Source organism: Planctomycetia bacterium (assembly GCA_034440135.1).
Lineage (GTDB): Bacteria > Planctomycetota > Planctomycetia > Pirellulales > JALHLM01 > JALHLM01.
Genome location: JAWXBP010000445.1, coordinates 1 through 54,187, shown reverse-complemented (window position 1 = coordinate 54,187; position 54,187 = coordinate 1). Strand labels below are relative to the sequence as shown.

The 54,187-nt window shown below is 62.1% G+C and carries 39 protein-coding genes; 30 read left to right on the top strand and 9 right to left on the bottom strand.

Features of this window, described 5'->3' with window-relative positions:
* Positions 1-198: 198 nt before the first annotated feature.
* On the bottom strand, positions 199-1,284 hold the full coding sequence (locus SGJ19_25685) for a DUF1570 domain-containing protein (GenBank protein MDZ4783654.1): 1,086 nt from the start codon (positions 1,282-1,284) through the stop codon (positions 199-201).
* A gap of 221 nt (positions 1,285-1,505) precedes the next feature.
* Here SGJ19_25685 and SGJ19_25680 point away from each other — a divergent pair, with 221 nt between their 5' ends.
* From SGJ19_25680 to recQ, 5 genes are all read left to right on the top strand, one after another.
* Positions 1,506-2,813 carry a hypothetical protein gene (locus SGJ19_25680; protein MDZ4783653.1) on the top strand — a complete coding sequence of 436 codons (1,308 nt, stop codon included), beginning with the start codon at positions 1,506-1,508 and terminating at the stop codon, positions 2,811-2,813.
* A gap of 139 nt (positions 2,814-2,952) precedes the next feature.
* Positions 2,953-3,993 carry a peptidylprolyl isomerase gene (locus tag SGJ19_25675; GenBank protein ID MDZ4783652.1) on the top strand — a complete coding sequence of 347 codons (1,041 nt, stop codon included), beginning with the start codon at positions 2,953-2,955 and terminating at the stop codon, positions 3,991-3,993.
* A gap of 120 nt (positions 3,994-4,113) precedes the next feature.
* Entirely contained in the window at positions 4,114-5,436 is a 1,323-nt protein-coding gene (locus tag SGJ19_25670; protein MDZ4783651.1) for a DUF1501 domain-containing protein, read from the top strand.
* Between the two features lie 52 nt (positions 5,437-5,488).
* The gene (locus tag SGJ19_25665; GenBank protein MDZ4783650.1) at positions 5,489-6,205 is read left to right on the top strand and encodes a creatininase family protein; all 717 of its coding nucleotides are present in this window, start codon (positions 5,489-5,491) and stop codon (positions 6,203-6,205) included.
* Between the two features lie 265 nt (positions 6,206-6,470).
* Positions 6,471-8,690 (top strand): DNA helicase RecQ, encoded by a 2,220-nt coding sequence (gene recQ / locus SGJ19_25660; GenBank protein MDZ4783649.1) that lies wholly within the window; start codon positions 6,471-6,473, stop codon positions 8,688-8,690.
* A gap of 19 nt (positions 8,691-8,709) precedes the next feature.
* Here recQ and SGJ19_25655 read toward each other — a convergent pair whose 3' ends face one another.
* Together SGJ19_25655 and SGJ19_25650 are read right to left on the bottom strand one after the other, a co-directional pair.
* A complete protein-coding gene (locus tag SGJ19_25655) occupies positions 8,710-9,084 on the bottom strand; it encodes a hypothetical protein (GenBank protein MDZ4783648.1) in 375 nt (124 codons plus the stop codon).
* Between the two features lie 263 nt (positions 9,085-9,347).
* Positions 9,348-12,101, bottom strand: coding sequence for a heme-binding protein (locus tag SGJ19_25650; protein MDZ4783647.1), 2,754 nt, complete (start codon positions 12,099-12,101; stop codon positions 9,348-9,350).
* Between the two features lie 297 nt (positions 12,102-12,398).
* Between SGJ19_25650 and SGJ19_25645 the strand changes: the two genes are divergently transcribed.
* Together SGJ19_25645 and SGJ19_25640 are read left to right on the top strand one after the other, a co-directional pair.
* Positions 12,399-14,465 carry a hypothetical protein gene (locus tag SGJ19_25645; GenBank protein MDZ4783646.1) on the top strand — a complete coding sequence of 689 codons (2,067 nt, stop codon included), beginning with the start codon at positions 12,399-12,401 and terminating at the stop codon, positions 14,463-14,465.
* A 365-nt stretch (positions 14,466-14,830) separates the two neighbouring features.
* Positions 14,831-18,688 (top strand): hypothetical protein, encoded by a 3,858-nt coding sequence (locus SGJ19_25640; protein ID MDZ4783645.1) that lies wholly within the window; start codon positions 14,831-14,833, stop codon positions 18,686-18,688.
* 19 nt (positions 18,689-18,707) lie between these two features.
* Here the strand turns inward: SGJ19_25640 and SGJ19_25635 are convergent, their stop codons facing one another.
* Complete coding sequence (locus SGJ19_25635; GenBank protein ID MDZ4783644.1) at positions 18,708-19,520, bottom strand: YdjY domain-containing protein; 813 nt, start codon at positions 19,518-19,520, stop codon at positions 18,708-18,710.
* Between the two features lie 125 nt (positions 19,521-19,645).
* Between SGJ19_25635 and SGJ19_25630 the strand changes: the two genes are divergently transcribed.
* From SGJ19_25630 to nadB, 5 genes are all read left to right on the top strand, one after another.
* Positions 19,646-21,475, top strand: a complete 1,830-nt coding sequence (locus tag SGJ19_25630) for a hypothetical protein (GenBank protein ID MDZ4783643.1) — start codon at positions 19,646-19,648, stop codon at positions 21,473-21,475.
* A gap of 40 nt (positions 21,476-21,515) precedes the next feature.
* Positions 21,516-22,211 carry a YggS family pyridoxal phosphate-dependent enzyme gene (locus SGJ19_25625; GenBank protein ID MDZ4783642.1) on the top strand — a complete coding sequence of 232 codons (696 nt, stop codon included), beginning with the start codon at positions 21,516-21,518 and terminating at the stop codon, positions 22,209-22,211.
* Positions 22,208-22,510 carry a DUF167 domain-containing protein gene (locus tag SGJ19_25620; protein MDZ4783641.1) on the top strand — a complete coding sequence of 101 codons (303 nt, stop codon included), beginning with the start codon at positions 22,208-22,210 and terminating at the stop codon, positions 22,508-22,510. The genes SGJ19_25625 and SGJ19_25620 overlap by 4 nt, the downstream gene beginning before the upstream one ends.
* A 166-nt stretch (positions 22,511-22,676) precedes the next feature.
* Positions 22,677-24,599: a DUF4129 domain-containing protein gene (locus SGJ19_25615; protein MDZ4783640.1), complete on the top strand. Its 1,923-nt coding sequence runs from the start codon at positions 22,677-22,679 to the stop codon at positions 24,597-24,599.
* Positions 24,600-25,007: 408 nt separating this feature from the next.
* Positions 25,008-26,615, top strand: a complete 1,608-nt coding sequence (gene nadB / locus SGJ19_25610) for an L-aspartate oxidase (protein ID MDZ4783639.1) — start codon at positions 25,008-25,010, stop codon at positions 26,613-26,615.
* Positions 26,616-26,848: 233 nt separating this feature from the next.
* On the opposite strand, the gene SGJ19_25605 is transcribed toward nadB, so the two are convergent.
* Complete coding sequence (locus SGJ19_25605) at positions 26,849-28,633, bottom strand: 30S ribosomal protein S1 (GenBank protein ID MDZ4783638.1); 1,785 nt, start codon at positions 28,631-28,633, stop codon at positions 26,849-26,851.
* 463 nt (positions 28,634-29,096) lie between these two features.
* Between SGJ19_25605 and proC the strand changes: the two genes are divergently transcribed.
* The 3 genes from proC to SGJ19_25590 are packed head-to-tail and all read left to right on the top strand — an operon-like array spanning position 29,097 to position 30,717.
* Positions 29,097-29,933 (top strand): pyrroline-5-carboxylate reductase, encoded by an 837-nt coding sequence (gene proC / locus SGJ19_25600; protein MDZ4783637.1) that lies wholly within the window; start codon positions 29,097-29,099, stop codon positions 29,931-29,933.
* Positions 29,934-29,938: 5 nt separating this feature from the next.
* Positions 29,939-30,181, top strand: coding sequence for a hypothetical protein (locus SGJ19_25595; GenBank protein MDZ4783636.1), 243 nt, complete (start codon positions 29,939-29,941; stop codon positions 30,179-30,181).
* Positions 30,182-30,234: 53 nt separating this feature from the next.
* Positions 30,235-30,717 carry a hypothetical protein gene (locus SGJ19_25590; GenBank protein ID MDZ4783635.1) on the top strand — a complete coding sequence of 161 codons (483 nt, stop codon included), beginning with the start codon at positions 30,235-30,237 and terminating at the stop codon, positions 30,715-30,717.
* A gap of 134 nt (positions 30,718-30,851) precedes the next feature.
* Here the strand turns inward: SGJ19_25590 and SGJ19_25585 are convergent, their stop codons facing one another.
* Complete coding sequence (locus SGJ19_25585) at positions 30,852-31,412, bottom strand: HDIG domain-containing protein (GenBank protein MDZ4783634.1); 561 nt, start codon at positions 31,410-31,412, stop codon at positions 30,852-30,854.
* Between the two features lie 172 nt (positions 31,413-31,584).
* The gene (locus SGJ19_25580; GenBank protein ID MDZ4783633.1) at positions 31,585-31,824 is read right to left on the bottom strand and encodes a hypothetical protein; all 240 of its coding nucleotides are present in this window, start codon (positions 31,822-31,824) and stop codon (positions 31,585-31,587) included.
* Between the two features lie 398 nt (positions 31,825-32,222).
* Here SGJ19_25580 and SGJ19_25575 point away from each other — a divergent pair, with 398 nt between their 5' ends.
* The 5 genes from SGJ19_25575 to gcvPB all read left to right on the top strand — a co-directional run bounded on the left by SGJ19_25575 (position 32,223) and on the right by gcvPB (position 39,951).
* Complete coding sequence (locus tag SGJ19_25575) at positions 32,223-35,210, top strand: Tex-like N-terminal domain-containing protein (GenBank protein ID MDZ4783632.1); 2,988 nt, start codon at positions 32,223-32,225, stop codon at positions 35,208-35,210.
* A gap of 174 nt (positions 35,211-35,384) precedes the next feature.
* Positions 35,385-36,488, top strand: coding sequence for a glycine cleavage system aminomethyltransferase GcvT (gene gcvT / locus SGJ19_25570; protein MDZ4783631.1), 1,104 nt, complete (start codon positions 35,385-35,387; stop codon positions 36,486-36,488).
* Positions 36,489-36,500: 12 nt separating this feature from the next.
* The gene (gcvH, locus tag SGJ19_25565; protein MDZ4783630.1) at positions 36,501-36,893 is read left to right on the top strand and encodes a glycine cleavage system protein GcvH; all 393 of its coding nucleotides are present in this window, start codon (positions 36,501-36,503) and stop codon (positions 36,891-36,893) included.
* A gap of 210 nt (positions 36,894-37,103) precedes the next feature.
* Positions 37,104-38,474 carry an aminomethyl-transferring glycine dehydrogenase subunit GcvPA gene (gene gcvPA, locus SGJ19_25560; protein MDZ4783629.1) on the top strand — a complete coding sequence of 457 codons (1,371 nt, stop codon included), beginning with the start codon at positions 37,104-37,106 and terminating at the stop codon, positions 38,472-38,474.
* The gene (gcvPB, locus tag SGJ19_25555; GenBank protein MDZ4783628.1) at positions 38,467-39,951 is read left to right on the top strand and encodes an aminomethyl-transferring glycine dehydrogenase subunit GcvPB; all 1,485 of its coding nucleotides are present in this window, start codon (positions 38,467-38,469) and stop codon (positions 39,949-39,951) included. Before gcvPA ends, gcvPB begins: the two co-directional genes overlap by 8 nt.
* Before the next feature lie 26 nt (positions 39,952-39,977).
* Here gcvPB and SGJ19_25550 read toward each other — a convergent pair whose 3' ends face one another.
* Positions 39,978-43,796 carry an FG-GAP-like repeat-containing protein gene (locus SGJ19_25550; GenBank protein MDZ4783627.1) on the bottom strand — a complete coding sequence of 1,273 codons (3,819 nt, stop codon included), beginning with the start codon at positions 43,794-43,796 and terminating at the stop codon, positions 39,978-39,980.
* Positions 43,797-44,178: 382 nt separating this feature from the next.
* On the opposite strand from SGJ19_25550, the gene SGJ19_25545 reads away from it, so the two are divergent.
* From SGJ19_25545 to SGJ19_25505, 9 genes are all read left to right on the top strand, one after another.
* Positions 44,179-44,973: a MotA/TolQ/ExbB proton channel family protein gene (locus tag SGJ19_25545; GenBank protein MDZ4783626.1), complete on the top strand. Its 795-nt coding sequence runs from the start codon at positions 44,179-44,181 to the stop codon at positions 44,971-44,973.
* A gap of 184 nt (positions 44,974-45,157) precedes the next feature.
* Positions 45,158-45,916 carry a flagellar motor protein MotB gene (locus SGJ19_25540; GenBank protein MDZ4783625.1) on the top strand — a complete coding sequence of 253 codons (759 nt, stop codon included), beginning with the start codon at positions 45,158-45,160 and terminating at the stop codon, positions 45,914-45,916.
* A 23-nt stretch (positions 45,917-45,939) separates the two neighbouring features.
* On the top strand, positions 45,940-46,677 hold the full coding sequence (locus tag SGJ19_25535) for a biotin/lipoate A/B protein ligase family protein (GenBank protein MDZ4783624.1): 738 nt from the start codon (positions 45,940-45,942) through the stop codon (positions 46,675-46,677).
* A 318-nt stretch (positions 46,678-46,995) separates the two neighbouring features.
* A complete protein-coding gene (locus tag SGJ19_25530) occupies positions 46,996-47,616 on the top strand; it encodes an FHA domain-containing protein (GenBank protein MDZ4783623.1) in 621 nt (206 codons plus the stop codon).
* Between the two features lie 168 nt (positions 47,617-47,784).
* On the top strand, positions 47,785-47,994 hold the full coding sequence (locus SGJ19_25525) for a hypothetical protein (protein ID MDZ4783622.1): 210 nt from the start codon (positions 47,785-47,787) through the stop codon (positions 47,992-47,994).
* A gap of 57 nt (positions 47,995-48,051) precedes the next feature.
* Complete coding sequence (locus SGJ19_25520) at positions 48,052-48,297, top strand: hypothetical protein (GenBank protein ID MDZ4783621.1); 246 nt, start codon at positions 48,052-48,054, stop codon at positions 48,295-48,297.
* A 171-nt stretch (positions 48,298-48,468) separates the two neighbouring features.
* Positions 48,469-49,035: a sigma-70 family RNA polymerase sigma factor gene (locus SGJ19_25515; GenBank protein ID MDZ4783620.1), complete on the top strand. Its 567-nt coding sequence runs from the start codon at positions 48,469-48,471 to the stop codon at positions 49,033-49,035.
* Positions 49,016-49,675, top strand: a complete 660-nt coding sequence (locus tag SGJ19_25510; GenBank protein ID MDZ4783619.1) for a hypothetical protein — start codon at positions 49,016-49,018, stop codon at positions 49,673-49,675. The genes SGJ19_25515 and SGJ19_25510 overlap by 20 nt, the downstream gene beginning before the upstream one ends.
* The gene (locus SGJ19_25505) at positions 49,675-51,462 is read left to right on the top strand and encodes a hypothetical protein (GenBank protein MDZ4783618.1); all 1,788 of its coding nucleotides are present in this window, start codon (positions 49,675-49,677) and stop codon (positions 51,460-51,462) included. Before SGJ19_25510 ends, SGJ19_25505 begins: the two co-directional genes overlap by 1 nt.
* A 69-nt stretch (positions 51,463-51,531) precedes the next feature.
* Here the strand turns inward: SGJ19_25505 and SGJ19_25500 are convergent, their stop codons facing one another.
* Positions 51,532-52,461: a prepilin peptidase gene (locus SGJ19_25500; GenBank protein ID MDZ4783617.1), complete on the bottom strand. Its 930-nt coding sequence runs from the start codon at positions 52,459-52,461 to the stop codon at positions 51,532-51,534.
* A 269-nt stretch (positions 52,462-52,730) separates the two neighbouring features.
* Here SGJ19_25500 and SGJ19_25495 point away from each other — a divergent pair, with 269 nt between their 5' ends.
* Positions 52,731-54,116 carry a Gfo/Idh/MocA family oxidoreductase gene (locus SGJ19_25495; GenBank protein ID MDZ4783616.1) on the top strand — a complete coding sequence of 462 codons (1,386 nt, stop codon included), beginning with the start codon at positions 52,731-52,733 and terminating at the stop codon, positions 54,114-54,116.
* The last annotated feature ends 71 nt before the right edge of the window (positions 54,117-54,187 follow it).

Genomic DNA, 54,187 nt, shown 5'->3' with positions numbered 1-54,187 from the left:
CTTGCGGTGGCCATTTGAAGGCAGATCGCCTAGCCGACGTCCCTTTGGCACTTCCAGCGCAATCCAATACTCGACAAGACTTTCGTGCCTTTCGTGTTTTTCGTGGTTCCTTCCGGATGCCCGGAAAAAGTTGTGTAGATGCCAATGGTCTCCCGACCGTGCCACAACAATGAAACGTCGCAGCACAGGGAGACCGCCCTACCGGACCGTCGTCATGTACTGTAAAAACTGAGCTTCAATCAGCTTAAAGTTGCTGCCAAAGACTTTCGTAAAATCTTCCAGCCGCTGCTCCGGTGTGTAATCGGCGAAGATCGGCCGCGCAGCCATCGATTGCAAGTACTTCGAGTACTGTTGCGGACGGGTTTCCACGAGCCAATAGGTTAACGCCCAGGCTTCCGCATACGCGCGAGAGGCTTCCGATTGAAACAGACGATCATTGGTGACTAATTCGGCAATGGTCCCCGGCTGGCGGCTCGCCACGAGGGATCGAAAATCGTCGAAGCGGCCGCGATTGACTCGCGACGGTTGACTGGAATTCGACCGCGAGTCATACACGCCGGGCGCTTCAAACAATGTGCCGAGTCCCTCGACCACCCAACGCGGCGCCGCGCCAAAGCGGCGATGAATGCCGGTGTTGTACGCCGTCTGGTGCGTCGCTTCGTGAATGATCGTCTCAGCGTTCATTTTCCAATCCTGGCGATTGGACTTGCCGCCGCCGATATCGAACATCGAGATCCGGTTGGTCATCGGAGAATAGTAACCCAGCACCGAGGCGTCGATATTGGCCCCTTCCGCGCGTGCCTGGCGCAGAAACTCGTCCTGATTCCGATATACCACCGCCACGAGCGGAAACTGCGGTTCCGCCAATCGAAATCCGCGCACCGAGAAATAATGGGCGCAGGAACGGTAGAGATCCTCAAACCGCTGGCTCCATTGCGCGCTCTGCCCCGGCGGATGCGCGACGAGGTAGTGCCCCGTGGAGCTGATCTCGAAATCTTTTCCTAAATCCCGTGTCAGCACCGCGCGCAGTTCGGAACTGGAGTAACCGCGAAAGCGATCGCCCAGCTTGCGGTAGTTCTTCGCTTCGCCGGGATGAAACGTCATCAGCCTGCCGTCGCGCTCCAGGAAAACCACCTCGGATTGTGACCACTCGAGGGCCGTTCCCTCGGCGCGCCGGCCATCCAGTTCCAACGTGAACAGCGAGCCTTTGGCGCCCAAGCCAGCCGCTTCGGCGCGAGGAACGGTCGCCAGCACTAAGATCGTCGCCAGAATCGCGAATCGCATCGGGACGCTCACGGAATGGGCCGCCGCTGCAAGGATCGGCGCTTGAATGGGCCGCGGACACCTGAAAGCCTACTGCGCCGGCGATCACCGTTCCGGCCGCCAGCGGGACGAACGCGGCGGCGCGTGGCGGCCCCGCGAAACTGGTGTTACAATTCTGTCGAATACAACGGCGGCGCCGCGTGTTTCGCGTCGCGGCGGCGCGAACTTGCGGAGGCTCGCCCATGTGGAAAGCAGTGCTGGTCGTGGCTTGTCTGATGTTTCAGGCCGAGGCGGAACCGGCCACGGCCCCCGCGCCGGCGCCAGAGACGGCTGCGCCAGCGCCGGACACGGCTGCGCAAGTCAAGCAACAGGTCACGCAACTCGACGCCCGCGAAAAAACGGCGCGCGAATCCGCCGAACAAGCCCTGCTGGATATTGGCCCCGCCGCGCTCGATCACCTGCCGGAAGCCACGGCGCGGATGTCGGCCGAAGTGAAGCAGCGCTTGGCTCGCGTCCGCGGCAAACTGGAAAAAGCGCTGGCCGATTCCCACAAGGAAGCCACGCACATCACGTTGACGGGCGAAATGACCTTGGCGGACGCGGTCAAATCCATCGAATCGCAATCCGGGAACAAAGTCTACTTGAGCCTGTCGGACGACGACTCTACAGCGGACGACAAGCTGACCTTCGACATCAAAGACGAGTCCTTCTGGCAAGCGCTCGATCACCTGCTTGACCAGGCGCAACTCACCGTCAACGCCTATGGAGATCAACAGGGCCTCGGCCTCGTGCGGCGAGGTGAAATGGCCGCGCCGCGCACCGGGCTGGCCATTTACGCCCAGGCGTTTCGCATCGCCCCGTTGGATATCAGTGCCACGCGAGATTTCTCCTCTGGCGTCGGCAACACGCTTCAACTGCAACTCGAAGCCGCCTGGGAACCGCGGCTGGCGCCAATTGTTATGTCGCTGCCGATGGATAGTTTCGCCGCTACGGACGATCAGGGAAACGCCCTCAGCGTGCAAGGCGGCGAGCAAGAATACGAAATCCCCGTCGGCCCAGGGCAATCGACGGTCACCTTGCCGCTCACGTTCGACCTGCCGGCGCGCTCCGCGGGCAAACTAGCGGCGCTCGAAGGAAAACTCCGGGCGCTATTGCCCGGCCGCCAGGAAACCTTCAGCTTCGCCAAAATCGACAAAGCCAAAAAAACCTCGCAGACGAAGGCCGGCGTGACGGTCACCATTGACGAAGTCTGGAAAAACAACGACGCCTGGGAAGTCCGCGTGCTGACGCGCTTCGAAGACGCGGCCGGCTCGCTGCAATCGCACTTGAATTGGGTCTTCAACAACGAAGCCAAGCTCCTCGCGCCCAACGGCGAAGAGATCCCCTACGACAGCCTGGAAACCACGAGCGAAGACGAAAACGAAATCGGCATGGCCTACATCTTCGCCCGCGAACAAGGTCTCGCAGACCACACGTTCGTCTACCGCACCCCCACCTCGGTAACGGAAGTGGAACTGAACTTCGAAATCAAAGACCTGGAACTCCCGTAACGCCGCCCCTCACGACCCCGACGCACACTAGCCCGTAGCGCCAGCGAGGGAGAGGAGTTGACGTGTAAATCACAACGGCCAGCAGCCCTCAACAACGCTACCACTTCCACCTCGTCGCATCGCCCGCGCAGCAACTCTAATGATGGATCGCCCGCCCCGACGTTCGTCGCTCGCCATTCTGCTGGCGGTGTTCTTGCTCGCGCAACCTTTGTCGGCGCAAGAACCCGCCGCGCCGACGATCGTCAAGTTTCCACCTACGAAGACGGTCGCCACGATCGACGGCGAACCGGTCGCCATGGCCGAGGTCCAAACGGTTCTCCAGGCGATCTACCAGAACCAGGAATCGCGCAAGACTCCGCCCCCCGCGGTCGCGCAAGCTCTGGAGACCGCCATCGATCAGCGCCTGGTGCGGCGCTACATTCTCACGGCCACGGAAGGCGCGAAGGACGAGCAAATCCAAGAAGCGATCCAACGCCTCGAAACGAACCTCGCTCAGCAAAAGTCCTCGCTCGAACAGTTCAAGCAGCAGCAAAACCTGGATGACGAAGGTTTGAAAGCGCAGATCAATTGGCAACTCAGTTGGGCCAAGTATCTCGCTCAATCGTTGACCGACGCCTCGCTCGAAGCCTGCTTTGCGCGCCACCGCCGAGATCTGGACGGCTCACAACTTCGCGTCAGTCACGTCCTGCTCCGCGTCGACCAACCCAAATTGCTCGAGGCCCTACAACCAACGCTCGCCGAAGCCAAACAGATTCGGCAAGACATCCTCGACAAGAAACTCACCTTCGCTGATGCGGCCAAGAAATTCTCGGAAGGGCCCAGCCGGCGCGTCGGCGGCGACTTGGGATGGATCGGCCGCAACGGACCGATGATGCCAGCCTTCAATGACGCCGCCTTCGCACTGGAAAAAGACCAGGTCAGCGAGCCGATCATCACGCCCTTCGGCGTCCACCTGATCCAGATGACCGAAGAAAAGCCCGGCGACAAGCAATGGAGCGACGTCCAGGAACAGCTCAAGCAGATCGTCGCCAAGGAAATCGTCGAAGAGATCGCCAAGCAACAACGGGCCAACATCAAGATCGAGTACGTCGACGATTTTCCGCATTTCCTGCCCGGCACGAAGGACTTAGCGCCCTGGGAAGGGGCCGAGCCGATCTCCAGCAGTGGCGCCGCGAAATAGGCTGAGCGACTTGTCGCGCGAGTAGCCCTTGGTTTACACTGGTTTGCGTCCCACCGCACGCCCAGCGCCGCGCCGAGCGCCAGGCCAAGCGACCCCCCTCCCCAACCTGCGAGGCGCATCATGAGGCCGGACCTCTCCCGTCGCGAGCTACTGCGCATCGGCGGCGTCAGCGTGTTGGGTTCGTTGCTACCACGGCAAGCGGCACTGGCCGAACAAACCGCCGCACCGCGCGCGGAGCATTGCATCTTCATGCTCTTGCAAGGCGGCCCGAGCCACCTCGACCTCTGGGATCCCAAGCCTGACGCTCCGGTGGAAGTCCGCGGCCCGTTTCAATCGATTAGCACGAACGTCGCCGGCATTCAATTCACCGAGATGGTCCCGCGCGCCGCGCGCATCGCCGAGCACTTGCTGGTCGTGCGGTCGATGGAGCATCGCTTCACGAACCACATCGCCGGCACGTATGTCACGCTGACCGGATCAAACGATCAACCCGATCAGGATCGCGAAGCCAAGGGCGATGATTTCCCCGGTCCCGGCGCCGTGCTGAACTATCTGCAGCGCGAACCCTCGCCGGTGCCGTTGAGCGTCTCGCTGCCGACCTGGCTCAGCATCCCTGGACCCTCGAATCGCATGCCGGGCCAGTACTCCGGCTTCCTGGGCCCGGTGCATGATCCGTTTCTGATCGCCGGCGAGCCGCAGAAAAAAGAATTCCGACCGCTTTCGTTGACCTTGCCCGAAGGCTTCGCCGCGGAACGGATGTCGGCGCGTTGGTCGCTGCTGGGACAAATGGACGACGCCGCGCGCCGCTTGGAACGGTCGCAACTCACGACGCACGATCGCCTCCGCCAAAGCGCCTACGAATTGATCATCGACCCGCGCGTCCGCGAAGCGGTCGATCTATCGCTCGAGCCCGAGGCCACGCGCGAACGCTACGGCCACACCAAGATCGGCCAATCGCTGTTGCTGGCGCGGCGTCTGATCGAAGCCGGCGTGAAACTCGTCGCTTACAACGCCTTCAACCAGGAATGGGATACGCACGGCGGCCTGAAAGGACGTTACGAAGACCTTATGCCGCGCACCGACCAGGCCTTCGCGGCCTTGATCTCCGATCTGGCCGACCGCGGCATGCTGGAAAAAACGCTCGTCGTCAATACCGGCGAATTCGGCCGCACGCCCATCATCAACAAAGACGCCGGACGCGATCATTGGCCAAATGCTTACACGACCGTCCTCGCCGGCGGCGGCCTCCAAGGCGGCCAGGTCTACGGCGCCAGCGACAAAAAAGGCGCCTTCGTCGCCGACCTCCCGGTACATCCTTGCGACGTCCTCGCCACGCTCTACCACCAACTCGGCATCCCCTCCGACCTGGAACTCCACGACACCTTCAGCCGCCCGCATACCTTATCCCGCGGAAAAGTCATGCGCGAATGGCTGAGGGCGTGAGTGATGAGTGATGAGTGATGAATTGAAAACTGAAAACTGAAAACTGAAAACTTTGACACAACTCGGCAAACTCACGCGCCGCGAATTCCGCTCACGGATGCAGTCCGGCGAACTACAAGCGTGCATCATTCCGCTAGGCGCAATCGAGCAGCATCTTGAACACCTCGCGATGGAGCACGATTGGCGGAGCGTGACGCTCGTCGCCGAACACGTGGCGGAACGGCTCGCGCCGCGCGTGATCGTCGCGTCCGGCGTGATGGCCGGCGTTAGCGAGCACCACATGCGGCACCCCGGTACGCTCAGCCTGCGCCCCGGCACGCTTCTGGCCGTCGTGAGCGACCTGATCGACAGCATGGTCCGCGCCGGCTTTAAGCACGTCCTGGTCCTCAACGGCCACGGCGGCAACATCGCCCCCTGCCAAGGCGTCTGGGATCAATTTCAACGTCTGGCCGGCGTCAACGTGCAGTTCCTTTCGTACTGGGACGTCCTCCACGAACAGGATGCCCAAGACCTGCTGCGCGGCGGCCACAAACTCCCCAGCGACCTGCCCGGCCACGCGCAAGAATTCGAAACCTCGACCGCACTAGCCGCCTTTCCGGAAAACGTCCGCACCGACATGTGGACCGATCAATCGGACCAGAAACCGTCCCTGGCCACAGCCGCCACCGGCGCAGCCTTCCTGCAACGCATCGAGGATCGCGTTACGGCGTACTTGGAAGAAATGTTGGCCGGAAATCGCGTCGCGCCAACGCCGGACTATTTTCCCTAAGGCGGGACTTGCCATGACTAGCCCGTAGCGCCAGCGAGGGAGAGTTGACGTCGGTGAACATCTAAACGAATACGCCACGCGGACCGCTACACTTGCGATCGAATGCGATTTTTGCGGATCGGAACGTCGGCCCGGCGTTCACGTCGATCGATCCCCGATGTCCCCTCTCCCTCGCTGGCGCTGCGGGCTAGTATCGGTAGTGGGCGCGCATCCTGTAAATTTGATGCGACGATAATCGCATCACGACCCAGCATCACATCTCCTCGTGGAACAACTTCGCGGCATCCTGCGCCAAGTCTGGGGGTTCGAAAGTTTTCGACCTCTTCAGGCCGAATCCATGCGCAGCGTCGTCGAGGGCCGCGATAGCGTCGTCGTGCTGCCGACCGGTGGCGGAAAATCGCTCTGCTTTCAGGCCCCAGCGTTGGCGATGGACGGCGTCGCCGTGGTGTTGTCGCCGCTGATCTCGCTGATGAAGGACCAGATCGACGCCCTCCGCGATAACGGCGTCGCCGCCGCCAGCGTGAATAGCGCGATGTCCGCCGGCGAACGTCAGCAGGTCGCCAACGACGTCCGCGCCGGCCGCTTGAAGCTGCTCTATATGTCGCCCGAGCGGCTGATGAACGAGCGGACGCTCGATTTTCTCCACGACCAGCGCGTCTCGTTCTTCGCCATCGACGAGGCGCATTGCATCAGCGACTGGGGCCATGATTTCCGGCCTGAGTATCGCATGCTCCGCGCGCTCAAGGAGCAATTCCCCGAAGTCGGCGTCCACGCCTACACCGCCACCGCCACACCGCGGGTGCGCGAGGACATCGCCCGGGAATTGCATCTGCGCGATCCGGAAATACTCGTCGGCTCGTTCGACCGGCCGAACTTGAACTATCGCGTCGTGCGCCGCAAGGACGTGTTCAGCCAACTGCGCGACGTCGTCGAGCGCTTTCCGGACGACTCCGGCATCGTCTACTGCATCCGCCGCGCGGATGTCGACGAACTTTGCGCACGCTTGTGCGCGGCCGGCTACGCGGCGCTGCCCTATCACGCGGGTTTGGGGGACGACGACCGCCGCCGCAACCAAGACGGCTTCATCAACGATCGCGCGCGCATCATCGTCGCCACCGTCGCCTTCGGCATGGGCATCGACAAATCCAACGTCCGCTACGTGATTCACGCCGCGTCGCCGAAAAGTCTGGAAGCCTATCAGCAGGAAAGCGGCCGCGCCGGGCGCGACGGCCTGGAGGCCGAGTGCTGGTTGTTCTGGTCGCCGCAAGACTTCCTCACCTGGCGCAAGATTCAGCAGGACCTGCCGCCGGACGCCTATCAGGTTGCGATGGAAGTTCTGCAAGGGATCGATCGCTATTGCTCGGCGCTCGAGTGCCGGCACCGGCTGCTAGTCCGCCATTTCGGACAAGACCTGGAGGCAAAAAACTGCGGCGCCTGCGACGTCTGTCTCGGCGGCGTGGAATTGATCGAGGATCGCCTGATCATCGCGCAGAAAATCTTGTCCTGCGTGCTGCGATTAAAGGAATCGTTCGGCGCGGAATACACGTCGCAAGTTTTGATCGGGGACACGGACGAAAAAATCGCCACGCGCGGCCACGATCGCCTGAGCACCTACGGGCTCCTGCGCGAACATGACAAGCGGCATATTCGCGAGTGGATCGACCAGCTTCAGGGACAAGGTTTTCTGGTCCGCGCCGGCGAATACAACGTATTGCAGGTCACGCAGCCGGGCTGGCAAGTGTTGCGCGGCGAGACCCTGCCGATGTTGGCGAAGCCGCATGTCCGTGAACGCAAATCGCGAAAGACCGCGCGCACTTCGAGTAGCTCCTCCACGGACGCCGGGCGGATCGATCTCGGCTCCTGGGAAGGCGTCGATCGCGAACTGTTCGACGCGCTCCGCAAACTCCGCCGTCAAAAAGCCGACGAAAAAGGCCTCCCGCCGTTCATCGTCTTCGGCGACGCCACGCTCCGCGACATGGCGCGCCGCCGGCCGTCGACGCTGCCGGCCATGCGCCACGTCCATGGCGTCGGTGACAAGAAGCTTGCCGATTACGGCACGGAATTCGTCGCCGCGATCGTAGAGCATTGCGAACGCACCGGCGTCGCCTTGGATGCGAATGTCGAGTTCGTCGAAGCTGTCGAGCCGGAGCCGGAGGAAGCGCCCGCGCCGAAACAACTTTCGCCCATCAAGGCCACGGCCTTCGCGATGTTCGCCATGGGGAAATCGTTGGAAGCAGTGCAGCAAGCTACCGGCCGCGCGCTATCGACCACCGCGCAATATCTCTTTGAATTCATCGAAGATCACCGTATCAGCGACGCCAGCCCCTGGCTCGACACGGAAACGTTTCGACGCATCAGCCTCGCGGGTCTCAAGGTCGGCACCGAACGCCTCAAGCCAATCTTCGACGAACTCGGCGGCGACGTCAGCTACGACCAGATTCGCATCGCGATCGGATGTTTGCGAAACGTGCCGAGCGACGAATAGCCGCCGTTCAACGATCCGTCTACTCGCCAAACACTTTCGGCCCGTCGGTCGCATAACCGCCCGTGCCGCCCTGATAGCGAGTCCCGTGCCACCAGTTGAGCCACACGCGGCGCGGATAGAGCACGCCGACGTAGTCGCGGCCCCAAGTTCCTTCCTCCAACGTCCGCGGCTGTCCCCAACGAAACGCCGCCCCGCCGCCGACATAGCCATGGTCATACGCCGGCGTGTTCGTCGGTTGCGCCCCACGCCGCAATTCCCACGGCTTCCCGGCGCGAACATAGTCATCCTCAATCTTCTCGGCGCGCGGCTTCTGATTCCACGGCTTCTGCGCGAAGCACAGCGACGATGCCGCCGTCAACAAAAAAAGGAGGGCCGCAATGAATGGAAGTCGCATCAAAAGAACCTGCCTGTAGCCAAGGTCCGTCGGACCGTTGCACTGAACATCTTTGTCCGGGCGCCCGGAGACAACCACGAAAGTCACGAAAGGCACGAACAATTCTTCGATCAGGGAATGGGCTGCAAGAACCAACGGACGGCCAGCTCAGCAGTTCGCGATGAACTAATCAAATTGGCGCTACGAGACGCCCCACTCTTTCGTGTCTTTCGTGCTTTTCGTGGTTCCTTCTGAGATGTGTAATAACGTGTCGCGGCGTATCTTTACGCCTCTGGATTGCGCAAAAACTTCTGATACGGCAACCGCACGCCGCGGACCAGCACTTGATCGGCGCGGAATACGCTCGTCGGCGGTCCATAGCCGAATGCGCCGAACGCCGTTACCGTGTCGTCTTGATCGACGCCGTCGCCGCTGACGCCGAAGCCGCCTACTAGCGTCGACCCGCTATAGAGCGGCGCACTGCCCGGGAAGAACACGACGCCGTTCTGGTTGGCAATGTTCGACGGATCGTGGAAATTGCGTCCTGGTGTGAACGCGTCGAAGCCCAACGCCGTGGTGAACGCGGTGTTCGCCGGCGGCGCGGCCTGATTGACGTTCTCCGCAGTCAACGGATTTACGCCCGGCGTCAGCAGCGTCGAGAACGGCCCGGCGGTAGTGCCATCCACGCCGGACGGGAATCGCGGTTCCGCCAGGAACCGGAACGTGCGATTCGTCATCGCGGTCCCGCGCGGCACGTCGGGGATCCCGTCCCCGTTGCCGTCCACGCGATCGATGTCGAGGATCGCCAATGGATCGGAATAGTACGAAACATTGCGGGCCTTGGCGACCGCCACGTCAATCGAAAAATACGTCGCGTCGGGCATCCGGAACAGCCCCAGCACATTGCCATCCGTATCCGTGACCGACAGCACCATCTTCGTGCGACTGCCCAGCGGTAAACGAATCGCCGCGCGCACGCGCAGTGCTTCATCGACTGCGTTATCGATGATTCCTTGCACGTCGGCCGCTGAGAGATTACCGCCGGCGCGCGGCAACACTAACCATCCTTGCGGCACCGCTTGGCCAGCGATCGCCAGATCGCCGCCGGCGTTAACCTGCTGGTCCGCCCCGCTCGCACTGCTGCCCGCGCCGAGCGTGCGTCCGAATGCGACGAGTTGCTCCAAGCCTTGCGGATTCGGCCCCACGGTTTCGAGCGTGATGCCGACCAGATCGATCCGCCCGAAGGGCAAGTCGATGCTCGGAATCGCCGCGATGCCGTCGAGCGTATCCACGCGCACGCCCGCTTTGCGACTACCGCCGATCGCCGAAAGTGCAATGAACTCCGCTTCCAATACTCGCGGCGCATTGGTCCGCTGGGCCTCGGTCTGCCCGACGCCGGGAATAAAGTTCTGTTCGTGCGTGGCGTATCCATCCACGCCGGGAAAGAACACGCCGATGCCGCCGACGAGCGTGTCGCCGAAAGCGTCCGCGTCGGCGGAATCGCGGAAAATCGGAATCCCGCCCGGCAACGTGGCGATGCCCCGGCTTTGCGCTTCGGGCATCAGTCCTGTGACGAATCCATACGACTCCGGCGCGAAGATACCTTGCCCTGTCGGGATGAAGGCGGGATCGACATTGAAGCGCGAGGCGAGATTGATATCGTCCGCGGTTCCCTTGATGCCGTCCGGCCCCGGATGCACGAGGCTATCACGATTCGTGTGTTCGATGCCGAACAAATCGACCGGCGGCGTGTGCTGAATCTCCGGCGGAAAATGACCGCCCAGTCCGATCGGCGCGACGAATCCTGGCCCGCGCACCAAAGGGTCGAGGCTATTCGGATTCCCTTCGACCTCGCGTTCGGTGATCGTCGACTGGCTGATAAATCGAATGGTTCTTGATGTTAGCGGCGTGGCGTTACCGGAAGTGGCGTCGCCGTTCGCGAAGAATGCCGCCGTGCGGGCTTTGGCGATGGCGCCATCAATCGCGAAGTACAGCTCGTCGTCGCGACCAGCGAACGTATTCAATACATTTTGCTCAACGCGCACGCCCAGAATGTGCCCCTGGCGATCGACGATGGCGATGACGTAGTCTTCGCTGGCCGTGGCCGCCGCGGCGCGGGCGAGCAACTGCGTGACCTCCGGCGCCGTTAGTTGCGCGGCCGTGATGCTGGCCGTCAGTGGCGCCAGCGCCTCGGGCGCAATGTTGTTGAGCGCCGGCGTCACATAGAACACGCTGTCCGCCGGACCGCTGGTGTTGGTGTTGCGGAGAAAGAACTTATCCGACGCCGGATTATACAGTCCGACTGTTTCCGTGTTGTTGCCGTCCCAGTCCCCGGCGAGCGGCTGCCAATTCGCGGGGCTCGGCCCCAACGAAAACACGGTGTCCGCCGGACCATTGCTCAACGCATTTCGCAAATACACGCGGCCTTGCGCGCCATCGTAGAGCCCCACGCCATCGACATTGTTCCCGTCCCAGTCGCCGGCAATGGGCCGCCAATTCGTCGGCTTAGGCCCGAATTGAAACGTGATATCGGCAGGGCCGGCGCTGAGCGCATTCTTCAGATAGAACTTGCCGTTGGCGGCGTCGTACAAACCGACGGAATCCTGGCCGTTGCCGTCCCAATCGCCGGCGAACGGCTGCCAGTTCGCGCCGCTGGGGCCAAAGCGAAACACCTGGTCCGCAGCGCCCGAGCTGAGGTCGTTCTTGATAAAGAATCGCCCGCTCGCCGGATCGAACAGCGCCAGCGTGTCGTCGCCATCGCCGTCCCAATCGCCCGCCAACGGAATCCAGCTATTACCGTCCGGGCCGTAGCTCCCGGAGATCTGCGCGAACGACGTGGCATTCGCCGTGGCAATGAAAAACTCGCCCGTCGTTTGGTTATAGAGTCCCGCGGTGTCGACGCCGTTCCCCAACCAGTCGCCTGTCACCGCCACGATGCTGGACGCCGCCAGCAAAGCGCGCGCTTCCAGCTTTTCCGGCGCCGGCCGCGGCGCAGTCGTCAGGCGTTTCCGCTGCTTCGCCCAGAGTTTTGACCACATCCTGCGGCCCTCTGCGCATTTTGCGCTGTCTTCCTAGAACTCCAGCAAACTTGGCGAGCTGGATAAACAGTTCTGCTTACATCGTCTTTCTCGGTTGCGAAGACAGGAAAACTCCAGGCGACTCTTACGTTTAAGCAGACTTTGACCGATAGGAGGACTGTGCCGTATGCCGTCACGACGGGGTGGCGTCCTGCGCGCACCAGGAAGCGCAGCCAAGAAGTGAACGCGCGACCGACCAACCATGGCGTTAGTCCACATCGCTCCAATTGGCGATGCGCGTTCGCCTGCGCGCTGTGGTTGACCACGCAGCACGCAGCCACCGCGGCGGAAACCTCGTCACGACGCTGGCTCGACCGCATCTTTGTCACGCAAAACGACAGTTCATCGGAAGCGGAGAACACCGACTCGCTGGAACGGGTCGTCACTGAGCCAACATTGTTGGAAACTCCGGCAGTAATCTCCGTCCCAGTCACGGAGCAACTCGCTGAGTCGCAAAGTGTCGAGCGATTGCCGGTTGTCACGCCGATCTTCGATCCTCAAGTCATTCCAGTCGCGGCCATCGAGGCATTGCCGCCGCCAACCGCATCGATAGCGCCCGGCGGTCCAACTTGGCTGCGCGCGCCGGACGCCGCGCCGCTGCTTGAACCGATCACGCCCCCCGTCGACGACTTCGAGACCTCGCTGTTCCGCACGCCGAGCGAATTGCCCCCAGGCTATACCGGGCCGTCCGGCGTGTTGCCGAGCGAGTACCAACAATCAAGCCATTTCGTCCCGGTCGAAGACCGCTGGCGCGCCGGGTTCATGCCTTGGGATCGCTACGGCCGCGGGCATCCGCTCGGCGACGACTATCCGTACAAGGAAGGAAACTGGTGGGATCCGTACAACCAAAACGTGATGAAGGGAGACTACCCGCTCTGGGGTCAACACACCTTCATGAACATCACGGCAGCCAGCCTCACCCTGCTGGAACGCCGCCAGGTGCCGACCGCGACGACGCCGTTCGAGAGCACGCACGATCCGTTTCAGGAAGAATTCTTCGGCAACCCGAACCAGTTCTTCTTCCAGCAGTACACGCGTCTCTCGGTCAGCGTGTTCCATGGCGACGCCTCGTTCAAGCCGATGGACTGGCAAGTCAAGCTGACGCCGGTCTTCAACGCCAACTATCTCGATGCCAATGAACTCGCGGTCACCGACCCCGACGTCCGCAACGGGCGCTTCCGCGGCCGCGACGATTGGGCGCTCGAGGAATGGTTCGTCGAAACCAAACTTGCCGACCTGAGCCCGAACTATGACTTCATGTCGGTTCGCGCCGGCTCGCAGCCATTCGTCAGCGACTTCCGCGGCTTCGTCTTCTCCGATATCAACCGCGGCGTGCGCTTGTTCGGCACGCGTCTGTCGAACCGCGACCAGTTCAACCTGATCTGGTTCGATGAAACCGAAAAAGACACCAATAGCCAGCTCAACACCTTTGACGACCGGCATCAAAACGTCGTCATCGCCAACTACTATCGCCAGGACTGCATTTGGCCCGGCTACACCACGCAGCTCAGCTTTCACTACAACCGCGACAAGCCGAGCGAGAAGTTCGACGACAACGATTTCCTCGTGCGCCCCGATCCCGCCGGCGTGTACCAAAAACACGAAGTCAGCGCCTATTACCTCGGCTGGGCCGGCAACGGCCATATCAATCGCGTCAACGTCAGCCATGCATTCTATTGGGCGCTCGGGCAAGATTCGATGAATCCCATCGCCGGCCAGAAGCAAGACATCAACGCGCAAATGGCGGCGCTGGAACTCTCCTACGACCGCGATTGGGCCCGCTTCCGCGCGTCCGCGTTTTGGGCGTCTGGCGACAACGACGTCTTTGACGGCGAGGCGGAAGGCTTCGACGCCATCTTCGACAATCCCAACTTTGCCGGCGGCGAGTTCAGCTACTGGAACCGCCAGGCGATCCAACTCTTCGGCGTCAACTTAGTCAATCGGCTCAGTATCGTTCCCAACCTGCGTTCCAGCAAAACGCAGGGACAAGCCAATTTCGTGAATCCCGGCTTGTACCTGTGCAACCTCGGTTTCGACGCCGATCTGACGCCGAAACTGAAGATGATCTCGAACGTGAACTTCCTCTGGTTTCAGGAAACCGAAGTCCTCCAGCAATTTACGTTTCAAGATCACATCGATACGGAAATCGGCACGGACCTGAGCCTCGGGCTCGAATGGCGCCCGCTGTTGAACAACAACATCCTGATCATCGGCGGCGTCTCCGGATTGCTGCCAGGCCCCGGCTTCGAGGATTTGTACAACCCCTTGCGCGGCGATGTCGACGGACTCTTTGCAAGTTTCATGGACATCGCGCTAACCTATTGACCGCCTTCTGTAGCCGGCCTCTGTGAGGCCGGTTGCGTAGTATGCATCACCCAACCAGGCGCTGAAGAGGTCACAGACCTCGGTGCTCTACACATCCCAGAAGGAACCACGAAAAACACGAAAGGCACGAAAATGTGAGCTGACTGGGAAAGCCATGGCGGCCCTTTCCTTGTCAACTGCCGAACCGACGTCCAGTAAGTCCTTGAAGCGCAATTCGATTCTCTCCAAGTCGTTCGTGCTTTTCGTGTCGTTCGTGGTTGCCATCTCCCATGGACGGAAAAGATTCGTAGAACAACAAAGTCACAGACGTCGGCTACAGAAATATGAACGCTCCATCAAGAACGACTCGACTAAGAAACATCGCCTTGTTGGCGACCGTGGCGTCGCTGGCGACCGTCGTCGTCTGGGGACGCGAACCGGTCCAGCGCGATCCGCGCGTTCGCCCGACGACGTTCGAGTCGCGCGACAATGCGCCTGTTAGGTTGCCGGCAGCCCCGCGCGCCACCTATACGCCGGGTCTCGAAGATTGCGAAGCCTATCCCTTGCCGCCGGAGCTACAGGGCATCGATCTCGCCCGGCAAACTCCCGACGAAGCACACGAAAAAAGCTGGGGCTGCATTCAATGTCACGAGAACACGGGCGACCCGCATAGTAAGCGTACCGTCAAGCTCGGCTGCATCGACTGCCACGGCGGCGATCCCATGGCCACGTCGAAAGCAGCCGCGCACGTGCTCCCACTGTTCCCCGACGCCTGGGTCACGTCCGGCAATCCGGTCCGCTCCTACACGCTGCTGAATCACGAGCGCCCGGAATTCGTGCGGTTCGTCAATCCCGGCGACTTGCGAATCGCGCACCTGAGTTGCGGTACGACGAATTGCCATCCCAAGGAAACGCTCGCCACGCGCAAGAGCATGATGACACATGGCGCGATGCTCTGGGGCGCCGCGCTCTACAACAACGGCTCAGTTCCCCACAAATGGCCGCGCTACGGCGAAAGCTACAGCATGAACGGGGTCGCGCAGCGGCTGCAAACCGTCCCTTCGCCGACGCCGGAGGAAACCGCGCGCAAGGGGATCCTCCCATATCTCGATCCGCTGCCGCGCTATGAAATTACGCAGCCTGGCAACGTGCTGCGCATCTTCGAGCGCGGCGGGCGCTTCCGCGCCGAAACCGGCTTGCCCGAGCGGCTCGAAGAACCCGGGCGTCCGCGCGAGCGACTGAGTATCCGTGGCCTGGGCACGGAGAATCGCACCGATCCCGTGTTCATCGGCTTGCAAAAGACGCGGCTGCTCGATCCCACGCTGAATTTTCTCGGCACCAACGACCATCCCGGCGACTATCGCTCCAGCGGTTGCACGGCCTGCCACATGGTCTACGCCAACGATCGCTCGCCCGTCCATTCCGGGCCGTATGCTCGCGCCGGGCACTTAGGCATGAGTTGCAATCCCGATCCGATGATCCCCAAAGGCGAGCGCGGCCATCCCATCGATCACAAGTTCACAACCGGCGTCCCGACCAGCCAGTGTATTACCTGTCATGTGCATCCCGGCACGAACGTGATGAACAGCTACCTTGGCTTCACCTGGTGGGACAATGAAATTGACGGCGAATTGATGTACCCGGCGCGGCAAAAGAACCCCAGCGCCGAGGAACAAGTCCAAGCGTCGATGAACAATCCGGACGAAGCGTCGCTGCGCGGCAACTGGTCTGACCCCGGTTTCCTTGAACGATCGAGCGAATTGAATCCCCAACTACGTCACACGCAGTTCGCCGATTTCCACGGGCACGGCTGGATTTTCCGCGCGGTGTTCAAGAAAGATCGTCGCGGCAATCTCTTGGATCACAAGGAAGAAGTCGTCCCGCCGCACGAGCCGGAGCTCTTGCAAGCGGCGATGGCGCCGCCGACGCGCGTCGAACAGCAATGCGGCAAAGCCCGCGACGGCGTGCCGGTTCATCTGATGGATATCCACCTCGAAAAAGGCATGCACTGCGTCGATTGCCATTTCCACCAGGATGTACATGGCAACACGAAGCTCTACGGCGAGGTCCGCGCCGCGATCGAAATCGCCTGCATCGATTGCCATGGCACGGTCAACGGCCGCGCGAACCTGATCACTTCCGGCCCCGCTGCGCCGGAAGGGGGCACGAATTTGCGCAAATTCCGCACGCCCTCCGGCAAGCCGCGCTTCGAGGATCGCGGCAATGTCATCGTGCAAAACTCGATGGTCGACGAAACACTGTCCTGGGAAATCACCCAGGTCCGCGACACCATCACGCCCGGCAGCAAGGATTTCAACGCTAAAGCGCTCTTGGCGAAGACCGTGCGGTTCGACGCCCAAGGCCAGATGGTCTACGGCGAGCCGAAACCCGGCGAGCATTGTGCGCACGACAACAACTCGATGAACTGCATCGCCTGCCATAGCTCTTGGAACCCGAGTTGCTACGGCTGCCATCTGCCGCAAAAGGCGAATGTCAAGTCGCCGCTCCTGCACGGCGAAGGGGACGTGGCGCGGAACTATGTGTCGTACAACTTCCAAACATTGCGCGACGAAGTCTACATGCTCGCCAAGGACGGCGACGTGACCGGCAACAAGATCGGCCCGGCGCGGTCCAGCTGCGCGGTGCATGTAGGCTCTTACAACGGCAATCGCGAATCGATTTACGTCCAGCAGCAAACCATCTCTGGAGACGGCCTGAGCGGCATCGCCTTCAGCACGAACGTCCCGCACACCGTCCGCGGCGCGGGCGAAACCAAGCTGTGCAACGACTGCCATCTCGATCGCCAGAACAACAATAACGCGATCATGGCGCAGCTCCTCATGCAAGGCACGAACTTCGTCAACTTCATGGGCCGCTATTGTTACGTCGGCGCCGGCGAGCACGGCTTCGAGGCCGTCGTCGTCACCGAACGCGAAGAACCCCAGGCCGTGATCGGCAGCACGTTGCACCGGATGGCCTATCCGGACAATCACCGAGAACACGTCGAGCGTGGCGCGGAATTGGAGCACGCCCACGAGCATCCCGGCAAGGACATCGGCGACACGCTATTGCGCCCGCTCTCGAAGCCGGAAATCCTCGCGCTGCAAATGCGCGGCGAGTTCCTCTACGCGGCCTGCGGCGAAGGAGGCCTGCGCGTATTCGACGTGGCCTTCATCGACCACAAGGCCTTCTCCGAACGGATCACCACCGCGCCGGTTTCGCCGCTAGGACAACGCCTCTATGTCCGCACGCAGTATGCGACGTCGGTCGTCGCGCCGACGACGATCGCCCCCGATCCCACGCGTATCCAACATCCTGAAAATCGGGAAACGCCGATCGCCGGCCACTACGGCAACATCTATGTCACCGACAAATACGAGGGCCTGATCATCGTCGGCGTCGGCACCCTGCTGGACGGCAATCCCACGAACAACTTCCTCCGCCGCGAATCTACCTTCAATCCCGACGGCATTCTCAACGGCGCGCGGAACATCACCATCGCGGGCGAGTACGCCTACATTTGCTGTGATGTCGGCGTCGTCGTGGTTTCGATCGCGGATAGCCAATGCCCCACGGTCGTCGCCGTGCTGGACCAGCAATTCGCCGATCAACCCACGGCCGTGGCGGTGCAGTTCCGTTACGCCTTCGTCACCGATAAGGTTGGCCTGCGCGTGTTCGACGTCACCGACCTCACTCGCCCGATCCCCGTTACCACGCTTCCGCTACCAGAAGCCAAGAACATCTACGTGGCACGGACGTATGCCTACATCTCCGGCGGCGAGCACGGACTGATCATCGTCGATGTGGAAAACCCCGCCGCGCCCCGCGTCGAGCAGTTCTACAACGCCGACGGCTGCATCAACGACCTGCACGACGTGAAACTAGGCATCACTAACAACAGCGAATTCGCGTATCTCGCCGACGGGCGCAATGGCCTTCGCGTCGTGCAACTCACGTCGCCGGAAACGCCCGGCATGATGGGCTTCAGCCCGCGCCCGGTGCCGACATTGGTCGCCACGCGCCGCCTGCCGCACGAAGGACATGCGCTCTGCATCGCCGAAGCGGTGGATCGCGATCGCGCGGTGGATGAATCCGGCCAACAAATCGCCGTCTTCGGCCGCGTCGGTGCGCGACCATTGAATTTCGCAGAGCAAAGAAAGCTCTACCTCCGCAACGGCAAACTCTGGACCGTCGTGAACGATCCCAGCGATCCGCAGTATCGCTATCTCGAACCGAAGCGATAGCCAGGCGCAATTTGATTATTTACGAAGCCGGTTTCGTCACGGGCTTCTTCACCGGCTTCTTCGCGGCGTCCTTATTCTTCTCTACTTTCGGCGTCAGCACCATCGTCACCGGCGTCCCTTGCTCCGGAATGCGATCCTTGAACGCCTCGAACAGCAGTGAGCCCGCCGACTGGGAACTCTCCGTCGGCAGGTCCAACATCGCGCTCGCGAAGTTGGAGACGCAAATAAAATCGCCGTCCTCGGCCAGATAGAATTTCTGTCCTGTCTTGTCGTCGGTCCAGAAGCCGCTCCCGGCGAACACCCAGTTCTGGGTCATTTCCTTTTGCGTACGAATATCGCGAACCCAGTCTTGCGCTTTGGCCGTCTGCAGTTCTCCTTGTTTGTCGCGCCAATAAATGTCGATGGCCACCTCCGTCCCCGACGCCGGCCGAAACGTTGGCTGAAACTGCACCGGCTTACCGGCCTCGGCGCCGCAGGCCAACAGCGCCGCATGCACGACATAGGCCTTCGCCTCCACGGCCACGACCGATTCGTGTTCCTTCGTGCCGGCCAGGCAGGCAAACATTTCCAATTGCCCCTCGCGCAGACAAATCCGTCCCGCCATCACCAGCCGCTTCTTTTCCTGATCGAGCCAGACCTGGCTTTCCGGTTCCAGTAGCTTCAAGCCTTCGGTGTCGCCGGGCGGCAAAATCAGGCTCTTCACATCAGGCTTTTCCTCAGGGCGTTCTTGCGCCTGGGCCCAGGTGGCCGCACCGCACAGCAGCAAAAAAACCAAAGCCGCACGGCCCAGCGGAACTGTCGACAAGTTTTCCACATTTCGGCTGCGCAACATGTTGAGAGTTCCTTCGTGAATCGCGGTGGCGCGGCCAGGGGGGCGAAATGCCGTCCGGCACGTGTTAAGATATCGCCGGCCCACCCATCAGGTAAAGTGCGGCGCCCTCCTTGAATGTACGATCCATGGCTGTATCGCTTCGCTCCGGCAAGGCTGCCCCGATTGGTAACGGCGCGGCACATCCTCAACACCGCGCCTGGTCGCTCTGCGCACCGCGCCGCGTCTGCGACGCCGAAGACGTCCGCGTCTCCGGCAAAGGCTGGCGCGCCTGGGCCGAACATCTGCACGATCGCACCCGCCCCGGCAAGCTCAGCAAACTCTGGAAAGATCGCGCATCCCCGTTGCTTTGGGGCGCGGCCCCGCACGACCTCGGGCCGGACACCGCGGCGCTGCTGGTCCGCCTGCACGACTTCGCGCGCAAGAAAGGCCGTCTCGCCGGTCACGTCGAAGGCGAGTTGAAAACCTGGCTCGACGCCGCGCGCGCCGCGCCGCGCAACGTGGCGCTCGGGCTCGAAGCCATCGCCTGGACCATGGTGTTGCCGCGCTTGGCCGGCACCGCGTCGCCGAGCTTGTGGTGGGACGCCTGGGAATTCCTGGTCGAACTGGCGATGGCCCCGGTTCCGCCGGCTGGCGAAGACCACTTGATCACGCAACTCCTCAGCGCCGAGTTGCCCTTGGCCCTGGCGTTTCAGTTTCCCGAATTAGCCGTCAGCGGACAGCTCGCCGAACAATCCCGGCAGACGCTTGACGAAGGCTGCCGGCTCGCCCTCGATAGCCAAGGGCTCTGCGCCGCGAGCGAGTTAACGTCGTTGCGCCGCATACTCGCGTGTTGGACGCGCACGTTTAGCTTGGGACAAGGCGTCGATCGCTCTTTCTGGGCGCCCCACGTCGGCAAGCGGCTGCATCACGTCTACACGCAACTCTTGCACTGGTCGCGGCGCGATGGTTCCGCCGTGCTCGATGCCAATGGCTCGTTACGCGTCGAACCGCAATTCATGGAATGGCTCGGCGCACTGTTCGGATCGCGCAAGAATGCACGTCTCGCCGGACTGTGGCTGCCGCACTATCGCAACAAATTGAACGTGGCCGCCAAACCCAAGTCACGCGGCAAACTGCCCGACCCGGCCGTGCATTCCGAGTGGTCGCAGGCCTCGCTACTGCGTGCCGATTGGTCGCGCAACGCCGCGAGCCTCGCCATCTTGTGGAACGATCCTACGCCCACCATGGAACTCTCGCTCGGGTCCGAGGTGATCGCCTCGGGTGAGTGGCAGACCGAAATCCGCCGCGACGGCGAACCGCTGTCACTCGACAAACCATGGGAAGAGGTCTGCTGGGTCAGCGACGACGAAGCGATCTATCTCGAACTCGAAAAGCAACTCGCGCCGGGCGTTACACTGCAGCGGCAAGTACTCCTCGCGCGCGACGACCGCTTCCTCTTGATCGCCGACGCCATCCAGGGCACGACCGGTGCGCTCTGGGACTACAGCACCACGCTTCCGCTGTTGCCCCATGCGGCCTTTGAGCCAGCCAGCGAAACCACCGAAGGCATGCTGCACACCCGCGGCGGGGCCTATCAAGTGTTTCCGCTTGCGCTGCCGGAATGGCGCACCGCGGCCCGCGGCGACGAACTGTCGCAGACTTCTGGCGGACTGACGCTCCGCCAGCACGCGTCCGGAACCAGCATGTTCGTCCCGCTCTGGATCGACCTCGATCCCCGTCGCCAAAGCGCCCCGTACACCTGGCGGCAACTCACCGTGGCCGAAGACCGCGTCATCCTGTCGCGCGACCGCGCCGTCGGCTATCGCGTGCAGATCGGCAAAAAGCAATGGTTGATCTACCGCTCGCTCGGCGACAAAGGCAACCGCACGTTGCTCGGCCACAACCTGATCTCCGACTACCTGGTGGCCCAATTCAACCGCGACGGCCTCGTCGACACGCTCGTGGAAATCGAATAGCGGCTCATGCGCCAGGTCTCGCGGCAAGTATGATGGAGCGATGGATTCCTCCGCGCGCCTGAAACAAAACCTCGACGAAGTCCAGGAACGCATCGCCGCGGCGGCTCAGCGCTCCGGCCGCCGCGCCGCGGAAATCACGCTAATCGGCGTGACCAAATACGTCTCCGACGCCCTCACGCGGCAGCTTTTCGATTTCGGCTGCCACGATCTTGGCGAAAGCCGGCCACAATCCTTGTGGGGCAAGGCGGAAGACATACCCGGCGCGCGGTGGCATCTGATCGGCCACCTGCAACGCAACAAGGTCCGCCGCACGTTGCCGTATCTTGCGCTGTTGCAATCGCTCGATAGTATTGCCCTCGCGCAAGGCGTCAGCACGGAGGCCGTGGCGATCGGCCGGCGTATCCCGGCGCTGTTGGAAGTGAAAATCGCCGCCGACGTCACGAAGCATGGCTTCCCGCCAGTGGAAGTTCGCGCCGCGATGGAAACGATCGCGGCGTTGCCAGGCATCGAGCTCCGCGGCCTGATGACGATGGCGTCGCTCGAAGGCGGCGTCGACGCGGCCCGCCGCGATTTCGCCGCGCTGCGTCAACTCCGCGATGCGCTGCTGCCGGATTGTCCCGCCGGAGTTTCATTGAATGAACTCTCAATGGGCATGAGCGGCGACTACGAAATCGCCATCGAGGAAGGCGCCACGATGATTCGCGTCGGCTCCGCCCTCTTCGAAGGTCTCGCATGAACGTCCGGCTGGAGCAACGCACCGAAGGCGTCATCCTCCCCGTCAAGGCCAGCCCCGGCGCGCGTGAAAACGCCCTCCGCGGCGTCCACGATGGTCAACTCAAAGTCTCCGTCACCGCCGCGCCGGAAAAAGGCAAAGCCAACAAGGCAATCATCGAAGTGCTGGCGCGAACGCTCGACCTTAAGCGCAGCCAAATCGAAATCATCGCCGGCGAAACCAGCAGCGAAAAGAAATTCCTGATCCGCGACTGCACCGCGGAAGACCTTGCCATCCGGCTCACGACGGCGCTCGCGCCATAGCGCCAACCAACATTGGAGCCGGAAGCGTCAGCGCCCGGAGGGCGCCCGCAACCGGCACAGCGTGCAAATTCTTCGACGCGAGATTCTCTCGTCCACTCCCCCTCGCTGGCGCGTCGGGCTAGTATGAGTAGGGGCGGGCTTGAGATCGGGCTGTTGGAAACACTCCATGCGCGGCACGCGGAACGAAATGACCTGGGCCGACTATCTGGCGGTCGCCGTGGCCCCGGTGTTGATCATGCTGCTCGTCGGTAGCCTGGTGTTCTTTCTCTCCGACGTTGGCTATGCGGGCGAATTCCCCGGCGTGATTCGCTGGGTGCTGTTCTGGTTTGTGTTCGGCTCCGTGATGCTGGCTCGCGTCAGCATTACGCAAGGCGTGGCGCACGCGTCGTTTCTCGGCCTGGGGCTGGCGCTCGCCACGATCGTGGTCTTGATCACGCTGGTGAGCAACGCCTTGATCGCTTGCCTCTTGATCGGCGTCGTCTGGTGGTGCGCCCATAAGCTCACTTGGAACTGCACGTTCATCGACGAAACGATCGATCCCAGCGCCGCCGGCCTGTTGGAAACCGCCGGCCAAGACGAGCGCTTAAAAGATCTTCGTATCGGCACGCGGAGCGCCGCGGAAAAAGTCTATGATCCCCTCTCGGAAGAAACCTTTCGCGCCGAGGCGGTCGCGCGGCGCAAGCTCGCCCCCTGGTGGAAGCGCGCTTGGAGCGCCATCACCGACCTGGAGCCCCGCGCTCACGCGCCAGGCTTGTCGGTGTTGTACTTCTCGCTGGCCGCGCTGCCGCTGTTCGGGTTTGGCCAATGGCTGATTCCGGCGCGCGATGATGGGCGTCAATCTTCGGCCTTCCGCTGGCTGACCATTTATCTGATGGCCGGCCTGGCGCTCCTGGCCATCACCAGCTTTCTCGGCATGCGCCGCTATTTGCGCCGCCGCACGCTAGAAATGCCCGCTGCCATGACCTCGGCCTGGGTTGGCGTCTCGGCGGCGCTCATCGCGGCGCTCTTGATCGGTGGCATGTTGCTCCCGCTCCCCGGCGCGCAAAGCGATTTATCCGTCGCGTTCCGCGACCGCGTCCTGGGCTCACCGGAGCGCGAAGCATCGAAGGTCGCGCCCGTCAAGTTCGACGGCGCCGAATCCGACGATCCCGACGCGTCGCGCACCTCGGAGGGAGAGAAATCAGAGGACCAACAACCCTCGGAAAACAACTCGCAAGAACCCGGCGGCCAGCCCGACAAGCAAGGCGAAGCCTCCACCGACCAACAGAGCGAAGCAAGCGAGGCATCGGGATCATCAAGCGAAGTCGCTGGCGAACAGAGCGGCAATTCCGACTCACAACAGTCCGGCAACGAACCATCTGATTCATCGGATGACGCCTCGTCGTCCGACCAGCAGCAACAGCAGCAACAGCAGCAACAGCAGCAGGATCAGGATCAGTCCAAGTCCTCCGACGACGCCAATTCTCCGTCAAAGCAAAATCCCGCGCAATCCGGGCAGCAGGGTAGCCCGCCACCAACGCCGCCTGCGCACCCGCCGACGCCGCCGAATCCATTGGGCGCGCTCGGTTCGGTACTACGCCCGCTCATCTGGATCGCCATTATCGTCGCCGCTCTAATTCTCGCCGTCGTGTTCCGCCATCAGATCATCGCCTTCCTCCGCGAGATCGCCGAAATCTGGCGCGGCATCTGGCAACTTGCTTTTCCGCCGCGCGCGAAAGTGGTCGAAGAAGCGGTCGCGCCCAAAGAGCTTTCGCGTCCGTTCGCCAGCTTTGCGAACCCCTTCCGGGACGGCCGCGCGCAACGGGCTTCGCCGGACGAACTGGTCAAATACTCCTTCGCGGCCCTGGCCGCCTGGTCCTACGAGCAAGGCGCCCCGAAGCTGCCGGACGAAACGCCGCTCGAATTCGCCGCCCGCGCCTCGCGGCAATTCCCTGAGCTCGGCCAAGACGCGAACCGCCTCGCCGGCTGGCTGGCCCGTAGTCTCTACGCGCGGCAGCTTCCCACCAACGAATGCCTCGAAACTGTAAGAAACCTTTGGAACACGTTCGAAGTCCCCTCACAGCAAGGCTTGGCGGCCGCTAGTCGATGACTGCTAAAATGCAAACGCTGTTGTGGCACGGTCTCCCGACCATTGGTATCTACACAGCTCGGAAGGAACCACGAAAAGCACGAAAGGCAGGAAAGTTTGGGATGTTTGGCAAACTTGCGGCGGCCAATTGAAGGCAGATCGACTAGCCGACGTCCCTTTGGCACTTCCAGCTCAATCCAATACTCGACGAGACGTTCGTGCCTTTCGTGTTTTTCGTGGTTACTTCCGGATGCCCGGAAAAAGTTGTGTAGATGCCAATGGTCTCCCGACCGTGCCACGCCGGGCCTGGCGATGTCTGGAATTGGAGGCCTTCGGTCGAACCGGTGGCACGGTCGGGAGACCGTGCCACAACGAAAAAAGCGTAACCCCGTGCGTCCTCCATGTTCTCCGTGACCTCCGTGGTAAAAAATGTCCGACCCCGTCCCGCGTTACCTGGTGCCGTTTCATCCCAAGAAGCAGCCGCATCATTTCACTGATGTGCTGATCATCGGCGGCGGCCTGGCGGGCTTGCGCGCGGCGCTCGCGGTCGATCCCGCGCTCAATGTCGTGGTGATCACCAAGGAAGGCATTCAGCAATCCAATAGCAACTACGCCCAAGGGGGCATCGCCGGCGTGCTGGATCCCGAGGACCGCTTCGAGGATCACATCGCCGACACGCTCACCGCCGGCGGAAGTCTCTGCGATCGCGAAGTCGTCGACTTCGTCGTCCGCGAGGCGCCGATTCGCATCAACGAGTTGATTCACTGGGGCACCCGTTTCGATTCCGACCACGGCGAGCTCACGCTCGGCCGCGAAGGCGGACACAGCCAGAATCGCATCGTGCATGCCCTCGGCGACGCCACGGGCCGCGAAGTGATGCGCGCGGTCATCGAACAAGCGTCGAAACTGAAAAACGTCCACGCTTGGCAAAACACCTTCACCCTCGACTTGCTCACGCACGACGGCGCCTGCCGCGGCGCGCTCGTCTGGAACGCCCACCACGGCAAAACGCTCGTCTGGGCCAAGCAAACCATTCTCTGCACCGGTGGTTGCGGCCAGGTCTATCGCGAGACCACGAATCCCCCGGTCGCCACCGGCGACGGCCACGCCATGGCCTATCGCGCCGGGGCGGAACTGCGCGACATGGAGTTCATGCAGTTTCACCCGACGGTGCTCTACATCGCCGGTAGCAGCCGCAGCCTGATCACCGAGGCCATGCGCGGCGAAGGCGCCTGGCTCGTCGATCGGCACGGGCATCGCTTCATGCCCGACTACGACCCGCGCTTGGAGCTCGCCCCGCGCGACGTCGTCAGTCAGGCCATCGTGGAACAGATGGAAAAGACCCGGCACCCCAACGTCTATCTCGATCTCACGCATCTCGATGGTGATTTCATCCGCCGCCGCTTTCCCGGCATCGCGGCCACCTGCGCGGAGTTCGGGCTGGACATCACGCGCGATCGCATTCCGGTCCGTCCCGGCGCGCACTACATGGTCGGCGGCGTCACCGTCGATCTCTACGGCCGCACCGCCATCGACGGTCTCTGGGCCGCCGGCGAGGTCACCTCCACTGGGCTACATGGCGCGAATCGCCTGGCGTCGAACAGCCTCCTGGAAGGCCTTGTTTACGGCGCACACGCTGGCGAAGGCGCATCGAAAGCCGCGGCTCGGATGCCGGACGCCTTCGCGGCCATCCCGCTGGAAAATCCCGTCGAAGTGGAGAGCCTCGAAGCGCTCGATCTCTCTGATATCCGCAACTCGCTTACCAGCCTGATGTGGCGCTCGGTGGGCGTCCGCCGCACCGGCGAGCAGCTCGCCGAAGCGCTCACCTCGATCGATCAATGGTGCCGCTACGTGCTGCGCCGGCAATTCAACGACCCCGCCGGCTGGCAACTGCAGAACATGCTTTGCATCGCGCGGCTCATGACCGCCGCCGCGCTGGAACGCCGCGAAAGCCGCGGCGTTCATCTCCGCAGCGACTACCGCGAAACCGACGACCAAAACTGGAACCGGCATTTGGGCTTCAAGCGAAACGCATAGAGCATCGTCGAAGATGATCTGTTGCGTCAGGCGCCAAAGTATTGGGTGCCACTGGCGGCTTGTCCGCCAGTGCCGGAGTTGACGTTGCTGTCCACGTCCTTTTCGCACTGGCGGACAAGCCGCCAGTGGCACCCCCCATCAATTTGTCCGGCGTGTTTAGATAGCCGGCCTAACAAAAAAAGCCGCTGAGTTCCAATACTTGGAACTCAGCGGCTTGATATTTTTCATCGCTGCTATTTAATGAGCGGCCCGCTTTCGCCGAGTCCGCCCTTGAGTTCTTCCGCGGCGGCGGCCTTGGCCTTGGACGGCTTATCGTCCTGTTCGATCGGATCGGCGGCTTCCTGTTCGCCGGACCAGTCGACTCGCTTGCGCGAGAGGCCGATCTTCCGTTCGTCGGCGTCGACGCGGAGGATCTTCACTTCCAACTCATCGCCGACCTTGCACACGTCTTCAGGGTTTTCGACCTTGTGGTCGGCCAACTCCGAGATGTGCAGCAAGCCTTCCAGGCCGTTTTCCAACCCGACGAACACGCCGAAGTTGGTGAGCTTGGTGACCTTGCCCGTCACGACCTGGCCCGACTGGTACTTGTTCGGGATGTCGGTTGCCCACGGGTCGTCGGACATCTGCTTGAGCCCGAGCGCGATGCGGCGGCGCTGCTGGTCGACGCTCAACACGCGGCAGGCGATCTTCTGCCCCTTCTCGACCATCTCGCTCGGATGGCTGATCTTGCGCGTCCACGACATATCGCTGACGTGCAACAGGCCGTCGATCCCTTCCTCGATCTCGATGAAGGCCCCGTAGTTGGTGAGGTTCCGCACCGTGCCCTCGACCGGCGTGCCCGGCGGGTAACGATCGGCCACCTTGTCCCACGGGTTCTCTTGCGTCTGCTTCATGCCCAAGGAGATTTCTTGCTTCTCCTTGTTGATGCCCAACACCACGACGTCGATTTCGTCGTCGATATGCACCAGCTCGTTCGGATGGCTGATCCGCTTGGTCCACGACATTTCGCTAATGTGGACCAGGCCCTCGATCCCTTCCTCGAGCTTGACGAAGGCCCCGTAGCTCATCACGTTCACCACGGTCCCGCGGATCACGCTGCCGACCGGGTATTTGCCTTCGACGTTCTCCCAGGGGCTGGCCGATTTCTGCTTGAGGCCGAGGGCGATCTTCTCGCGCTCCCGGTCGATGTGCAGAATCTGCACTTCGATTTCCTGGTCGATGTTGACCATCTCCGACGGGTGGCCGATGCGGCCCCAGCTCATGTCGGTGATGTGCAACAGGCCGTCAATGCCGCCCAAGTCGACGAACGCGCCGAACTCGGCCAGGTTCTTGACCGTGCCCTTGCGAATCTGTCCGACTTCGAGCGTCGACAGCAACTGCGATTTCTTTTCGGCCCGTTCCGTCTCGATCAGCGCGCGGCGGCTGACCACGATGTTGCGGCGCGTTTCGTCGATCTTCAGCACCAGGCATTGGATCGTGCGGCCGATGTAGTCCCCGATATCGGGCGGACGGCGGATATCCACCTGGCTGGCCGGTAGGAAGACGTTCACGCCGATATCGACCAGCAACCCGCCCTTGATCTTGCGGGTCACGGCGCCGGTGACCACGTCCCCTTCGTTCACGGTCTTCATGACCGCTTCCCACTTCTCGATCTTCTCGGCCTTCCGCTTGGAAAGCGCGATCATCCCGCTTTCCATCAGCGGCGAGGCGTCTTCGATCTCCTCGACGAGCACCTTGATCTTCATGCCCGGGACGGGCGGCTCGTCGGTCTCCTCCCACTCATTGAGCGGGATGGAGCCTTCGCTCTTGTAGCCGACGTCGACGATCACATGTTCGCCGTCGATGCGGAGGACTTTGCCCTCCACGATCCGATTAACGACGATATCTTGCTCGTCCCAATTGATGTTCTCGTCCCAGTCGAAGGCGTCCGGGTCATTGCCCTGCAGCGCCAGCGTCAGCTCGCTCTTCCACTCTTCTTCACTGAGATCGAGACCACGAATCAGGTTGCGATTAACCATGCTTTGAATTACACCCAACGCCTGAACCAGGAATGCCCGCGTCGAACACGCTCGACCGGGAAGTCAGCCGGGCGAATGCCGGCTCAGGAGAAGTTAAAGCCATCCACCCCCCGCAGCCGCCACCCCACGAGAGGGAGACGAAAAGGCCGCCAGGTGAAACCTCGAAATATAGCAAACCGGCATAAACCGGACAAGGCGACGTTGGGGGCGGGAAGTGGCCGGGAATGGAACGGAAACGCCATGGCCGACAACGAACTCGCTACCAAGGCCCAGGGAAGGCCGCCAAAGTCCTGGTCCGCGGAGTGGACTCCTTGGGCCTTCCTGGTCTGATCGCGATAAAGCGCAATGAAGTGTGGCAAGAACGCCCCGGCGACGACCGGCCGATTGTTCCGAACCGCGTCATGGCGTAGCATGGGACGACGGCCCCGGACGTGGGGCTGTTCCAACCACGTGCAGTTGCTGGGTGATCGCATTGGCCACGGTTCCAGGCATGGCGGATAAGCGGTTCGGATTCCTGGGCGCTGGACGCATGGCCACGGCGTTGGCGCAGGGCCTCGCCACGGCGGGATTGACCAGTCCCTCCAGTCTCATTGCCAGCGACCCGTTGCCGGCAGCACGCGAGGCCTTCGCTTCCACAACCGGCGGCGGCGCTTGTGAAACGAACGCCGAAGTCGTCTCAAAATCCGACGTCGTCGTGCTAGCCGTCAAGCCTCAGCACATGACCCAGGCCCTGGCCGACGTGCGCGACGCGATCACCGATCGCCATCTCGTCATCTCCATCGCCGCCGGAATCAAGCTCGCCACGATTGCCGCGGGTCTCCCGCGCGGACGGCTGGTGCGCGTGATGCCGAATACGCCTTGCCTGGTCGGCCAAGGAGCCAGCGCTTACTGTTTAGGGCGAAGCGCAACGGCAGAGGACGGTGCGCTGGTCGAACGGCTGCTCTCCGCAGTAGGTAAGTGCGTCCCCGTCGACGAAAAACTGCTCGACGCCGTGACCGGACTTTCAGGGTCGGGACCGGCTTATGCGTTCGTGATGATTGAAGCGCTGAGCGACGGCGGCGTCCGCATGGGGTTGCCGCGAAACGTCGCCACGCTGCTCGCCGCCCAGACCTTGCGCGGCGCGGCGGAGATGCTGATTACCTCGGGGGAACATCCCGGCGTGTTAAAAGATCAAGTCGCCAGCCCGGGCGGCACGACGATCGCCGGATTACAAGCTTTGGAAACGGGTGGAATTCGCGCAGCGCTGATGGCCGCCGTGGAAGCGGCGACGCTGCGCAGCGCGGAATTGGGAGGAGGTTGAATTCGATGTCGGTGTTCTTTCTGGTCGACGACAAGCACATTCCCGTCTATCGCATCATGTGGATTGCGGCCACGCCGCATTTCTGCGGTGCGCCCGAGTGCGAACAAGAGGGAGACTACGAAATCCGCCTGGAGCAAGGCGAGTCCGTGTGGGCTTCGCGCGAAGAGCGCGACGCGGCGCTGGCCGCCGTGGAAGCCTGGCAAGCGGAAATCGACCCCGGTCCCGATGACGAGGCGGAGTGGAATTAGCGCCGCCGTCGGCGCGATCGTCTTTTGAGTATCTTGGAAAAGGTTGCCCCACGATGTCATTGTTCGAGAATCACGAATATCGCTGGCGCGAAACGTATTTCGTGCTCTTCGAGCGGGCGAAGCGACCCACGCTGGACGAGTTCAAGGAGATGCTCGTCAAGCTGCCAGGGCATTTCAAGGTTTCGGCCGCCTCGGTGGAAGACGACAACCTGATCGAATCGGTCACCGTCGTCGCGCCCGAGGACAACGCCGCCCTCGACATCAGCTACGTCGACGGCGAGGAAGTCGTCGAGCAGGCCAACGAGTTGCAAGACCAGATCAAGCCGGGCGATGACGTGGAACGCCAAAAGCTGCGGATGCTCAATCGCGCCAGCGCGAGGCTCGACGTGATGCACTTTGAACACGTCAGCACGTTCGAAGCGGAAGAAGAAGAGGACGATCTGCTCGACCCCAGCGCGCTGTTGGTGATTCTCGACCACCTGGTCGAAATGACCGGCGGCATCGCCATCGACCCGCAGTCCGGCACGCTGCTCTAGGGTTATTCTCAGACTATTTTTCCGGGTGGCTGGGGTCGAATGTACTCATTCGCCCCCAGTGAAATAGCCTGGGGGCGAATGAGTACATTCGACCCCAGCCACCGAAACGGCTGCGTCGGCTTTGGAATAGGCTCTTAGCGCAACCCCAGCGTCGCGGCTGACGCCGCCATGGCGTCGATGCAGAACTGAATGTGTTCGGCAATGTCGACGCCGAGATCGGCCGCGCCGCGCGTGATGTCGTCGCGATTCACCGCGGCCGCGAAGTTCTTCGCCTTCAACTTCTTCTGCACGCTGGATACTTTTAGCCCAGCGAGTTTTTCGGGCCGAATCACCGCCACGGCCGTGATGAACCCGCACAGTTCGTCGCAGGCATACAGCGCTTTGTCCAAACGCGACACGCGCGGGCAATCGACCAGATAGTCGGCGTGCGACTTGATCGCGTAAATCACGTGCTCCGGATAGCCGCGCTCGCGCAGGATTTCCGCCCCGCGCAGCGGATGATCCGGTGGATTGGGCCAGCGTTCGTAGTCGAAGTCGTGCAGCAGCCCAACGACGCTCCAGGTCAATTCATCCTCACCGAACTTTCGCGCGTAGGCCGCCATCGCCGCCTCGACTGCCAGCATGTGCCGGCGCAGGCTCTCCGATTCGGTGTATTCAAAAACCAAGGCCAACGCGGCGTCACGGTCCAACGTCATGGCAATCACTTTGCGCTAAAATGCTGTTGCGCAGGGCCGAGCGTATCCGAGTCCGCGGCGAGGCGAAAGGTTCCGCCTCGCTGTCAGAAGTGGGGGCTTCGAGCGACTGCGGAAGTTTTACCGCGCGCCACGGCGCGGAGCTACCAGCGAGAAGATTCTGGGCACGTGCGGCTCAAGCCGTCGGCCGGCGGCAATGCTGGTAGGCGAGGATGATTTCGTAGAGGTCGGTCGAGATCGTCACTTCATCATTGGCGAAATCGCGCAGCCAAGTCCGTTTGCTCTGCACCGCGTCGGCCAGCAATGGGAGAATTTCGCCCAGGGGAACCGTAACCTGGTTCTCGCGCTGAGCCTCCGCGTGGTGCGTGGTCGGCGACTCCGGACCGTAATAAACGCGCAAACGAGCTCGCGACATGGACGCTTCCTTCCCTGGAATTCCGCTCGCGTAAGACCGCTATGCCGCCATGAGCGCAGCGCCCCACGGCGGCCGGCCACATTTCGACCTGCGCAAGAGTATCGGCGGATTGGACCGAGAAGATTAATCCGAGGATCGGGACCATAAGGGTCGATTGCGTTGTGGCCGCCATAACGGCAACGTGCGTTGTCGTGGCAAACTGGGTTGGCCCGATGCGCGAAGCGGTGCGGGCCTCGCCGCGACCCGGCAGGCGCGATGGGTTGCCAAAGCGATTGCGTCGCATTCGCGTCTCCCGACCTGGTTTGCGCTGCTTGACATGGTATTGCCGAATCCCTAGATTGCGCAATGGTTTAGTGCCGTCCACGGGGTCGTCGAGCCAGCGGTTTGGCTGGTTACACATGTCTGCCAGAATTAGTGTTAGCTTGGGGGAGATCGCCGCCTCCGTTGGTTTGCCGCTCGGGCAAATCGAAAGCACCGTGGAATTGCTGGACGCGGGGAATACGATCCCGTTCATCACCCGGTATCGCAAAGACCAGACCGGCGGTCTGGACGAAGAGCAAATCCGACTCATCGAGTCGCGACTCGCGCGGCTTCGTTTACTGGCGGAACGCAAGCAGACAATTCTGCGCTCCATCGAGTCCCAAGGAAAACTTACGCCCGAGCTGGCGCAAGCAATTCAGGACGCCGACTCGACGAAGCGTCTCGAAGACCTCTACTTGCCCTTCAAGCCACGCAAGCAGACGCTTGCCACGCAAGCCCGGGAGCGCGGGCTGGAAAAGCTGGCGGAGGAAATCCTGACCGCCGATCCAGCCTGCTTGGACCTGGATCGCCGCGCTGCGGATTTCATCAACACCGATCGCAAAGTCGCTACCGTTGCCGACGCCTTGCTCGGCGCCGGACACATCCTCGCCGAATGGTTTAGCGAACGCGCCGACCTGCGCGGCAAACTGCGCGAAATCGTCGCGCGGACCGGCCGCTTGATCAGCGTGGCGATCGATCCGGAACGTGGCGCCGCGTCAACTCCGTCTCCAAAGGCCGAAGCGCCAGCGCCGGTCGCCACCGCTGAATCCGAAGATCACGCCCCACTCGAAAGCGTCGCCATCGAGGGCGAGCCGGAATTGGCTGCCGACGCGCCCGAGCCGGAATCCAACGAAGCGTCGCACGTCGAGGAGCAATCTTCGCCGGCGGAAGCGACCGCTGAAGGAGAGCACGCCGAGGAATCGGCCGAGAGTTCGCCGGATGAGCCGCCTACCGAGCTTGGCGAGTCAGTCGAAGCGGCTTCAGATGCTGCCACAGAAGCCGTGACGGCGGTCGAACCAGCCCCCACGACGGCGCCTGCCGCGGCCGCGCACGCGAAACAAAGTGCGAACGCCAAGGCCGCGGCTCGCCAAAAAGCCAAAGAGCGCGAACGCGAACTAAAAGAAAAACATCAGGCGAAGGCCTTTCGCGACTACTTCGATTTCGGCGAGGCGATCAGCAAGGTGCCGCCCCACCGCATCCTGGCGATCAATCGCGGCGAACGGGCGCATGTGCTGCGCGTGCGCGTCGATTCGGATTTCCAAGCGATTGAGCAGGCTGCTTTCGAGGCGCTCATTCAGGAGAATCATCCGCACGCGGACTTACTTTGCGGCTGCGCGATGGACGCGTTGCAGCGGTTGATCTATCCGAGTCTGGAACGCGAGGTGCGGCGCGAGCTTACCGACGAAGCGGAATCACATGCCGTCGACGTCTTCGCTCGCAACCTGCGGAGCCTGTTGCTGCAATCGCCCGTGCGGGATCGCCGGCTCTTAGCAGTCGACCCCGGATTCAAGAGCGGCTGCAAATTGGCGGCGATCGACGAATTCGGCCATTTGCTCGCCCACGCGGTGGTGCATTTGGTCGGCAAGGAAGATCGCCGTGCCGCGGCCAAGGCCAAGATGTTGGAGATGATTGCCGAACATCATTTGTCGGTGATTGCGATCGGCAACGGCACCGGCTGCCGCGAGACCGAAGAGATGGTTGCCGAGATGCTCACCGGCGAACTGACCGAGGCCGGCGCGGCGTACGTGATCGTCAACGAAGCCGGCGCCAGCGTTTATTCCACGAGCCCCATTGGCCGTGAAGAATTTCCGAATTACGACGCCACGCTCCGCGGCGCGATCTCGATCGGCCGCCGCTTGCAGGATCCGCTTAGCGAGTTGGTGAAAATCGACGCGGCGAATATCGGTGTCGGGATGTACCAGCATGACGTTAAGGCGAAGCATTTGCGCGACTCCCTGGACGGTGTCGTGGAATCGTGCGTGAACTTTGTCGGCGTCGACGTCAACTCCGCGAGCCCGGCGCTGTTGCGTTACGTCTCCGGCTTGAATCAACTCACGGCGCGACGCGTTTACGATCACCGCGCGCAACATGGCCCGTTCAAATCCCGCGAGGATTTGAAGGCCGTCGCCGGCTTCGGGGACGCGGCGTTTATCCAGTCGGCAGGCTTCCTGAAAATCGCCGGCGGCGACAATCCGCTCGATACCACTTGGATTCATCCCGAAAGTTACGCCGTCGCGACGCAGGTGTTGGAACGCCTCGGCGGCGCCACCGCCGATCTATCGGACAAGCAAAAGCTGAGCGAGCTGGCAGGGGCTGCCGACAAACTCGACCTGGCCGCCCTGGCCGCGGAATTGCAGGTCGGCTTGCGGCTGTTGCAAGACATCGTCGCCCAATTCAAACGTCCTGGCCGCGATCCCCGCGAAGAATTGCCGCAACCGATCTTCAAGAAGGGCGTGCTCAAGCTAGACGACCTTGCGCCCGGCTTGGAACTCGCCGGCACTGTGCTCAACGTGGTGGACTTCGGCGCGTTCGTCGACGTCGGCCTCAAGGACACGGGCCTGGTCCACGTAAGCCAGATGGCCGATCGTTATATCCAGACGCCGCATCAGGTGGTGTCCGTTGGCGATATTGTCCGCGTCTGGGTCCTGGAAGTCGACAAAGAGCGGCGCCGCGTTTCGTTGACGATGATCGCGCCGGGCACACAGAGGCAGCATCCCGAGCCGCGTCCTCGATCCGACGAAAGTCGCCCGCCGCGCGACGGACGTGGCCCCCAGCAGCAGCAACGACGCGGAGGCCAGCAGTCGCAACGGCCCGCGCCCGTCGGTGCAGGCGCGGGCGGACCGCCGGCTCAACGCCGTGCGCGCGGAGGACCGCCTCAGGGGGGGAATCGCAAGCCCCAGCGCCGGCAGCAGGACTATGTGCCGCCGCCACCGCCCAAACCACGTCCGCTGGTGCCCATCACCGAAAAAATGCGCGATGGAAATGAGCCCATGCGCACCTTCGGCGACCTGATGCAGTTCTTCAATCAGGCGAAAATCCCGCCGGAACAGCCGGGCGATTCGGCCGGTGAGAACACGAGCGCGTAACAGCTGGGGCGGCGTCGGAGTCGCCTCGTGCCGGTCCGGAATGCGCGCCCCTGGCAGCCGGTGTTCGGCCCGCTAGAATGCGCAAGGCGATTGAGGGTTGCCGGCGTTGATTTGCCGGCCATGCTCGCACGCCAGGTCTTTGAAATATCGCGTCGGTCCCCGCAAGGCTCGTGCATGACGACAGAGCTGGCTCGCACTCCGCTTCATGACTGGCACGCTGCGCACGGGGGGCGCATGGTCGATTTCGCCGGCTGGTCGATGCCGGTGCAGTACACGTCGATCGTCTCGGAACATCAGGCCACGCGCACTCAAACCGGCCTGTTCGATATCTCCCACATGGGTCGCTTGCGCTTCGACGGACCTGGCGCAGCGGCGTTTCTCGATCAACTCGTCACCCGCCGCGTCACCGACATGACGCCCGGCCGCATTCGCTACGGCCTGGTCGTCAACGAACAAGGCGGCGTACTTGACGACGTTCTCACGTATCGGCTGCCAGACGCCAGCGGCGGCGACTACCACTGCCTGGTGGTGAACGCCGGGAACCGCGAGAAGATTCTTAACTGGCTCGCTCCACGCTTGGCCGACGCCCGCGACGTCACGATGACGGACCTGACGCGCGCCTGGGCCATGATCGCCGTGCAAGGTCCGCGGGCGCTCGAATGTGCGCGACCTCTCTTGGAAGTCGACCCGGCCCAGTTGAAATACTACACGGGCGTCGCCATGCGGATCGCCGGGCATGCGGGGATCGTCAGCCGCACCGGCTACACGGGCGAAGACGGCGTCGAACTGATGCTGGATTCTGGCCAAGCCGCCGAAGTCTGGGAGCGCTTGGTCGCCGCCGGGGGAATTGCTTGCGGTCTCGGCTGCCGGGACACGCTGCGACTCGAAGCGGCCATGCCACTCTACGGCCACGAGCTGACCGAGGCGATCGATCCTTACACCGCCGACCTGGCGTTCGCCGTTGATCTCGATGGCCGCGACTTCACCGGATGCGAGGCTCTCGCGAAGTTGAGCGAACACCCCGCGTCGCGAACACGCGTCGGCTTGACACTTTCCGGCAAACGCGTGCCGCGCGAACATTTCGCCGTGCAGAAAGACGGCGCCACCGTCGGTGAAATCAGCAGCGGCACGTTTTCGCCGACGCTCGAGATGCCCATTGCGATGGCTTACGTCGACCGCGCGCACGCCGCGCTGGATACCGAATTGTTCGTTGACATTCGCGGCCGAGGAGAGCCGGCCCGAGTCGTGAAACTTCCCTTTTATCGCCGCAAGAAGTAAGGAAACCGCGCCGTGACTCCCAACGATTTGCTGTACGCCAAAACGCACGAGTGGGTCAAGGTGGACAACGCCGCGAAGGTCGCCACGATCGGCGTCTCGGCCTTTGCCGTCGAAGCGTTGACGGACCTGGTCTACATCGAACTCCCCGCGGTCGGCAAAACCGTCAAGGCCGGCGAACCATTCGGCGAAATCGAATCCGTGAAAGCAGTCAGCGATCTCTACAGCCCCGTCACGGGTGAAGTGATCGAAGTCAACAGCGGCCTGGCCAGCGATCTCGGCGTGCTGAACGAAGACCCCTACACCAAAGGCTGGATGATCAAAGTCCGCTTGGTGGACGAGTCTTCGTTGTCAAAACTCTTGAACGCAGCAGATTACGAGAAGCAATGCAGCGAGGATGCACATTAGTAATTAGTAAATGGAGTAAGGGCCATTAGCCCCGAGTGGCGGCAGATAATAGCCAGGGGTGGCAACCCCTGGAGTGAATACACAAGAAACAAATAGAGCCCCAACGGGGCGACACGTCCCTGCGTCTGTTGTGGCACGGTCTCCCGACCGTGCCACAAACTACCCGCCACAAACTACCCCTTACTCCCTTACTCCTCACCGTTCCCCTCCATGGCCTACTTCTTCAACACTCCTGAAGATCGACAAGCGATGCTCGCGGCGATTGGCGCCGGGAGCGTGGATGAGCTGTTCGCTATGGTGCCGGCGGAGTTGCGGCTGGCGCGGCCGCTTGCGCTGCCCGCGGCAATGACCGAGTTGGAACTCACCGCGCACATGCAGCAATTGGCCGCGGCGAATACGTCCGCGAGCGACGCGCTTTGCTTCCTTGGCGGCGGCAGCTACGACCATTTCATCCCGGCCGTGGTGGATGCGCTCAGCTCGCGCGGCGAGTTTTACACTTCCTACACGCCGTATCAGCCAGAAGCCAGCCAAGGCAATCTGCAAGCCTTCTTCGAATATCAATCGCTGATCTGCCGGCTGACCGGCATGGAAGTCTCCAACGCCAGCCTGTACGACGGCGGCAGCGCCGTGGCCGAAGCGGTGCTAATGAGCATGCACGCCACGAAGCGGCAGCGACGCGTCGTGGTGGCCGCGAGCGTGCATCCGGAGTATCGCCGAATTCTCGAAACATATCTCATCAACTTGGGAACGGAGTTGATCACCGTCGGCGCGCCGGACGGAACGGTGTCAGTCGACGAACTGGCCAAGGCCGTCGACGACGAGACTGCCTGCGTGCTGGTGCAGCAGCCGAACTTCTTCGGTTGCTTGGAAGACGTGGAGGCGATCGGCCGCGCGGCGCATGAGCGCGGCGCGATGTTCGTCGTCTCCGTCGACCCAATCAGCCTCGGCTTGCTCAAACGTCCCGGCGAATACGGCGCCGATATCGTCATCGCCGAAGGACAGTCGCTCGGCAACCCCATGGCTTACGGCGGACCGTACCTCGGTATCATGGCCTGCCGCGAGGATTTCGCCCGCCGCATGCCGGGACGCATCGTCGGTCAAACGACCGATCGCGACGGCCGCGCCTGCCTGGTGCTCACGCTGCAAACCCGCGAGCAGCACATTCGCCGCGAAAAGGCGACCAGTAATATCTGCACGAATCAAGGTCTCTACGCGCTGCGGGCCACGATTTATCTGTCGCTGATGGGGCCGCAAGGCATGCGCGAGGCGGCGCACCTCTGCTTGCAAAAATCGCATTACGCGGCGAATCAGTTAACCCGCGCCGCGCGATTCTCGATGGCGTGCGATCGACCCTATTTCAAAGAATTCGTCGTCCGCGACGCCGACGGCCAGGTGGAAACGTTGCTCGCGGAGGCGATGGACCAAGGCATCATGGCGGGCGTGCCGCTCGGCGAATGGTACCCGGAATGGTCCGATTGCTTCCTGGTCGCGGTCACCGAGAAACGTACCAAGGACGACATCGACCGTTGGGCCCACTGCCTGACCCGCGTCAACAGCCAAAGGGAGGTGGCCCATGCGTAACACTCGAGCGACGCAATCGCTATTCACCTTGTCAAAGCCCGGCCGGCGCGGCGCGCTGCTGCCGGCCTGCGACGTGCCGGAGCAACCGCTGGAGTCGCTGTTGCCAAAGTCGGCGGTGGCCGACGTGCCCCCCCCATTGGCGGAATTGGCTGAACCGGACGTCGTGCGGCATTTCACGAACTTGTCGACCTTGAACATGTCGGTCGACACGCATTTCTATCCGCTCGGCTCCTGCACGATGAAGTACAACTCGAAGCGCAACGAACGTCTCGTCGCCTTGCCGGGCATGGCCGATCTGCATCCCTACCAGCGCGAAGAAACGCTGCAAGGCATGTTACGGCTGCTCTACGAAATGCAGGAAATGCTCGGCGAAATTGCCGGTTTGCCCGTGGTGTCTTTGCAACCGGCCGCCGGCGCCCACGGCGAAATGACGGCGCTGTTCGTCGCCGCGGCGTATTTTCGCGATCTCGGCCAGCGCCGCACCAAGGTGCTCGCGCCGGACAGTGCGCATGGCACCAACCCGGCCAGCGCCGCGATGGCCGGTTTCGATACGCTCTCGGTAAAAAGCAATCCGGACGGCACGGTCGATCTCAATGACCTCTCCGCGAAGCTCGATCAAGAGACGGCCGTGTTCATGATCACCAATCCGAACACGCTGGGCATGTTCGACGGGCAGATCCGCGAGATCGCGCGGCGCGTGCATGAAGTCGGCGCGCTCATTTATCTTGACGGCGCGAACATGAACGCGATTCTGGGCATCACGCGCCCGGGCGATTTCGGCGCGGACATGATGCATTTCAATCCACACAAAACCTTCAGCGGCCCGCATGGCGGCGGCGGCCCCGGCGCGGGACCGATCGCAGTCACGGAGCGCTTGGGTGTTTACTTACCGGCGCCGCTCGTGGCGCGCGACGCTTCCGGCGCTTATCGTCTCGACTACGATCGCCCAAAATCAATCGGCCGTGTGCGCGCGTTTTTCGGTAACGTCGGCGTGTTGGTGCGGGCGTACTGTTACATCCGGACGCACGGCCCCGACGGTCTCCGGCGCGTGTCGGAAGAGGCGGTACTGAACGCCAACTACCTGTTGAGCCAGGTGAAGTCGTTCCTGCCGGTCCCCCAGGGCGACCGCTGCATGCACGAGTTCATCGCCTCGGCCACGAAGGTCAAAGGCGAACGCGGCGTCTCAGCGATGGACATCGCCAAGCGCCTCCTCGACTACGGTTTTCACGCCCCCACGGTCTATTTCCCGCCAATCGTCCGCGAAGCGATGATGATCGAACCGACGGAAACCGAAAGCAAAGAAACCCTCGACGCCTTCGCGGCAGCCCTCCGCAAGATCATCGACGAACCCGCCGAGCTGCTGCACGCCGCCCCGCACACGACGGTAATCAGCCGCCCGGACGAGGTGAAAGCGGCGCGAAATCCTGCGGTGCGGTGGTTAGAGGAAAAAGCCGATGGTACTGGCACGGGCAAGTGAGATACTGGTCGTAGTGCGCGGTCCGTTCACTGCCGTTTCGTCAGCATTACTACTTGCTCGCCTGGCGATACGTCGTGTTTCGATACGTCGCCGTTTGGCCATTGCACTTCGATCGTGGCCAGCCCCTCCGCGGGGCGCGCGAAGAACGCGATCGGGGCGGATTGCGTGAGGTAGCCGCTGCCCGCGTAGAGTTCTACCGACTGCATGCTGTTCTTCTTCCCGTCGCGCAATCTTAGTATGGCGCCGATCGCGCTTGGATTCCCCTTATCGCCCTTCAACCGCACGGCAAACGCTGCTCCATGAGTCGGGTTGCGCTGCTGGAAGAGCTGCGGTCGGCTATTGTTGTTGGTCACGGCGAAATCAGGTTGGCCATTGTGATCGATATCCGTGAGCGCCAGCGCTTTAGCGTCACCGGGGACAAGGAGCCCCGTCATCACGGACTCTTGCGGGACAAACTCGCCTTTGCCGAGATTCTTGAGCAACACGCTGAGCCCGCCATCCATGCGTCCCGTTTCAGGCTGTGGCGAGTAGGTGTTTTGCACCAGATAGATATCCGCAAGCCCGTCGGCGTCGACATCGCAAATCGTTGCGCCGAATCCGGGCGATACTTGGGCGATTGTGGGAAGGTAGCGGGCTTCGAATCGAGCGTCGCCCTGATTTATGAGCATCAGACTTCTCAATTCGTTGGCGTCGAACCGTTCTGCCGCGGCAAGGTCGGCCGCGGCGAAGATGTCGTCGATTTCGGCCGCGGCAAAACTGCGAAAGGTCGGAAACCTTTGCGCGATCATAGGCATTGCCGCGGCGCTGCAACTGCGCCCGCGGACCGGATAGTGATGTTCTCCTTCGAAACAGGCCTCGACGACCGTCGCGCCTTTGGATTTATCAAACACGCCGTAATAGACTCGGGCGGGACGCTCCGCACTCGCGTGGTATTTGGTGTTCGTTCCGGTGTTGGTGACGACGTAGTCGATGTCGCCGTCGCCGTCCAGGTCGCCGCCGGTAATTCCGTTCCACCATCCTGTCCGGCTGGAAAGCCCCGCCTCTGCGGTGAGATTCTTGAGCCCGGCCCCATCCTCGTTGTGGAACAAACTGACCGGTCCCCATTCGGCGGTGGTCAACAGATCTAAATAACCGTCCGCATCCGCGTCGGACCAGAGCGCGCCCGTAACCATCCCAATGCGGCGCAGTTCCGGGGCGACCTGATCGGTGACATCGCTGAACGTTCCTTCGTCGTTACGAAGCAGGACACTCTCCGGCGACGTCGGGTATTTTCCGGGCACAACTCGACCGCCAACAAAGATGTCCAGATCGCCGTCGCGATCAAAATCGGCGGCGGCGGCAGAACCGCCGCTTTGGCGCAAATCCGGAAGCAGATCCTCACTCTTGGCAAAACCTTGCGAGCCGTCGTTGATGTAGAGCCGATCGCGCAACAAATCCGTATTGGCGCCGGCTTCCACGCCGCCAGACACGACGAACAAATCCAGATCGCCGTCGCTATCGGAATCGAGCCAAAGCGCGGCCATGTCTTCACAAGCGGCGTCCTTCTGCCACGGTCCCGGCTGCTCCACGAAGCGGCCATGGCCATCCTGGTTCAAGTAGAGCACACCTGATTGGCCGGCCGCGCCGCCCAAATACACGTCGTCATCGCCGTCGCCGTCCGCGTCTCCCCAGGCCATTCCTGGACCGAGCTGCGACAAGCGATTCGGCAGCAGCGGTTGCTGGCGGAAATCGTCGAAGGATTTCTCCACGTGCTTAAAAGTGAGACCGCTTGGCCCAGCAACTTCTTCGAATACCGTCTTGTTCGCGGTGCTCTCAACCGGCGCATCCGTCGACGAATCTGGCTCCGCTACGACATAGAAGCGATTGGCGGCCAGAGTACGAAGCGTCTGACTTCTTCCGGAAGGCCATTCGATCCGCAGCTCGGAGACTTCTTCCTGATCCGCCAAGCCGAAATGCAGTAGCGGCTCGTCAGAGCTCATGTAGCCGCTCGTGCCAGTCAAACATTTGGTCTGCGTGACGGCGCCTGATTTGGCGGTCACGATGGCGCCGACGCCAAATCGGTTGCTGGCATTGCCGACCAATCGCACGAGAATCCCCTGTCCGCGCTCGCCTTGATTACGGTAGATGGCGACGGGCTCGTTGTAATTGTTCACCACCAGGTCCATATCACCGTCACGGTCCATGTCGCCATAGGCGGCGCTCGTGCTAATGCCTTCGTTGCCGAGCCCCCAGGCGTCCGAGACGTTCTCGAATTCCCAGCCGCCGCGGTTACGGAACGCGAAAGTCTTCTCGCGAAGCGGATCGCTCAAACGCAGCAATTCCCCCATGATCTGCGGGTTCTTCTGAGCCCCCAGTCGAACTCCCCGCACCTGCAAATCGGAATCCATGACGTTGCGAATCATCCCGGTGGCGAAGAACAGATCGCTCCAGCCGTCGTTGTCCATGTCACAGAATCGCGTGGACCAGGTCCAATCGCTGCTGGCCACTCCGGCCATGAACGCGCACTCGAGGAAACGGCCGGCGCCCGTGTTGAGGAACAGGGCGTTGCGCATGTATTGGCGTGGTTCGGCGGACTCGAGGAACCAACCAACGTCGTCCATGTTCCCCATGTTGACTTTTGCCTTGAAATGATTCGTCGCCGACATATCGGTGGTCATCAAATCAAATCGGCCGTCGTTGTTGACGTCGGCAAAGTCGCAGCCCATGGAAAACCATGGCGTGTGCGAGAGCGCTTCCCGGGTGACATCGGTGAACGTGCCGTCGCGATTATTTCGAAATAGTTGGTCAGGATCGTAGAAGTCATTGGAGACGTAGAGGTCGGGCCAGCGGTCGCCGTCGTAGTCCCACCAGACGGCGCAATGCCCGCGGTAACATCCATCCAGATTGCTTCCCTTCACTTCGGAGAAAGCGCCGGAGCCATCGTTCGCATACAAGTGATCTCGTTGCCCTGACGGGATCGCATTGAACCCCATTTCGCCGGGGCCGGACGGCTTAGGCAAGAAGTAAAACAGCTCCTCGAACTCGGCCGGAATCACGACTTTGCCGTCCTTCAGACTGATTTCGTTGGGGCGCGCTTGCAATCGTTTCTTGGCGCTCTCCATTTCATCGTCGCTGACGAACTTGCGGTTCGTGACCAGGTACATGTCCAGGTCGCCGTCCCGATCGTAATCAGAAAACGTCGCCATCACGCTGGCCCCCGCAAACGCCAAACCGCGCTCCGCGGCGCATTCGCGGAACTTTCCCTGGCCTTGATTCAGGTACAACAGGTTCGGCTGCTCGAGTCGGCAAACGTAGATATCTAAATCGCCGTCATTGTCGATGTCGACCATCGCCGCGCCGGTTTTGCGACCATCTCCGCCGTCGACTCCGGCTGCGTTGGTGATATCCTCATACCGGAAATCTTCAGTGCGGCGATACAGTCGATTGCGCCCATCGCGTGCGACCAGGTAAAGATCCGGCCAACCGTCGTTGTCGATGTCGCCAATACACGTCCCGGAGCCGATCGAGCCGTTGAGGGTGCTTCGGTAGTCGCCCGTCCAGACGTTTTCGTCGTCCAGCTCATTCACGAAATCGATGCCCGACTGCTGAGCGGAGATCGTGGCGTACAGCGTCGCTCCGTCCTGCGTACTTGGAGTCAGAACCGAACTGCGCTGCTCGCCCGGTTTCAACGAGGCGGCAACCCGCGCACCCGACCCGGCGGCCATGGGATCGGGAGCGAGCTTCGCTTTGTCACTTACTTCCGCTCCCCAGGCGTCGATGCCCGCGAGCACAATCGCCAGGAACGCGACACAGAGGTGGGAGTGACGAACACTTGGCTGCCAAAGGAGTCGAGTCAATCTTTGCATCGCAGTCGCCTCTTTTGGGGAATTCAGCCAGAGTTGTTTGAGCCTACGTTTGTCGCAAACTGTGACGGCCGTCCGAGCACCATCGGCTGTTATAGTTGGCTAATATGGGCACTTCAAGTCGCCCGCCATTCGCGGAGAGTTCCTCACAGCGAACTAACTCGCTGACAACACATGCCTCGCCATTGAGAGTCGCGGTCGCAAATCTACCACCCGCGTTGACGCCCGGACCGCGGTGGCTGGTGCCCGCTCGCCTGCCATCGGTGCATTCGATTTTTTCGTACTCATCGTTTACCCGCACTCAATCGCTATTCCTTGCCCAGTTTTCTTGAAACGGTGACTTTCAAGCCGATAGTTTCTGACGGATTGCGCTGGCTCCGCGCGGATGGGCGGCGCGGGTTTTGCCGTCTGGGACGTTTCGACTATGGATATCGCCGCGACGTTGGGCCTGATGATGGCCTGCGTGTTTATGCTGGCCTCGATTGTGCTCAGCGGCGGCACGCCGACCGCGTTTTATGACGCGCCGTCCGTGATCATCACCGTCGGCGGCAGCTTCGCCGTGACGGCGATGATGTTTCCGTTGCGAGTGCTGCTGGCGTTTCCGCAGAACCTGCTCAAGCTCTTTTTTCACCGGCGGACCGATTTGCCGCGGATCGTGCGGCAGATGGTGGAGCTCTCCGAATTGGCGCGGCGCGACGGCGTCCTGGAACTCGAGCGGCGGTTGCCGGAGATCAATAATCCGTACATCACCATCGGCGTTCAAATGGTCGTCGATAACGCGTCGCCCGAGATCGTCGAGCGCGTGATGCAAAGCGAGTTGGACGCCCTGCACGGACGCTATCGCGATTTCAAAGGCTTTTTGCAACAGCTCGGCGCAATGGGCCCGGCCTTCGGGTTGATCGGCACGCTGCTGGGCTTGATCCTGATGCTCGGCAACCTGACCAATCCCGACGCGCTCGGTCCCGGCATGGCCGTGGCGATGATGACCACGCTCTACGGCGCGGTAATCGCGAACATATTCGCGCTGCCGCTCGTGGAGAAGTTGAATTACAACCTCCGGCATGAATCGTTGTGCATTGAAGTGGTGATCTACGGCATCCTCGCAATCCAAAACGGCGACGGCCCGCGCAAGGTGGAGCAGCAGTTGACGCCGTATACGAAGTATCAGCGCGCGGCGTGACGAGGGAGGAGGAGGTTGAGTAATGGAGTAAAGTAGGAATTGAGGAATGAAGTCGTTTCTTAGCCCCAAAGGGGCGACCGATAATAGCCAGGGGTGGCAACCCCTGGAACTGATTCGCTGAAAACCACCAGAGCCCCAACGGGGCGACACGTCCGAGCCCTCCTTTACTCCTTTACTCCCCGCTATGCTGCGTCCTGAAGAACCGCCGCGCGGTGCGCCGCTTTGGTGCGTTTCCTATGGCGACATGATGTCGCTATTGCTGGGCTTTTTCATATTGCTTTACGCACTGGCGGGCACGAAGAAGGAAGCGGATTTCGATCAGTTCGCCGAAGCTATGAAGCGCCAGTTTGGTTTCACAGGCGATCCAAGTACCTGGTTTCCGGGGACGCATCGAACGTTTGGGCCGCGGATTCAGGAAACGAATGCGGGCTCCGCGGAGACCGGCGGCGGGAGCAATGGACATCGGCCTGCCGGCGCGACGGATCCAAACTCGCGGCTCACGATGCCATCGAATTCCGATGCCCACCTCGGCGTCGTGTTACGGTTTTCGGAAGCGTCCGCCGCGCTAGTCGACGCGGATCGAACGGAGCTAAAAAAGTTCGCCGATCAAGTCCGCGGCAAACGGCAGAAGATCGAAATCCGCGGCCATGCTTCTGGCCGGCCGCCGCAAGCCAGCGACCACTACCGCGACGCCTGGGACTTGGCATTTCAACGCAGTTACGCGACGATGCAGTTTCTGGTGCTGCAGACCGGCATCGAAACCGAGCGGATCCGCCTTTCCGCCGCGGGGCAGAATGAGCGTTCCACCGGCGATGGGACTGCGAGCCCCGCCGCGGCGTCTCGGGTTGAAGTCTTCCTGTTGGACGAGATGATCGAAGACCGCCGAGCCGGCGAACCGGCAGCGCCGGCGAGTTGGTCGGACGATCAAGCCGGCGCGGAATAGATTTGGACGCACGCCTTCCAGTCATGCCGACGTTACGAGTCATCCACGACGTTCCGGCCGCCGGCGACTGGAACATGGCGGTCGACGAAGCGCTCGTCGAGAGCGTATCTCACGGGGGAACGCCAACGCTGCGACTCTACGGCTGGCATCCCGCGACGTTGTCGTTGGGCTACTTCCAACGCCTCGTCGATCGCTCCCAACATGCCGCCAGCGCGGCTTGCCCAGTGGTACGGCGGCCGAGCGGCGGCGGCGCGATTCTGCATGACCAGGAACTGACCTATTGTCTGGTCTTACCAGCCGATTCCCCGGTTGCCCGTCAAGCGCAACAGCTTTATCGAATCGTGCATGAATCTTTGCGAGCGGTGTTGGCAGCGGAAAAAATCACAGTCGAGCTGCGCGAAAAAACAACCGCCGATTCGTCCGAACCGTTCCTCTGTTTCCAACGCCAGGCCGAGGGAGACTTGCTGTTACAGGGCGTCAAAGTCTGCGGCAGCGCGCAGCGCCGCCATGCCGGCGCCGTCGTGCAACATGGCAGCCTGCTGTTGGCCGCGTCGCCTTGTGCGCCGGAACTGCCAGGCCTGCAGGAGTTAAGCGGGCGAGCGGTATCCGCGCAAGATGTGGCAAGCGCGCTGGTGCGAGAACTATCGCGGCGGCTTGGTTTCGATGCAGCCAATCAGAGCCTCACGGACGCCGAACTCGCCACGGCAGATCGCACCCGCCAAAGTAAGTACGCCTCCCTCGATTGGACTGCAAAACGTTAAGGGATGTCGGCCAACTCGGAGCTCAAGGCAATCTTTACGCAAACGCCATTCTGAACGGTTTTTCATCAATTCCGTGGGCCTGCAACGCCAAGAAATAGTTGCTGCGCGAAGCCATCGCTGTTATAGTGCGAGGAATCTCATCAGCGCTGGCTGCGTCGGATGCCGATGGAATCTACGGGCAACGCCGGGCCAGCACTTACGGCACGCCATATGCATGGCTTATTGGTTACTTCAAGGTAGAAGATTCAGCAGAGGGGTCGATTCGCCCTTATCCTTTGTTCGTGTTGTTCCAGAACCTCTGCGGAGCAACTTTCAGCCATGGAAGTAACCCTCAAAGTCACCTCAGGAAGTAATGCAGGGCAGCAAATCCCGGTTCCCGGCCCCAAGTTCCTCATCGGCAGGGCCGAGGACTGTCAGTTGCGCCCGCGCAGCGACCTGATCAGCCGCTATCACTGCGTGATCATGAGCGAAGACGGACTGGTGACGGTCCGGGACTTCGGCAGCAAGAACTTCACGTATGTGAACGACGAGCGTTTGATTGGCGAATGCGAGCTCAAGCCCGGCGACCTGCTCAAGGTCGGACCGCTGGAATTTGAGCTCTGCATCAAGGCCACGGTCGGCGCTGGGAAACGTCCGAAGGTGGAGTCGGTTCAGGCCGTCGTCGAACGCACTGTGGAATCCGCCACGGCCGGCGAATTCGATCTGAACCAATTCCTGGATGACGGCGCGGCCGCCCAATCGAGCGCGGATACCCGTAAGATCGTCATGCAGGATACCGAGCACTCGATGCCCGCGCCCAATGGCGGAGCGAGCGATGAATCGGTTTCCAACGCCGATGCCCAGACGATGGCCGGCAAGGGCCAGCCAGCCAAGCGAGCAACGGTCGATAGCCGAGCCGCCGCGGACAAGGCGCTACGCCAGTTCTTCAAGCGACGCTAGGCCACCGCCGCTTCCCAATTGAAATTCCAGTCCGCGCCGGCCAAATCAATGCCCGCCCGGACTTTTGCTTGCGCCCCCGGTCCGGCTAAAATGAAGCCGTAGGTCGCTTGCCAACCAGGTGGGGCCTGCGGACACTTCAGTGGGCGAACGACGAAAGCGAGCGAGACCGTGTCGAACGACGAAGAAGCCATTAAGCGGCGCTACCGCGAATTCCTGGATCTGATGCCGCTCACGATCGCCATCGCCGGGCTGCCACAGAGCGAGGGCAACCGGATGTACACGTCGGAACAATTGGAGACCCGAGCCCAAGTGCTGGTCAACGCCTTTAAACTCGCACGGCAGACGGCGCGCGAGGCGCTCAAAGGGAGTTCCGGTTAGCCGCCGTTCGCCTGAGGTCAATTCACTTCCCACCCCACTTCCAGGTGCGAGGCTGCCTTGAAATCCGCCGATCGAGACCCATCACGCACCAAACTCCTCGGCCTGGGATTGGACGGCGCAGACGGCCATACGCGTTTAACGCGCGGAGACGACTTCATGCTCTGCGGCGGGTCGGAGGAAACGCATAGCAAGATGCAGGAGACAACGATTAAGCTCAACGAAAAGCTCCGTAAATCAGGGCGGCGGATCGGCGACGTCCCCCCGCGGGAGCTGGGCGACATGTTGCGCGAGACGCTGGAATAGGCCGAGCTGGCGGTTCGCGACGATTGTACGGGCAGGTGGCGCCGTGCGGTTTGGGGGCAAGAATCGGGCCCCGGCCGCGAACCTTCCGGTAGCTGGATTGAAACCGACCTCGTGATTGCCGGGTAGCACCCTTTGCACCTGCTCGGCGAGCGCTCCCGGGAACGAGTTAACTTGCGAGACGACGAGCTAGAGCTGGTGCGCCGTTGTCTGGCGGGCGAGCAAGCCGCCGCGACGGCCTTGGTCGACGCCTTTCGCGGGGCGGTGTTCGGGCTCTGCTATCGCATGCTCGGTCACCGTCAGGACGCCGAAGACGTCACCCAAGAGTCGTTCGTGCGGGCCTTGCGCAGCTTGGCCGGCTTCGATCTGACGCGGGATTTTAAGCCGTGGCTGTTGGCCATTGCCGGAAACCGCTGCCGGACGATGCTGTCCACGCGGAAACGCCGGCCGCCGATGGCCATGCCGGCCGAAGGAGTCGAGGAACACCTGCCGGGCGTTGAGGAAGCCAAGCATCTTGGCGAGGAAGTGGAATTGGCACTATCTCAGCTTCGAGAGGAATACCGCCAGGCGTTTTCCTTGTTTCATCAGGAGCAGCTCAGCTACGCCGAAATCGGCGAGGCACTGGGTTGCCCGGTCGGGACGGTCAAAACCTGGGTGCATCGGGCGCGGAAGGAACTGGCTGCCGCGCTGATCCAGCGCGGCGTGGTCGAGGAGCAACGGCATGAATCGCGAGGCGTTTGAAAACCGGCTGCAGGACCTGCTCGACGCGCGGCGCTCGCCCGCGTCGGATGTAGAGTTGGTGCGCGCCGCGGACGAGCAGCCTGAGCTGCGAGCTTTACTGACGGCCTACGAATTGTTGGCCAGCGCGCCGCGTTCCGTTCCCGCCTTGCGCGGCGACCTGACCGAGCGCGTCCTCAGCGAATGGAAGCAGTTGCCGACGCCGTTGCGTCCGGCGATGCCAAGTTGGCTCGCGCCGCTGGCCGCCGTGGCCGCCACGCTGGTGATCGCCACCTCGATTGCCTTCCTCGCACAAGATCGAGGTGCAAATCAATTGGTTGACAAGCCGAGTGAGAACTCGGCGACGGTCGCGCAATCGCCAATCGCTGACGCGCCGGATTTGAATCGCCTCACGCGGCAGGCGGCGCTAAACTACCGCAGCCTGGCCGCCAATACGGAAGCCAGCTTCTCGTCCGCGCTGAGCGTTGTGCAACCGAATCGGCGCAAAGCGGCCACAACAGAACCCGCGACCCCAGAGGATTCAAACTGGCTGCGCTCCGTGCCGAACAACTTGCGGCCGCTCTCGAATTCGGCGAGCGGCGCGGTGTACTCGCTGATGCGTGCCGTGCCCGGAACGGACAGCGACAAGCAGGAAGGATACTAATGCGTCGTGGCGGAGAGTTTCGTCGTGCGCTGCCCTGGAGAGGCGTCAGCGCCGCACTGATCCTGGCGCTCGGGTGCTATGCGACGGCGTATGGCGCTGGCTTGGCTGATTTCGTACCCTCCGACGTTGGCATCTGCGTCCAGGCCCGCGAGTTTACCACGCGCGCCCGCACTTTTCTCGCGGGGCCAATCGGCCAGCGGTTGCTCGCGCATCATGTTGTCCAAGAGTGGCGCGCCGAACATAGCGCTGATCTGAAAAAACTGCACCACGATTTGGAAACGCACTTCCAAATGCCTCTTGCCGAGCTCTGCGACGGCGTGGCTGGCGAAGAAATCCTCCTGGGCATCTGGCCCGACGAGATGCCGGGCCGAGGCAAAGGTCCGGCGCTGCTGCTCGTTCGCGCGCGCAACTCGGATGTTCTGAAGCGAGCGATGCAGGCCTTGGTCGACGAACAAAAGAAAGCCGGCAAACTCCTCGCGCCCGAGCAAGTGACCGCTGCCGGGGCGAAGTACCAGCTACAGGTCATCGCCCCGGAACAAGACGAAAGTCGCCTTTACCTGGCGACGATCGGCGACGTCGGCATCCTCAGCAACTCGTCGACGTTGGCCGTCAAAGTGCTGGAACTCCATGCGCGCGCGGCCGCCTCGCAAAGCACCGACGCCCTCGCTCAATTGCCGAGCTACCACGCGGCGCTGGGCCGCCTGCCCGCGGAGAACACCGTGGCGCTGTTCGTCAATCCGCGCTCATGGGACGCCTCGTTCGACGCCGCCGTGCAGGACGCCGACGACGATGACACTACCCGCGCCGAACACGGCAAGTGGCTGCAGGCCTGGCGTGGTACGGACTACCTGGTCGGCGGCGTGGCGCTCAGCGAAGAAGTGCGATTCGAGGGCGCTTGGCACGCCCGCGCGGATCAACTTCCCACGGAAGCTCTGGAAGTCGCCGACGCCGTCAGCGGGCGCGCAGGCTTCATGGAGTTGGTGCCGAACAATGCCTTGATCGCCGTGGCGGGGCGCGCCCAATGGGGACGCCTCGCGCGTTTGGTTTGGGGCGAGCTCGCAGCCGGCGACGCAATCGTTGAACCTTCACGGGCGGCCACCGGCGCGGCCGACGTCATCATGCAGCTGCTGGAGCGGCTCGGACCGGATTGCGGCGCGTTTGTGGTCGGCGCTCCCGATAAGGCCGCCGACAAACTACCGATCGAGTTGGCATTCGGCGTGGAAACCCGCTCGCGGTTGCCCCGCGAACTGGCGAACACCGCCACCGACACGGTCGATCAATCGCTGCGCGGCGCGCTCGCCATGCTCACCGTGCTCTACAACCACGATCATCCCCAGGCGCCGGCCGAATTACACACCGAACGCGTGGACGGTGTCCCCCTGACGACGCTACGCGGCATCAAGGAACTCGGCGACGTTCAGCCCACGTACACAATGACCGCCGACGGACTGCTCGTCGGCACGTCACAGCGAGCCGTGGCGCAAGTCGCCACCATCGCGCCGGCCGACTCCCTGGCGCGCAGCGAACGGGTCACGCGCGTACTCGCCGATCACTGGGCGACGCCCAGCCAGGTGCTTTACATCGATCTGCGCGGGCTATGCGAACTACTGGCCCGGCACGAAGGCTTCGCCCATCACGTAATGAAGCATGACGAAGTGCCGGAAGCGGAAGCCAAACGCGGTCTCAGCGAACTCCGCGGGCTGCTCGGCTTGGCCGACACAATCGTCGCCGCTTGTCGTGTGGAGCCAGGCGATTTCGCAGCCACCGCCCACCTTTCCGCCGAGTAACAAATCGTCTCCTTTCGCTTCGCGAAAGGCTCCGGACCTTTCGCGGCGCGAAAGGAGTCTGTGCCGCACCTATTCCCATGACCGCGCTGCAACGGCGAGCGCTGCGGACAGCAGCGGCCGCCATGCCAACAGCGTGAAACAGGCGACGATTGCCAGCGGCAATAGTCCGCCGCGGCGTTCGGCGGAGCCTGCGAACGCCGTGCGAAGCCCCAGCCAAGTCAGCCAGAAGACGCCAATCATGGCAGTCAATTGCCAACCGAGCGTCACGCCGATCGCCAGCAGCGCCGCCTTCATCGGGCGCGAGCCGCGCTGATCGCGATTAATTAACGACCAGGCCAGCAACGCGATGATTAACCCCGCCCAAGCGCCGAACAGCAAATCAAGTGGCTGTTGAAATGCGGTATCGCCGCTGGGCATGCGCTGCACTAGCTGGTAGTCGTAGGGAAACGGACGCACTTCGCGCCAGACAAAAGGCATTGCGATTGCGAACAGCAGCGTGGGCCGACAGAGTCGAAACGGTACTGCACTACCGTCGCGCTCCATCAAACCCGCGGCAAGCAGCGTGACCGCCAGCAGCACTTGCGCCCAATACCGCATCCAGATGCCCGTGGCGGAGAGGTCGCTGGCCCAAGGCAGATGAAAGCCAGCTGCGGCGGCCGAGAACGGATCACGTTCGCCGCCAAAGCAGAATTCGCTCGCGGCCAACGCTACGAAAAAACACGCGACGAGCGCTTCCACGGCCGGATAGCGCGGCGAGATCGCCGCACCGCATTCCCGGCAACGTCCCCGTAGCCAGAGCCAACCGAAGACCGGCAGGTTGTCGTACCACAGGATCGGCGTCAGGCAGGCCGGGCAGCGCGACGCCGGCCGCACCAGGCTCATCCCCAGCGGCAGGCGATAAATCACGACGTTCAAAAAACTGCCGATCACCCCGCCGACCGAACAGAGCCAGACCGCGATCAGGATAACGAACCAATCGATTTGTCCTTGGAGCCACATTGAGTGCAAGTATGCGCGATCACGGCGGAACGATGAACGACAGAAAAGCGGAATCGCCCCCAAGCCCAGGGAAGACAGTCCGAAAACTCGGATTTAAGAAACGATCTGGAGGGTCTTCCCTGGGTTTGTTCGCAGCCGCAGGAAAGGTTAATTCGTGGTTGTAGTTGAAATTTGGCGCGGCATCAGTGAAACTAGGTGCGGTTACTTCTCGAAGTTCGCTTCCCGCCCTCCCGAAAATTCGCACCCACCTTTCAGGGGAGACCTTTCTCGTGAACATTCCCGATCTTGGCGGCTTCTCGCGCCGCGAGCTGTTGAAATCCTCTGGTGCCATTGCCGCCGGCACCGCGCTTGCCGGGCTCGTCCTGCCCAAGGTCCACGCGGCCGAAAACGCCGAGAGCGAAACGATTCAAGTCGCGCTGGTGGGTTGCGGCGGGCGCGGCACCGGTGCCGCGGCGAACGCCCTCTCCACGACGGCCGGCCCCACGAAACTCGTGGCCATCGCCGACGTGTTCGAGAGCAACCTGCAAAATAGCTTCAAGGAGTTGAGCACCAACTTCAAGGACAAGGTCGACGTGCCGACCGAACGCCAGTTCGTGGGCTTCGACGGCTACAAGAAAGCGCTCGATTGCCTCCGCCCCGGCGACATCGCCATCTTCGCCACGCCGCCGGCCTTCCGCTGGGTGCATTTCGGGTACGCGATCGAAAAGAACCTGAACGTCTTCATGGAGAAGCCGGTCTCCGTCGACGGTCCCGGCAGCCGAAAGATGCTGGCCTTGGCCGCGGAGTCGGAAAAGAAGGGCCTGAAGGTCGGCGTCGGCCTGATGTGCCGGCACTGCCGCTCGCGCGGCGAGTTGTTCGACCGCATCCGCAACGGCGAAATCGGCGAGATCCTCCTGATGCGGGCCTACCGCCAATCGGGACCGACCGCGAGTGATTTCACGACTCCCAGCATGTTGGATGGCTCGCTGAGCCCGCTGTTCAACCAGATCAAGCGGTTCCACTCGTTCCTGTGGCTCTCCGGCGGATCGTACAGCGACTTCCTGATCCACAACATCGACGAATGCTGCTGGATGAAGGACGCCTGGCCGGTGCAAGCCCAATCGATCGGCGGCCGGCATTATCGCGGCGACGCGATCGATCAGAACTTCGACAACTACGCGACGGAATTCACCTTCGCCGACGGCACGAAGTTCTACATGGAAGGGCGCGGCGTCGACGGCTGCCATAACGAGTTCGCCAGCTACGCGCATGGCTCGAAGGCGGCGGCGATTATCTCCACCGCCGGCCACGCCCCGTCCCGCTGCCGCATCTTCAAAGCTCAGAAGATGGGCCGCAGCGAAATCGCCTGGCGCTGCCCGCAAGACGAGCCGAACCCGTACCAGTTGGAATGGGACGATCTCGTCACGGCGATCCGCGAGAACCTGCCGTACAACGAAGCCAAGCGCGGCACCGAAGCCAGCTTGACCACGTCGATGGGACGCATGTCGGCCCACACCGGCCAGGTCGTCACCTTCGAAGACATGCTGGCCTGCGAACACGAGTTCGGCCCGGACATCGACCAACTGGCGATGAACTCCGACTCCCCGCTGATGCCAGACCAAGGCGGTCGATACCCCATCCCGGAGCCAGGCATCAAGACGAGCCGGGAATACTAGTGCTTCGTCCAATCTAGGAATTGGGGTTGGTGGTTTGGCCTGACGGGGTCATTGTATGGGCAGCCAAGGAG

What these genes read in the sequence shown, in the direction of transcription:
- SGJ19_25650 (MDZ4783647.1), bottom strand. Translation starts at nt 12,101, where the DNA reads ATGTGGTCAAAACTCTGGGCGAAGCAGCGGAAACGCCTGACGACTGCG.
- gcvT (MDZ4783631.1), top strand. Translation starts at nt 35,385, where the DNA reads ATGACGACAGAGCTGGCTCGCACTCCGCTTCATGACTGGCACGCTGCG.
- gcvPA (MDZ4783629.1), top strand. Translation starts at nt 37,104, where the DNA reads ATGGCCTACTTCTTCAACACTCCTGAAGATCGACAAGCGATGCTCGCG.
- SGJ19_25685 (MDZ4783654.1), bottom strand. Translation starts at nt 1,284, where the DNA reads ATGCGATTCGCGATTCTGGCGACGATCTTAGTGCTGGCGACCGTTCCT.
- SGJ19_25605 (MDZ4783638.1), bottom strand. Translation starts at nt 28,633, where the DNA reads ATGGTTAATCGCAACCTGATTCGTGGTCTCGATCTCAGTGAAGAAGAG.
- SGJ19_25680 (MDZ4783653.1), top strand. Translation starts at nt 1,506, where the DNA reads ATGTGGAAAGCAGTGCTGGTCGTGGCTTGTCTGATGTTTCAGGCCGAG.
- SGJ19_25620 (MDZ4783641.1), top strand. Translation starts at nt 22,208, where the DNA reads ATGAACGTCCGGCTGGAGCAACGCACCGAAGGCGTCATCCTCCCCGTC.
- SGJ19_25635 (MDZ4783644.1), bottom strand. Translation starts at nt 19,520, where the DNA reads ATGTTGCGCAGCCGAAATGTGGAAAACTTGTCGACAGTTCCGCTGGGC.
- SGJ19_25550 (MDZ4783627.1), bottom strand. Translation starts at nt 43,796, where the DNA reads ATGCAAAGATTGACTCGACTCCTTTGGCAGCCAAGTGTTCGTCACTCC.
- SGJ19_25545 (MDZ4783626.1), top strand. Translation starts at nt 44,179, where the DNA reads ATGGGCGGCGCGGGTTTTGCCGTCTGGGACGTTTCGACTATGGATATC.
- SGJ19_25675 (MDZ4783652.1), top strand. Translation starts at nt 2,953, where the DNA reads ATGATGGATCGCCCGCCCCGACGTTCGTCGCTCGCCATTCTGCTGGCG.
- SGJ19_25580 (MDZ4783633.1), bottom strand. Translation starts at nt 31,824, where the DNA reads ATGTCGCGAGCTCGTTTGCGCGTTTATTACGGTCCGGAGTCGCCGACC.
- SGJ19_25655 (MDZ4783648.1), bottom strand. Translation starts at nt 9,084, where the DNA reads ATGCGACTTCCATTCATTGCGGCCCTCCTTTTTTTGTTGACGGCGGCA.
- SGJ19_25625 (MDZ4783642.1), top strand. Translation starts at nt 21,516, where the DNA reads ATGGATTCCTCCGCGCGCCTGAAACAAAACCTCGACGAAGTCCAGGAA.
- SGJ19_25530 (MDZ4783623.1), top strand. Translation starts at nt 46,996, where the DNA reads ATGGAAGTAACCCTCAAAGTCACCTCAGGAAGTAATGCAGGGCAGCAA.
- SGJ19_25590 (MDZ4783635.1), top strand. Translation starts at nt 30,235, where the DNA reads ATGTCATTGTTCGAGAATCACGAATATCGCTGGCGCGAAACGTATTTC.
- nadB (MDZ4783639.1), top strand. Translation starts at nt 25,008, where the DNA reads ATGTCCGACCCCGTCCCGCGTTACCTGGTGCCGTTTCATCCCAAGAAG.
- SGJ19_25575 (MDZ4783632.1), top strand. Translation starts at nt 32,223, where the DNA reads ATGTCTGCCAGAATTAGTGTTAGCTTGGGGGAGATCGCCGCCTCCGTT.
- SGJ19_25630 (MDZ4783643.1), top strand. Translation starts at nt 19,646, where the DNA reads ATGGCTGTATCGCTTCGCTCCGGCAAGGCTGCCCCGATTGGTAACGGC.
- SGJ19_25615 (MDZ4783640.1), top strand. Translation starts at nt 22,677, where the DNA reads ATGCGCGGCACGCGGAACGAAATGACCTGGGCCGACTATCTGGCGGTC.
- SGJ19_25595 (MDZ4783636.1), top strand. Translation starts at nt 29,939, where the DNA reads ATGTCGGTGTTCTTTCTGGTCGACGACAAGCACATTCCCGTCTATCGC.
- SGJ19_25535 (MDZ4783624.1), top strand. Translation starts at nt 45,940, where the DNA reads ATGCCGACGTTACGAGTCATCCACGACGTTCCGGCCGCCGGCGACTGG.
- SGJ19_25510 (MDZ4783619.1), top strand. Translation starts at nt 49,016, where the DNA reads ATGAATCGCGAGGCGTTTGAAAACCGGCTGCAGGACCTGCTCGACGCG.
- gcvPB (MDZ4783628.1), top strand. Translation starts at nt 38,467, where the DNA reads ATGCGTAACACTCGAGCGACGCAATCGCTATTCACCTTGTCAAAGCCC.
- SGJ19_25585 (MDZ4783634.1), bottom strand. Translation starts at nt 31,412, where the DNA reads ATGACGTTGGACCGTGACGCCGCGTTGGCCTTGGTTTTTGAATACACC.
- SGJ19_25500 (MDZ4783617.1), bottom strand. Translation starts at nt 52,461, where the DNA reads ATGTGGCTCCAAGGACAAATCGATTGGTTCGTTATCCTGATCGCGGTC.
- SGJ19_25540 (MDZ4783625.1), top strand. Translation starts at nt 45,158, where the DNA reads ATGCTGCGTCCTGAAGAACCGCCGCGCGGTGCGCCGCTTTGGTGCGTT.
- SGJ19_25505 (MDZ4783618.1), top strand. Translation starts at nt 49,675, where the DNA reads ATGCGTCGTGGCGGAGAGTTTCGTCGTGCGCTGCCCTGGAGAGGCGTC.
- SGJ19_25670 (MDZ4783651.1), top strand. Translation starts at nt 4,114, where the DNA reads ATGAGGCCGGACCTCTCCCGTCGCGAGCTACTGCGCATCGGCGGCGTC.